Genomic DNA, 57,671 nt, shown 5'->3' with positions numbered 1-57,671 from the left:
AATTTAGCGGGCAACAGGCCGGCGTTGTTGCCCATCTTAGCGTAGCAGACGCAGCTGGCAACCAACTATATGAAACCAGCAGCTCGGCTGATGGCGATGTTCGTTTGACGGATACGCCATTTGAAAAAGTGCATCTTTGGGATAACGATGATCCTTATCTGTATCAATTGACCATTACGCTAACCGATCAGACTGGTCAGGTGTTGGAAGTCGTGCCCTACCAATTTGGCTTTCGAAGAATTGAAATCAATCAAGATAAAGTCATCGTTCTAAATGGCAAGCGCTTGATTATCAAAGGTGTTAACCGCCATGAGTGGGATGCCGAATCCGGTCGGGTTGTCACGATGGCTGACATGCAGCAGGATATTGCAACGTTTAAGAAAAACAATATCAACGCCGTTCGAACCTGTCATTATCCGGATCACATTTCCTGGTATTATTTGTGTGATACGAACGGCATTTACATGATGGCCGAAAACAACCTGGAATCTCACGGCACTTGGCAGAAATTAGGGGCCGTTGAGCCGTCTTATAACGTCCCGGGGTCGGTACCGCAATGGCAGGCTGCCGTTCTTGACCGGGCAAAGAACAATTATGAGACATTTAAAAACCACACCAGTATTTTATTCTGGTCGCTTGGTAATGAATCATATGCCGGTGATGATATCGAAGCGATGAACCATTACTATAAGCAGGTTGATCCATCACGGCTCGTCCATTACGAGGGCGTTTTCCATAATCCGAAATACAAGCCAACCATTTCGGATGTTGAAAGCCGGATGTACGCGACACCAGCTGAAATTGAAGACTACCTGAAAGATAATCCTCAAAAGCCGTTTCTATTGTGTGAGTATATGCATGATATGGGAAATTCAATCGGCGGTATGAAATCGTATATGGATCTGCTTGATAAATATCCGATGTATCAAGGCGGCTTTATTTGGGACTTTATTGATCAGGCCGTTGCAGTCAAAGACGAGGTAACCGGTCAAAAAGTCCTGCGTTACGGCGGTGATTTTGATGATCGGGTTTCCGATTATGAATTCTCCGGTGACGGCTTAATGTTTGCCGATCGAACCGAAAAACCGGCCATGCAGGAGGTAAGATACTATTATGGCAAATACTAATCAGTTAAAAGTCATTTACGGCGATGGTACCCTCGGCGTTGGTGGCAATGATTTTCACTATATTTTCAGTTATTCAAGAAGCGGCTTGGAATCGTTGGTTATTGGTGGCAAAGAATGGCTGTACCGGGAACCCAAACCGACTTTTTGGCGGGCAACCACCGATAATGACCGGGGAAACGGCTTTTCCAAGAAATCGATTCAGTGGCTGGGGGCCGATATGTTTATCGATGCCAAGTCGATTGAGATCAAAATCAATGACCAACCGATTGCATTTCCGGGAGCGCCAGTAAATAATCGATATTCAAATCATGAATTCGCGGATCAAGTAGCGATTACCTATCATTATGAAACGCTGACGATTCCAAGCACGACGGTAACGGTCGGCTACACGATTACGCCGGATGGGGCCATTAAGGTGGCGGTTCATTATGCCGGTAAGAAGGACTTACCCGAACTGCCGGTCTTTGGCATGCGGTTCATCATGCCGACTAAAGCAGTCGGCTACGACTATGACGGCCTATCCGGAGAAACCTATCCCGATCGAATGGCCGGTGGGATTCCGGGCGTCTATCATGTAGATGGTCTGCCGGTCGCCAAGTATCTGGTTCCCGAAGATAATGGCGTTCATATGCAGACCAACTGGGTAGCAATCACCCGCAACAGTACCAAAAACAATGCCGATTCATCAACAGCACCGTTCAGTCTGAAATTTGAAAAGATCGGTCAGCCGTTTGCCTTCAGTGCATTGCCATATACGGCCGAAGAACTGGAGAACGCAACGCACATTGAAGAACTGCCGCTGCCAAGAAGGACCGTTGTTTCAATCCTGGGAGCTGTTCGTGGTGTCGGCGGGATTGACAGTTGGGGCGCGGATGTTGAACCACAGTACCATATCCCGGCTGATCAGGATATTGACTTTGATTTTATGATTAAAAGAGGTTAACGGACAAACTGTTGATTTTAGTTAACCAATTTCAAATTTTTGCGAATTTTCGAATGGGGTTTCGAAGAATTTAAATCAAATCTAAATTATTAAACGGGTCGTACAGCCGGTCATGGATACCGATTGGGCGACCCGTTTTGGGTGGGTGACGTTGCGCGAATCGCTTTTACTGTGATACCTTATAAACATTGTTTCATTATCTATATTTATCGCTAATAGGAGAAACACCATGACATTGTTATTACCTATATTTGCCGTCATAATTTTGGTGGCTGTCTTAGTAATCCCGGTTGATTACTGGCGAACCGGCCACACTAAACGAGCCCGGCTTTTCTCACTGGCTGGACTAATCGTGCTTTTTGGCTATACAGTTTATCAAGCGGACCAACTTTACTAGATTTGAATTAATTGTTATAAGGACGCTAACCCGGTTTATAGGGGAAGCGTCCTTTAGTTATCTATCATCTATCGTCGTTGGACCCCGAAAAAACATCAATGGTAAACGCAATGAGAATCATCGGAATCGCCCAAGACAGTGTTGTACTGAAAAAGGCGATTAAATTGGTGCTTTTCGAGGACCAACCTAACAATTCAAAGATGAATTGAATGAATAAGCAGATTATCAAACCGGATATAATGTCAAACGAGTACCTAAAGGACAAAGACGTTTTTCGTTTGAAACGGATTTGTTTTTCAAGCTGGTTAATGAAAATGGCGATCAACCTTCTTTTTGATAATTTTGGATGGAAAGGACATTTGTTAAGTTAGAAAAAATTTTAATTGCTCGAAATAGTCGATTAGTTTAATGGTTTATTGGGTCAATTAGTTAATTACTTAAAGATAAGTTATCATGGAAAAGCCACTTTTTCAAGGCACTTTAATTGCTTTAAACATTGCTTGGGTAGATACTGCTCTTGAATGAGATAAGCGAATAAGGATTTTTAATTCAGGAGGCCGTTAGCATGGTAAATTTGGTTATTAAAACAGACGTTGAATATGATCCGGTTAATCATCAAAAAACGGATATTTACTATGACGGGGATGCTAAAGAAGCTCGTGGTGCCATCATTGATATTCACGGTGGCGGCTGGTTTCGCGGTGATAAGGCCAAGGATGCCGACTCCTCCAAACGCTTGGCGGCGCTGGGCTATCTGGTAGTTACCCCGGCATATCGAATCACACCGCAAGCTATTATCCGGCACCTTTGTTGGATATGGATCGACTATTTAACTGGCTGAAGCAGGCGGATCTACCATTTGATCACGATCGTATCGGTGCTTTCGGGTCGTCTGCCGGTGGCAATATGGTGTAGAACTGGCCATTAAATACGGCATTCCGATCGTTTCTCTTTCCGGAATTTTAGATATTGATGATTGGCTGGCAAAACATGAATCGGTGATTGCGGCTGAAGGGGATACCAGTGGATTTAATTCGACAGCCAGTGCTAAAATTAATCAGACCGGAGCCAACGATCCGTTTTACAAATGGTTTGTGACCAATTATTTTAATGGCCGAACGGATCAATACGAAGCGGCAACGCCGTATCATCGGGTAACCGATGATACCGGGTCGATGTATTTGGCCAATTCACTAAATGAATTTGTACCGACCAGCGGTGTCTTGATGATGGCCGATACGTTGACGGCCCATCAGATTCCTTACACGACAAGAATGTTGTCGGGCAGCCGGCATGCAAAGGGCTATTTGGACGACGTCTGGGATGATCTGGCAGCTTTCTTCAAGCGAACAGTTTAAAGTTAAACGAGTTAATAAAACACGGCTTAACCACTTTCTGATTGGGTGGCTAAGCCGTGCTTTTTGAATGCCGGTTTTAGCCGGCAAGTGGTTTATGAGTCATTCGGATATGAGAAGTCGAGTGGAAGATAAAGGGAGCACCCTGTGGCATAAAGCCGAACTTTTTATATAAATCCGCAACTTGAACCTGAGCTTCAATCTTAATAGGCAGGTTGGGAAAGTGTGACTTGATTGTGTCCATGACGTGATCCATCAAGTCTCTGCCATACCCCTTTCCCCGGTATTCAGGGGCTGTTACCACCCGGCCAAAGGTGACTTGCTGGCCGTCTTTGAAAACCCGGGCATAGGCGGCAACTTGGCCGTCAATCCAATTAAAAATGTGAATTGCCTGCCGATCATTTAAATCAACTTCTTGATAAACCCGGTTTTGTTCGACCACAAAGATTCGGGTTCGCAGATAGAGAATGCTGAAAAGTTCTTCGGTTGTTAGTTCGTTAAAAGATTTGGTAAGCCACATATTGAAGACCTGCTTTCTTAAAAATATGGTGCAATAAAAAGGGGAAGTTTGATGTTTTTACAGCTCGCAATTTACCTTGTTGAAATAATTTGGCAAATGATTCAATACCGCAGGAAAGCATAGCACAACCGCTGCAATCACGCAAAGAAGCACGTTTCTTAGTAGTAAAGAAGATCGTGCTTCTTTAATTCTATTTTAAGAAATATTGTTAAAACAATGAAGTCAAAATTTGCAATATTGAATCAGCGTCGATACCGACAAACATGCCAATAACAAAGGTGCCAATAGTTGGCCAAAAGTTGTTGGATCTCGCAATTTTGTGAAGCAACCATATCATGAAAATTGTAAAAGTTGGAACGATTAACATCAAAGACAGCGGTGGTCCAGTGTGAACGGCAACTTGAAGTGGTGTTCGCAGCGGGCAGGCAATTAGGAAACCAAGCAAAAAGATAATTAAGATTCTAGTACGACCGTTTGCTTTAATCCTTTTAATTGTGAACGATAAATTTATTACCGCTGATATAGTGCCCATTTGTAAGCTCTAAGCGAGTTGTTGAATGGAATTTAACGATTCGTTTAATATGAAGGCGGGTTCCCTTTTTTAAGTGCTTTATTCGATCTTTTTTGTGAAGTGCCGCACTGGCATATTCATATGCGCCTTGGTTGTTAATGATGACGGCTTTCTTTTTCATGGCGTATATATAGAGTGGGGCAATAAACCTAGCATTAGCAGTAATGTAGTGGCCATTAGTTAACCGATATCGGCGTAACCCGGACGGTGATTTTTGAGAGCCAACGACTTTTAAGACAGTCTTCTTTTTTACCTTGGATAAGCGATTGGTTTTTGAAAAAACTAATTTTTTATATTCGTAAATGGGATACTTATTATAAACAACCAGTGATTTGGGTTTGAATTGATTAGGGGTCGTTGGCGTAGTCGTGACCGGTTGGCTTACCGATGCTGTGCTTGAAGATTGGCTAGTGCTGGTACTGGCAATCGAAGCATCAGTAGCATTATTGTTATTACTGGTGGTAGGCGTCGTTACTGTAGCAGTAGAGGAGGTACCAGCACCGGTAGTAGCAGTTGTATCAGCTACGGGATTCGTACTCTGTAAGCCAACATCAATATAGTCAATATCCAAGGCTGACGAGGTAGGGTTGCTAAAAGTAATGTCATTTTTACCAGCATGCAAATAGATTTGCGCTTGTTTGATGCTGCCGTCAGAAAATGGCAGCATGGATTTTTGACTGGTTTTACCGTGAGGGCCCATTGGGAAGGTGGCGTTGTTTGAAAAGTTGATAGTTTGCTGGGCTAGCTGGCTGTCCAAAGTGTCGTTGGCAGTGGTGGTTAAATTACCATTGTTTGAAATGTAAGCGCCAGGTCCACCTGACGCATTACTTTTTACATAAACGGGTGTCTTAACATCGGCGTTGGATCCATAATGAATTAGTACGTTATAAGGGCCGGTTTGCGGGACATCAATAGTTTGGGTGAGTGTTGGATTAGCTTGGTTTAGTCTAACAAATCGAGTCCCCGAAATATCTGAGTTGCCACGCCAATTTCGTTCTGTATCGGTTCCTTGAGCTGAATATTTACTTGTAGAAAGCGATTCAGCTTCGTAGCGCTTATATTTGCTTGAATCCAACCTAAAGACATCTGAGAGACTGTCTGGAAAATGATCACCGTTGTGGTCTGTATAGCCCCGGGTGTATCTTGCCTCAAAAAGTGCCGTCCCTATTTTTCCTAGCGGTTGTTGACTAATTGTGCTGCCATCATCCGTTAAATAAAGTTGACTGGCTTTATTTTGGAGAGTGTTATAAATGGCATTTGAAATGTGGGTTGAGAGTGACGGGTTGCTTTCGCCGTCGGCTTTACTGATGGCCCAAAGTTGGCTGGGATCGTTATCTTTTTTATCTTCCGTAATAACGTTATAGCCTGGATTATTGTTAGCGACTGATAGATATTTTCCGGTTAAATCATTCAATAAGCGATAATAATGCTTACCATCTTGATCTCCCGCATAAATAAAGGTCCACCATTGATTGGCGGTATCTTCGTCAGCCCCCTTGTAAATAACGTTTTGAGTGGTAGCGCCGTTATCGGAAGTGGTTGCATCATATTTACCGGTCGTATCGAATTGCCGGTCTCTTGCTTCAACTAATTGATCGTCCATGTAGCCATTGGGGTCGGTTCCACGGGAGATTAATTTATAACTATAGGGAGGCAATATATCATTGTCAGTGTCATATACAACTGCAGTGCCATTTTTCACTTGATTAAAATCAACACCACTAACACCAATGTTATAAGATGCATCGTTTTCTAATTGACCAACTTTGATCGTCCCTGAAAACCAAATGAATCGATCATTATAACCAACTTCAGGTGTATCGCTGCTCATATTAAATGCAGATTCTGAAAAGAATTGATACCCTTCGCCTACTGGCTGAACTTTGGTGTCTTTAGTTTGGGCGGTAATTTCCGGCATTGAAACTTTTCCGGTATGATACCAAAACTCCAATTCGGTTCGGATCCTGATGTAGCCGGTACCAGTTACCTCGATGTTTTCACCGGGATGCATTAAATCACCGAGCGTTCCTGCTACAAACCCTTTTCTGAAAGGAACATACTGACCGCCAGTCACCTTCATTCCATTTTCTGGGCGTTGCTTTAGCGTCGGTTTGGTTAAAATCTGAATGTTAGTGTCGGGATTTAGTGCGGCAGCAGTAGACTGCGCTTCGACAGCATTCGCATATGTAATGCCAGTAGTTGAGATAATCGCTGTTCCTGTGAGAACAACAGCTGAACACAATAGTAATGAGTGCATCAATTTCATTGAAAAAAGCCTCCAAGCTTTGCATTTAATTAATACCATGTATTGTTTACCTGTAGATAATATACATGGATACTCTAAGATCGGTCAAGTTATGAATGGACGAAGTAATCAACAAGTCGTAAATAATCACTAAATATGCAGAAGTAAATCGTTAGGGTTGCGCTATCGAAGTTAAAACGGCGTCTTAAATAATTATTTTGTGAAATGGTCCTTTTTATATCGTGGGTTCTCCTGTTTCCGGACCCGGGATTTTGGTGTTTTACGTATTCATACTAAAAAAGTTCCAATCACTAGGTGACTAGAACTTTTAAATTTGAATTTATCAACTAAATATCTTTAACTAAAATATAAACAAAAGCTTCGAGATGTGTCAGCTGATCACTTTACGTAAGCATCCTTATAGTTGTAATTTGGTCCGGCAGTATTATAAATTACATCTTTGACTTTCGGGTTAATCAACCATTTTTCGCCTGATTGATAAAGCGGGACAATCGCTTGGTCCTTTAAAGCCAGATTTTGGGCAGCAATCATGTCGTTCCAGCGGGCTTGTGGCTTGGCAGCGTCCTGACCGTTACTTTTGGCAATCAATTTATCATAGGCGGTGTTTTGCCATTTGGAAATGTTGCTGGGGTTCTTTGAAGTCAAAATGTTTAGGAAAGTGACCGGATCGGAGTAGTCGGCAAACCAGTCCGCAACGGTTACTTGGAATTGTTGATCTGCTTGGCGTGAGAGGACCACTCTGGCGGGGATATTGTTTAGAGAGACTTTCAAGCCTGGCAGTTTTTCCAGTGCGCTTTGCAGGTATTCCGTCAACTGCTTGGTTGCGTAGTCATCCCCAGCCATTAACGTAAAGCTTAACGATTTGCGGCCTTCCTCAGCCAAGCCCTGTTTGAATAATTGCTTGGCCTTTGGCAAGTTGTAAGACATTGACGCCGGAATAGTCGTCTCACTGGTAAAGTCTTTGCCGGTCGTTGGCGAAACCGCCAAGCCTTTTGATACAAAGTTGGTATTTTGAATGGCACCGCCACCGACCACTTTATTAACCATGACCTTTCGATTAATAGCCATTGAAATGGCTTGCCGGATCTTTAAGTTAGCGAAGACTTTTTTCTTTTGATTGAAGGCAATGTAGTAGCTGGATGACTGCTTTCGAGTGACGATATTCTTATTTTTACTGTATTGTTTGGCCTGATCATTTGAGAGGCCGTTCATATCGAGCTTCTTTTGATTATAGAGATTCAAGCCGGTTGTTGGGTCCTTGATTACGCTGTATTTAACCTGATCCAGCTTGACGTGCTTTTTATCCCAATAATAAGGGTTTTTCTTTAGTGTCCAGGAAAGATTGCTGCCGGTCCATTTGGTTAAGGTAAACGGTCCGTTGTAGACTTGCCGATTGGCTGAAGTTCCATAGCGGCTGCCGTACTTTTGAACGGCTTTGGCATCTTGCGGGAAGAAGACCGGAAAGCCCATCAGTAGTTTGAAGAATGGCAAGCGATTTTCGAGGGTAACGGTAAGCTTATATTTGCCGTTGGCCTTAATTCCCAGAGAAGAAACCGGGGCCTTACTATTTTGAATTTTATCAGCGTTCTTAATTCCCGAGAAAAGGTAACCATACTGTGAAGAGGTCTTAGGGTTTAAAGTCCGCCGCCAGGAATAAACGAAATCCTGAGCGGTAACCGGATCACCGTTACTCCATTTGGCATTTTTTCTGAGATTAAACGTATAAGTTTTGCCATCTTTGGATTCAGTATAGCTTTTAGCGATTCCTGGTTCGATTTTACTGTTTTTACCCAACCGGAAAAGCCCCTCATCAACGTTGTTTAAAACGGTGAAACTGTTGAGGGCCGTTGTTTTCGATAGATCAACCGAGGTCAGCTCGGAATCAATTGACGTTCGAATGATCTGTTTGTTGGCACTTTGTTTGGCCTTGCCACAGCCGACCAGAATTAGTGACACGCCGGTGACACTTAATAATAAAGAAACCTGCTTCCATGCACGCATAAAATACCCTCCCGAATTGTGTTCATGACTATTCATTATATTTTAATTAAAAAACTCCAAAAAGTAATACTTAAATGTCAGAACATATCACATTTAAACTCATTATACTTTAATTAAAATTTAATGCAATTCTTTTTTAAGCCTCGATTTGGTCAGCTTAAAGTGGTTAACAAAAATAGCAGCCAACTTATCAGCACTAAAGGTGATAAGTTGACCACTATATCAATGGTGCGTAAGTATTTTTGAAACCTGGTCACAGAAATCGATTCAGTAGAATAAAGCCGAGATAAAGGACCCCCAACGCGAAAATAATGACGTGCAGTCGGTTGGTAAGCTTTAAGAAATATGAGTTGGCGTAATTTTTATTAAAGAACGTATGAAACCAGCTTAACGGCAGCAATGTCAATAAGAATCCGTAAATCAAACTATCATCGAAAGAACCGTATAACAAGGCTAATGGTGCGCAACCGAGCATGAGCGCGCTGCCGATTAAATACATGACTGCAAATTTGGTCATGAACTTTGGGCTGATCAAGCGCTGTTTTAATTTGGAATTCATCAAGGATTATCCATCTCCATTCGAAATGTCTACACTGGCATTATAACAAGTCGGACCTGGTAAAACCACGTTGTCGATAGAAAATCTAAATTTTATCTGGCACAAAAATATGATACCCTGTCAGTATGGATAAAGAAAGTAGGGATAACTTGATACAGACACGTTGGTCCTGGCAACAATTATTACTTGTCGCTGTCGGCTTATTCGCATTATTATTCGGCGTAGATTTTGTTTCTAAGGGGCTTTTGTTTCCCGGTCATGGGACGACTGTTATTTATATCCGAGCGGTCATTCGATTTACATATGCATTGATTGCGGCCGGAATTGTTTATTATGGTCTTGGCGGTACAAAGCTTTTAAAGCGCCCGACGCCATTGAACGTTTTTTTGAAAACAATGATTACCATTATTGGGGTGCTGTTGGTGTTGTTACTGGTCCTAAGTAATTTTCCATACCGACTGGTCGCAATGGTTCATTCAAAATTTTTCATTGCCGACACCTTGGTCGCGTTATCAGCAGGTATCTTCGAAGAATTTACCTGTCGGGGCTTGCTGCTGTCGGCCTTTGCGGATGCTTTTCGGCTGAGTCGGCATCGTTATACTTGGGCAGCCGTGACTTCCGGAGCCTGCTTCGGTTTGCTTCACTTATTCAACATTCTGGCCGGCCAAGGTGTTAAAGCGACTATCCAGCAGGCAATTTATGCCTTTGTTTTGGGCATCTTGTTTGTCGCGGTCCGACTGACAACCAATTCGTTAATTTGGGTGATTGTAATTCATTTCTTCATTGACTGGCAGCAGGCGATTTTCTCACATGTAGTGGCCGGCAGTAGCCCGTGGCCAGCGTTCTTGATTGTTTGGACACCGCTTCTGCTGATCGGATTGGCATACGTGATTGGTTTTGATCGAAATATATGGCGGCATTCCGGGTTGACATTTCTTTGAAAATCAGCACAGTAAATGGCATTATTAGCAGGGATGCCGGCGAATAATGCCGTGCAAGGGAAGCTGAATGAATTGAAAGACTTTATTATTAAATCAACACCAACTATTTTGGCACTATTTTGGCTTCTTTATATTACGACGTCATTTCACGCATTTGATAAAACTTTCTTGATAATGGTTGTGGCGACAGGCTATATCTTGAGTATCTGGTTGACAATGCTTTTTGAAAAATATAAATGAGGTGCTAAAAACAATCAGATTTTAATTTGGTTGAATCTATTGATTGGGGAAATTTTGTAAAAACCACATCTTAATATTACGGTTACAAAAAACGCGTCCAGGTTATGGTCGCGTTTTTTGACTTAGTTAAACTTTAATTTCACCAGTATCCCAATAGTTTGGTTAATTTTTGCCCGGTTGATATCCCGACTGGATAATTTATTGGTGAAACCGGCAAATGAACCGTTACCTTTCTTGGAAGTTGTCCAAGTGTACTTAATGCTACTAGAACTATCGCCTGATTGCGCGTACATAATATCATCCAAATACGGTGTGTGATCCAAACCTAAGCTGTGACCCAATTCGTGGGTAATCGTGGCCTCCCAGAAACCACGGTAATATTTGACATAGGCAGCTTTATCAGCGGCTGTTTTAGGCTTGGTTACTTTTTTACCACTAACCGCTTGTAAAACGGTCAAAATGTAACTGTCACTATTGAAATGGGACTTATTGACCCACAGTTTGTTGGTCTTGTAGAGGCCGTCCCATAAACTATGGTCTTTACCACCAGTTCCAAAGCCGACTCGAATCGTGTAGTTATTGCTGGTTCCGGTTTTAAAGACGGTTCTGCCCAATGCATGGTTCCAAGTTTTCATCGAAACGGCCAGGTATTTTCGAAGTGTTGGCGAAGCTGTGTATACCAGCGCCTGATGATGATTAAAAACAGATGATGGACTCATTTTGTCGACGTTGTAGTCCTTGTTAAAAGTTGCTTTGTACTGCTGGTAAGTTGTTTTTGAAAAAGCACGAACGCTACTGGTTGGATTTAGATCAGGGGTCTTTTTAATTTGTGAAATCACCGTAGCTTTCGTGGCTGTTTTGGCGTATGCCGGTGATTGAAAGGCGGCGCCAAAAGTAATTGGCAGTGCGGCGGCGATTGTCAGGGATGCCAGTAACCCGGCAAGCAAATGTTTTTTAGTCATTTTTATTAAATGCTCCTTGCATAAAATCCATTATAAGTTAGTCGAATCATAACACTATCAGAGAGGCGGTTCAAGAAAGGTTGACCAAAACATTGGCGAATTCAATTTTTAAATTGGTAGTGTTGTCTATAATCCCACAAATGGACAGTTTTACATCACAAATAGAGCTGGTAGCGCTTTCTTTATTTGGCTAAGATTAGAAGCATACCACGTAGGATTAGTGGAAATGGAAAAAGAACCGGTTGGCAGCCGGGAATGATGCTGGAGGAAACCAATATGGAAAAAAGTGTTGCAGTAAAGCCTGCTTCGGGTAAAACAGCAGTTTCGAGAATTTCATATGCATTTGGTGCATTTGGAAATGATATGTTTTACGGGGCGCTATCAACATATTTTATTATGTTTATCACGACCCATTTATTTAATACCGGCAACAAGGCTCAAAACAATCAAATGATTGTCTATATTACGATGATTATTACGGTATTAAGAATTGTTGAATTGTTTATTGACCCATTTATCGGTAATTTGATTGATCGAACCAAAACCAGATTTGGGCAATTTAAACCGTGGGTTGTTGTTGGGGGAACGATTACTTCAATCATTCTACTGGTTCTATTTACGAATTTAGGCGGTATTAACCGAACAAATCCGATTTTATATTTAACTATTTTTGCTATTTTATATATTACAATGGATATCTTTTATTCTTTTAAAGACGTTGCTTTTTGGTCAATGATTCCCGCCTTGTCGTTAAGTTCTCATGAACGGGAACGGACTGCTTCTTCTGCACGTATTGGCTCAACATTGGGCGGTGGCCTGGTTGGGGTGATTGTCATGCCGCTGGTTTTATTCTTTTCATTAAATAAAGCAGGCGGTACCGGTGATGCCCGCGGTTGGTTCAGCTTTGCGTTAATGGTCGCAATTGTTGGAATTGTGACAGCACTGGCCGTTGGTTTTGGAACGCATGAAGTGCAGTCTGATATTCGAAAAAACAAAGAAAATACGGTTGGCTTTAAGCAGATTATCGGCGCATTGACAAAAAATGATCAGTTGATGTGGATTGCACTAACCTATGGTATTTATGCGATTGGAATCAACATTTTAAATTCATTGGTGCTTTATTACTTTACGTTTATTATGGGGGCATCAACCAAATTTTCGATTTTTCAAATGTTAAATATCGTTGTTAGCTTGATTTCGGTATCCATTTTTCCAAAGTTGGTTGATAAGTTCAACCGACGGAATGTCTTTGCAGTATGTATTGCATTAATGCTTAGCGGTATTCTGCTGTTCACCTTTGCTGGAAAATCCTTCTTGTTGGTCTTAATAGCCGCTGAATTGTTCCAGGTCCCGCAAGCTGTGATTTTTCTGGTTGTTCTAATGATTATTTCGGATTCTGTAGAATACGGCCAATGGAAGCTTGGCCATCGGGATGAATCGCTGACATTATCGGTGCGGCCATTGCTTGATAAATTAGGTGGGGCCGTTTCAAACGGGGTTGTTGGGCAAATCGCCGTATTAGCGGGAATGACAACCGGCGCCACTGCCGCTTCGATTACTGGCCATGGGGTTTTTGTTTTTAAATTAATGATGTTTGCTGTTCCGGCAGTGTTTTTACTGATTGCATTGACAATCTTTTGGAAAAAATCGACATTAACTGAAAAGCGGCATGCGGAAATTGTCAATGAATTGGAGAAAACGTGGGGAAAAGAAGTCTTAGTTGACGAAGCAGTTAAAGCGGATGCGACTTCGATTCAGATTACCTCGCCGGTTGCTGGGAGTTTGATTTCCTTAAAGGATGTTTCCGATCAGACATTTGCATCTGGTCAGGCAGGAAACGGGTTCGCTGTTAAGCCCAGTGATGGTCGAATATTGGCACCCTTTGATGCGACCGTCGCCCAAGTTTTTTCAACCCGGCATGCTGTTGGCTTAGTTGGTGATAACGGTGTGGCCCTGTTAATTCATATTGGAATTGGCACGGTGGCGATGCGGGGAACCGGTTTTACTTCAGTTCTGGAAAAAGGCCAGCGGGTTAAAAAAGGCACTGAATTAATTGAATTTTGGCAACCGGCAATTCAAAAAGCCGGACTGGACGATACGGTAATCGTAACGGTGACAAACTCAGATCAGTTTAAAGATTTTAAACTGATTGAACCGATTGGCAAAACCGTAACCGCGAATAACCAGGCAGTCATGCAAATCACTGCCGGCAATCAGGATGCGAAACCAACTAATGATGAGAAGTAGTTAAAATGGAGGAATTGACAATGACAAAAGCTAATAATCACTCACGCAAGGTAAGTGATCCTTTAATAACCTTTGATCAGGAAAACCGGGTCTTTCACTTACACAATCAGTATATTTCTTATCTGTTGGCCATTGATGAGGGTGGGATTATGAGCCACCTTTACTTTGGTCGGGCGGTTAGACATTATCATGGTCAGCGGCAAAGTCCCAGACTTGACCGCGGGTTTTCCGGGAACCTCCCCGGGACAACTGATCGGACTTACTCCCTGGATTCGTTATTGCGAGAATACAGTGGGCAGGGGGATGGTGACTTTCGAACGCCGGCCTTAATTGTTCGACAGGCGGACGGATCCCGATCGGTTTTCCTGACGTACCAATCTTATCAAATCATTGCCGGAAAGCCACGCCTTAAGGGCCTGCCGGCAGCTTATGTTAAGGACGATGAAGAAGCCCAGACGTTGATCATAACGCTTGTTGATCAACTGACATCCTTGGAAGTGGCGTTAACCTATACGATTTATCGGGATCGAAAAGTGATTGCCCGCTCCGTAAAAATAAAAAATGCTGGCCAGACAACGGTTCATTTAGAAAAAGCAGCGTCTTTGCAAATTGATTTTCATAATCGAACGTTGGATGTTATTTCACTACCCGGCGCTCATGTCAATGAACGCCATGAACAACGTGAAAAGGTTGGCTTTGGTTCAAAGGTGTTTTCAAGCTCTCGAGGAACTACCAGCCATCAGATGAACTCGTTTATTGCTTTGTGTGAGCCCAAGACGGATGAATTTCATGGTGAGGTGTACGGCTTTAATTTTGTTTATTCCGGAAATCACAAGGAATCAGTTGAAAGAGATCAATTTAAGCAAACCCGGCTGACGGTAGGGATCAATGACGATCAATTTGACTGGCAGTTGGGGCCAGATGAAAGTTTCCAAACGCCTGAAGTTTTGTTAGCGTACTCTGACCACGGCTTAAATGATTTGAGTCAGACTTATCATCATTTATTAAGGGAACGGGTTAGCCGCGGTAAAAACCAATTCCGTCAGCGGCCGATTGTGATTAATAATTGGGAAGCTACTTTCTTTGATTTCAATGAATTAAAATTAAAAAAGATTGTAGATGAGGCTAAAAACGTTGGCATTGAAATGTTTGTCTTAGATGATGGCTGGTTTGGCCATCGTGACAACGATGATTCATCTTTGGGAGACTGGCGGGTCTTTAAGAAGAAGTTTCCTCATGGCCTGAAAAAATTTTCTGATTATGTTCATCAACAGGGGATGAAAATGGGAATTTGGTTTGAACCGGAAATGATTTCTTATGATTCTGACTTATATCGCCAGCATCCGGACTATATGCTAAGGGTACCTGATAGAGAACCAACCCCTTCTCGTGATCAATATGTGTTGGATATGGGGCGCCAGGCGGTTCGCGACAATCTCTTTAATCAGATGAAACAGGTTTTAAAGGATGCGGATATCGACTATGTAAAATGGGACATGAACCGCCATATTACTGATGTATACTCATCGGTTTTGCCGCCACAGCAACAGGGCGAAACCCTCCATCGATATGTTTTGGGGCTTTATGAGTTATTGGAACGATTAACCAGTGAATTTCCGGACATTCTCTGGGAAGGCTGTTCTGGTGGCGGTGGCAGAATTGATGCCGGTATGATGTACTATATGCCACAATCCTGGACAAGTGATAATACGGATGCAATTGCCCGGTTAACAATTCAATATGGGACTTCTTTGGCTTACCCGATTTCGTCAATGACTGCCCATGTTTCTGAATCACCCAACCAGCAAACCGGCCGGGCAACACCGCTTCAAACCCGAGCTGATGTTGCTATGAGTGGGGTCTTCGGTTATGAGCTTGATCTAACTAAAATGTCGGCTGCTGAAAAAGCAGCAATTGCCAAACAGGTCGCTACCTACAAGGCAATTCGACCAATTATTCAATTTGGCGATTTCATTCGGCTGATCAATCCAAGTCAGGGGAATCGGTGCGCATGGCTGTTTGTGACGGCAGATAAAAGTGAGGCGGTTGTCTTTTCGTTTCAAGTCTTATCATCAGCGCAACCCGCCTTTAATGTGTTAAAATTAGCAGGATTAAACGGTAATTGGGATTATCAAAACATTGCTACCGGAAAAGTTATTGGTGGTGATGAACTAATGAATACCGGTTTTTACGAAACAATTGATAAATTTGACTTTAGTTCACATATGTATCATTTCAAAGCCGTCAGTGACTAACAGTCAACAAGGTATTTCAGAAATTATAAAGGGGAAAACGGACATGGAAAACGCGCACGCAATTTCTTTAAAATTATATTCAGACCAACCATTGTCGCTTTCCTGTGCGGGAATTTCCCAGACATTTCCCAAACATCAATACGGTCCTGCTGTTCGAAGTTACTTTGTGGTGCATTACATTCTCAAGGGTAAGGGCACTTTCTTAGTGGATGGTGTGACATATTCACTGCACGCCGGTCAGGGATTTTTAATTACGCCGAATGTGCAAACCTTTTATATTGCGGACGAAAAGGACCCCTGGAAATATCTTTGGTTGGGCTTTGGCGGCCAAAATGCGCCACAGGTGATTTCTTCAGCGGGATTAACTCAGGAAGAGCCGGTCTTTGAGGCCGCAAAATTCAGTCGGTTGCTTTATCAGTATACTGAAAATATTATTGACCATGCTAAAGATAACGTCGTTGATAATATGGCAAGAATCGGTAATTTGTACCAATTCTTTAGCTGTGTAGCAGCTTCAAATAAAGAAACGCTGCCAACGCTGATTTTGAATCCTTACGTTAATAAGGCAGTTGCTTATATTCAGGCACACATTGCCGAAACGTTAACGGTTGAAGCGCTGGCTGACTTGGTTGGATTGGATCGAAGTTATTTTACTGCCAAGTTTAAGGAAGTCACTGGGATGTCGCCGGCAAAGTATATTCAAAATTTTCGGCTGACTATGGCTCGGCATTACTTAGAGTCTTCTGCCTTGTCGGTTGAAGAGATTGCTGAAAAATGTGGTTATCAACGGCCGGAATCGTTGACAAAAGTATTCAAAAAGCACTATGGCACATCACTGGTGTCATTTCGAAAGCAAGCCACGTAAGCAAGAAGTGTTTAAGTAGTTTTTTGACTAGTGGGTGATTCAAAACTAATCGAAAAACTGATTATAAAACCGCTCAAACGAGTATTTAAGATACTTGTCTGGGCGGTTTTTGGGATGAAAATAATCAAATACTTGAGAATTTGGCCGGCTCGTTTTAGTAACTATTATTTTTACATATTTTCAAGAATGGATGTCGTTAATATATGAGGGCAAGAACAAGTTGCACCATAATTTTTATAAATCCAGCACCATATTATACCAAACTTCATCTGCATGATCGGAATCAGCTATTCCCTCGTTTTTGTAGCCGTGGTCCTCGTAGAAAGGAATCAATTTCTTTAAGCATGTCAGGCTAATGGCAGTCCGCCCCTGGTTCTTAGCCACCTTGGCCAGTTTATCCAACAATTGGCCGGCAATGCCGTGATGCTGATAGGCGGGATCAACAACCAAACTAAGGACGGTTTGATAACTTTCGTTTGGATTGTTTGGCGTCGCTTTTTCATATAATTCGTCGGTTAAATAGCGTTGATTAAAGGAAGGGCCTACAATGTAGCCGACAATTTGGCCTTGATCATTTTTGGCAACGATGAATGTATCCGGGTACAGCCGGATTCGGTCTTTCATAGCTTTGGTAGTAGCAGCCTCAGCGTCTGAAAAGCCGGTATGTTCAATCCGCATGATGTCGGATAGTGCTTGTGGTTGGGCGTGATCGAAAGTGATCTTCATTTTAAATCTCCTGTCTATTTGATTGTTTGTTTTCATTTTAGCGGATGATGGTAAAATTTTCTATGTAAAGTATTTTGAGAGAAGGGATGCGGATTTTATGAATCACGAAACAAATCAAGTCGGTGAAAGCCCGATTCGAAACAAGCGGTGGTTGATTATGACCGCCGTTTTTATCGCGACTTTTATGACGTCGGTGGAAGTCACCATCGTCACAACCGCGCTGCCGTCAATTATCAGTGAATTACACGGTTTAGCTTTTCAAAGTTGGATTATGAGTGCGTATTTATTGACGACGGCAATTACAACACCGATTTATGGTAAATTGGCTGATATGATGGGACGCCGGAATATTTTTCAGTGGGGCGTCATAGTCTTTACATTGGGATCACTGTTGAGTGGCTTGTCACCGTCAATTTTACTGCTGATTATATCACGGGCGCTTCAGGGAATCGGTGCCGGCGCGGTGATGCCACTAACGTTTACGATTATCGCGGATAACTTTAGTTTTAAGGAACGGGCTAATGTGCTGGCTTTCAATAACACGGCTTGGGGGCTTTCGGCATTGGTTGGCCCGTTGATCGGTGGCTTTCTGGTTGATCGATTATCCTGGCACTGGGTTTTCTTTGTCAATGTGCCGCTGGGAATTGGCGTCATGCTGCTGGTTTGGTTCGGCTATCATGAGAAAGTGCGTTTACGAAAGCAATTGACAATTGATTGGTGGGGGATTGTTTGGCTGGCAGTTTGTTTAGTGGGATTGTTATTGGCCATTCAGGTTCTGGACAGGCAACCGTTCTTGGCCGTTGGTCTTTTGCTGATTGCCGTCATCAGCTTGTGGCTGCTGGTTAGACAGGAACGCCGGTTTGAAAATCCGCTGTTGTCGCCAAAAATGTTTCATTCGGCCACGTTCAGCATTCAAATTATTACGGCCACAGTTTTAAGCGGGGTCTTAATCGGTTATCAGGTTTACTTTCCGATTTGGCTTCAATCATTATATCGGGTTTCAGCAACCACAGCCGGTCTGGTAGTTACTTCGAGTTCAATTATGTGGCTGATTGCGTCATTTCTGGTCGGCACGTTGATTGCTAAATATGTGCCCAAATGGATCGCCATTGTCCTGATTGTCGTCATGTTATTGGGATACGTTGAGCTGGTCTTTGCCGGTAGTTCGTTTCCGGTTTGGGCATTCTACGTGATTGCCATGATTAACGGAACTGGCATGGGAATTGTCATTAGTATGAATACGGTGCTCAGTCAGCACTTGGTACCGGCTGGGATGGTTGGCTCGGCGACCTCCATTTTGACGCTGGGGCGTTCACTGGGCCAAACGGTTATGGCTGGCGTTTACGGTGCAATTTTAAACTTGGTGATTCGGCTTAACCTGCATGGTGGCATTTCCTTTTCACAGGTTAATAATGTTATTAGTTCCGCGCATTCTCAGTCAGTTGCCAATTCTGCGTTGGTAGATCCAATTGTCTTAACGGCTTTACATGCGGTTTTTACCTGTGTCGTGGTGATATTGGTAATTGTTTTGTTGATTAATTGGTTGGACCCAAATAAAAAGGTGATCAATTAAAGCCGAGCCGCTGCTGAATTATCGGATTAAAACTTAATTATGACAATTTGATGAATGGGGTTGCCTTATTGGTTGATTTGGCATAATATGCTTCATATTAAATCCTGAGGGATTGCTTGGAGGCTCTGACAATGAATAAGCAACTGGAACATATTTCACTCGCCGGGATGTTGGTTACTTTAGGCATTGTTTATGGCGATATCGGCACATCACCATTATATGTAATGAACGCTTTAATTGGTGATGCCGGTAGAATGGGCAACATTTCACCGAATTACGTCATTGGCTCAATTTCATTGATTTTTTGGACGTTGATGATTATCACGACTTTGAAATATGTTGTGATTGCCATGCAAGCCGATAACAACCATGAAGGCGGCATTTTTGCGTTGTACGCGTTGGTTCGGAAAAATGCCAAGTGGTTGATTTTTCCGGCGTTAATTGGTGGCGCGGCGATCCTTGCTGATGGCACCTTAACGCCTGCCGTAACGGTGACCTCGGCGATTGAAGGTCTAAAAAATCAGCAAATCGGCCCGATAACATTTGGTAATTCTCAGCATGATGTTTTATTGATAACCACGGCTGTTTTACTGATTTTATTTGTGATTCAGCGATTTGGTACCGGCGCAATTGGTAAATCTTTTGGGCCGGTGATGGTTTTGTGGTTCGGTTTCCTGGCCGTTTTTGGTGTCATCAACTTGTTGGACTATCCGGTTATCTTGAAGGCGTTATCGCCGTACTATGCGATTGAAATTTTATTCAGCCCCGCGAACAAAGTGGGCATCTTTATTCTCGGCAGTATTTTCCTGGCAACGACCGGGGCCGAAGCCTTATATTCAGATATGGGACATGTCGGTAAGAAAAATGTTTACGCCACTTGGCCATTGGTATACGGTGCCTTGTTTTTAAATTATTTGGGGCAGGGGGCCTGGGTGATTAATCACGCCAATGATGCTGCTTATCGGAATTTATCCGATTTGAACCCGTTTTATGAGATGCTGCCGGGGCACTGGCGATTATTTGGCATTATCGTAGCGACGTTGGCTGCTATTATTGCTTCGCAAGCGTTGATTACCGGGTCTTACACGCTGGTTGACGAGGCAATTGGTTTGAAGTTTTTGCCAAGGTTAATTGTTAAGCATCCCAGCAACGTCAAAAATCAGATATATATATCAAATGTTAATTGGATTTTGTGTATTGTAACGTTGAGTGTTGTCTGGTATTTTGAAAGTTCACAAAAAATGGAGGCAGCTTATGGCTTGGCAATTACCATAACGATGCTGATGACGACCATTTTGCTTTATGAATTTTTGAAAAGTCGAGTTCACCAAGGCTTGGCGCTGGCAACAGCGTTGTTTTTTGGCATGATTGAAGCAGTTTTTCTGATTGCTAGTCTGGTTAAGTTTGTCCATGGCGGCTATGTGACGCTGGCCATCATGCTGGCAATTCTATATGTTATGTGGGTTTGGTATTTCGGCAATAAACGCCGTGAACATTATGAACGGGAAAGCGAGTATGTGTCGCTTATGGATTATCGGGATCAGCTCCAGGAATTGAGCAAGGATGAAACAGTGCCGATGTTTACGACGAATCTGGTTTACATGACCAAAATTAAAGGTGATTACCAGATTAAGCGAAGTACCATGTATTCCATTTTGGATCAGGAACCTAAACGAGCCAAAGTTTATTGGTTCGTGACCGTTAATGAAACCAACGTGCCATATGAAAGCAACTATACGGTTAACATGTTGGGGACTAATAACATCGTTAACATTCAGCTGTATTTGGGCTTTCGTAAGTCGCAGTCCGTCAGTGTCTATCTCCACCAGATTGTGGACCACTTAGTTGACCAGGGCGTTTTGGAGCCGCAGGTGCCGAAGTATTCAACTCAGCGACACCGTAAAGTCGGTGACTTTAAGTTTGTGATTATCAATGAACAGCCTGCCGATTTAGTTGCCAATGATCAATTAAGCGCCTTGGATAAACGATTGATTGGCGGTCGAATCTACCTGCAAAACATTACCGCATCACCAACTTCCTGGTATGGGTTGGAGTTTAGCAATGTGGTGGAGGAAAGCTCGCCATTGTTTATTGTCCAAGAAAAGGACCAATATTTGGTTCAGCGAAAGATATATCATTATGTTGCGGATGATGAAGAGAAACGACACTCATTAAATTGAAAAATAATTTAAGGGTAATCTTACTGACAATTTCTGGTAATTATTTTAAGCGGATCGATCAGTTATTTCACTTGAAAAAGTTTGAACGAAAAATTAGCTAATAAAAAACACTGACTGGAGATAAACCTCGAGTCAGTATTTTTGGCTTAATTTTAGTTAATGATTATTCGTTAACAGCATCCGGTACGCCGGCAACCGTCTTGAAAACGTCGGCCAAAGAAGTGTGCATGTCAGCAAACTTCTTGTGGAGAATAAATTAACGGAATTGCTCAATTGAAAGCTTTTCAGCATCTTTAAACGGCATTGGGCTGACTCCGATATTGCCTGTCGTGTTAATGCCAGTTGTCAGGGTGATGATGAGCCCTTGCTTGCTGTCCAAACGAACCGTGTAATATTCATAATAAGATGAATTTTCGTAATTGCCGGTTAATTCTTCATGTTTTGCGAATTAATCAGTAATAAAGTTCTTGAAATCTTCTTTTGAGTTCAGTGCTGCTTTTCAATCAGTTGGGTTTGTCATAATATAGTGCTTCCTTACTCAAATAAAATCGGCTTTTTAAGTTAATTGACAACGTTAGCCGGGTGCCCGGACAGGAAGGCCTTTAAGTTTTCGATGGTCATTTTTAACAGGTCGGTTCTGGTTTCAAAAGCGGCCCAGGCAATGTGTGGTGTCAAATAACAATTGGGCGCGTTTAAAAGTGGACTGGTATTGGGGATGGGTTCTTTTGCGGCAACATCGACAGCAGCTGCCCGAATCTTGCCGCTTTTTAAAGCATTGGCCAGATCGGCTTCATTAACCAGCTTACCGCGGGCAGTATTTAATAAAATAACACCGGGTTTCATTTCGTTGATTGTTTCTTTTCGAATCAAATTGGTTGTTTCGGGGGTCAGTCGGACGTGAAGGCTGATAATATCGGCCGTTTTCAGTAGCGTTGTTAAACTAACCTGCTGAATTGTTTTTGGCGAGTGTGCAGTTGGCCGATGATTATAGAAAATAACGTTCATTGAAAAAGCCCGAGCAATTTCAGCAACTCTTTGGGCTATTCGGCCGTAACCAATTAGGCCCAGTGTTTTACCCTTCAACGCAATTAAGGGCTTTTGCCAAAAAGTGAAATCGGGACTGGCTGCCCATCGCCCTTCGTGGACCAATTGATTATGGCGGCCAACTTGGTTGGCGATTTCCAAAAGCAAAGCAAAGGTGGCTTGGGCAACGGCATCAGTTGCGTAAACGGGAATGTTGGTTACTGGAATATTTCTTTTTGCCGCGGCTTGTGTGTCAACCACGTCGTAGCCGTCTCCCATCACGCCAATGTACTTAAGATTGGGCGCCTGTTGAATAATTTCGGCCGTTAATGGAGTTTTATGAGTAATCACGATTTCGGCATTTTCAATCCGGTTTAAGATTTCTTGAGAATCGTCAACTGGTGTCCGGGCATACAGGTGGCATTCACCTAATGCTTTTAAGGGCTGCCAATTCAGATCGTTGTTCAATGCATAGCCATCTAACAAAACAATTTTCATTAACGCTATCCTCTCTTTCAAGATACTGTGGTTGTGATGTAAGGAATACGTTCATTGTGAACCAGTATTGCTGATACGGCAACAGAATTCTTTTAATTATTGATCGATAAAATGATTCAAGCCTATATATCTGAAAACAAGTTGTTTGTTACTCAGGTGAGGTATTAAAATTTGATATAGAAGAATAGCTTTGTTTTTGCGTATTAACAAAAAAGTTATGCACTTAACGTAGGAAACATTAAACGCATAACTTTTATTTTTAGTATTTTAATTTTGGTAATTAAAAAAATTAATCGTTAACCACTAGAACTTGGACATTGGCATTTCGAACGACATAGGCTGTAGTAGACCCCATAATAAACCGATCAACGGCGCCACAGCAACAGCCTTGTGAATTAATTTTACTAACTTTCACCAAAAATGTATCATATCTTTAACAACTAAAATAAGAGAGGGGTCGTAACGATGGCGAAAGGTTATGTTGCCAAGATCCGGTCACTGGTTGGGCATACACCGATCATTATGAACACTGCTGGTGGGATTTTGTTAAATAGTAACGGACAGGTCTTATTAAATTTGCGAACCGATACGCATAATTGGAGCTTGCCAGGCGGTTATTTGGAATATGGTGAAACTTACGCGCAGGCATGCGTTCGAGAATACAAAGAAGATAGCGGGATTGATGTTGAGATTGTGAACCTGTTAAAAATCTTTGATCAGGGTGAGACCCGTTATCCTAATGGGGATATCGCGCAAACGATTACTGCACTTTATCATGTAAGACAAATTGGCGGTCAGCCATTGCAGGCTAAAACTGATGAGACGGTTCGAGTAGCCTATTTTGATTTTGATGACTTACCACCACTGCTGAATCAGCAAACCGCCGACATGTTGGCATATGCGAACCAAAAATTAACGAAATAAGGAGATTTGAAATGAGTAAAAAAGTAATTGTTCCCAAAACCTTATCGCAGGCGGGAAAGGACTATTTAACCGATCGGGGAATTGAATTAATTGAAGTTGATGGGCATTCAACCAGCAGTTTGCTTGCACACGGACGAGATGCGGATGGCATGATTATTTTTCTTAATCATATTGGCGAAGCGGTCCTCTCCCAGCTGCCAAAGCTGAAGATAATTGCCCGTCATGGGGTTGGTTATGATAACGTTGACTTGGCTGCAAGTGCCAAGCATGGTGTGTGGGTGACCAATACGCCGAATGCAAACGCGGCAACCGTTGCCGAGACAACCTTAGCTGAAATCTTTGATCTTTCCAAGAACTTGACTAAAATTTCAATGGAGATGCGTGAGGGAAACAGCACCTATTCGCAATCCCATCTGGGCTTTGATTTAGCTGGGAAAACGTTGGGGATTATTGGTTACGGTCACATTGGTCAACAGGTTGCCAAAAAGGCCAGTGCTTTGGACATGGAAATTCTGATTTATAATCGTTCGCAAAAGCAGTCACCCTACGGTAAATTTGTTGATTTAACAACCCTGCTGAAAACGGCTGACGTGGTAACCCTGCATTTGGCTGCTAATCCGCAAACCCGCCATATTATTGGTGACGAGCAGTTGGCAATGATGAAGCCGTCAAGTGTACTGGTTAATTTGAGTCGTGGCAGCTTGGTTGATACCGATGCCTTAATTGCGGCACTGACCAGCCACCGACTTGCCGGTGTCGCGTTGGACGTCTTTGAGGAGGAGCCGCTGCCAATGACTAGCAAACTGTTTCAATTTGACAATGTGTTATTAACGCCGCATATTGGCTCCAGCACTGTCGAAAGCTTTTCTCGTATGGCGGTTGATGCCGCTAGTGAGGTGGTCCGAGTGCTGGACGGTGAGAATCCGAAATGGCCGGTAAATCAGCCAAGGGACTAAAATTATTTTGGATAAGTTGATTGGAAGTGGGCCGAATGGAGAATGTCCAATATTTTGAATTTAAGAATCAGGAACGGATGACACTGCTACCGTTATTGTTAGTCGGTGATGAAGATAAAGAAAAAGTAATGGGTTATCTTAACTTAGGAAAAATTTTTGTTGCCAAAATTCAGTCTAAAATTGTTGCGGCACTCTTGATGATTTTTGATGATAAAGGGAATGCAGAAATAAAAAACATATCCGTATTGCCAAAATACCAAGGCAACGGAATTGGTACACAGTTAATTTCGTTTGTTGTAAGTAAATCTCCTAAAAGTCTTGAACAGTTAATTGTGGGGACTGGGGATGCTGATATCCAAAATATATATTTTTATTTAAAAAATGGTTTCAGATTTTACGGTATCAGGAAAAATTTTTCAAAGAATACGCGCGTCCAATAGTTTCAAATGGCATTACGTTGCAGGACATGGTTGTATTTAACCGGATTATTAATTCCTGAAAGATTAAAGCTCGGATATCGTTGTTAAATTCTTATTTATTGGCGAATTAAAATAGATCCAACAAACCGCGAACTGCCTGTCAGAATTGATTATCCTGACAGGCAGTTCGCGCTGGTTCTGGGAATAGAAATTGAATACTTAATTAGGTGGTTTAATCAACCGATTTCAAAGCACCCAGCATATCCACTCGGTTGATCTTATAAGCCATAATTGCCATGACGATAATTGAGAAGATCAGTGTCATAACCCCTGAGGTGGTGAAATTAGTCCACAGAAGTGTCAGATCAGCCATCGCGGTTTCCGGCGGCAGTGTTTGCATGATGTAATTATGCAGCCAGGCACCGCCAATGAAGCCGAGTAGGACACCTGCCAAACTTAAAATGAAGGTTTCCCGATAAACATACATCACAACTTCCATTGGATAAAAGCCAAGCACCTTAATAGTAGATAATTCACGAATTCGTTCGGAAACGTTGATGTTGGTCAACGTAAACAGCACAACGAAGGCCAGCATTGATGCGGCGACAATGATAATTAATACCAAATGGTTGAGACCTGACAGGATATTATTAATCGTTGCTTTGGCGTCATCAGACTGAATAGCCGTTATTGATGCATCTTGACGGGTCAACTCGCGGGACACCCGATCAATATTTTTGGCTGACCGATCCTTTAGCATTAGCATTTTGGCATTGTAGTTGACACTGTGGCCAAAGACTTTGTGGTAGTAAGCTGGGCTCATATAAAGCGAGTGACCGGCATACATTTCAGTAATCCCGGAGACGCTAACCCGATGCTTGTCACCATTGGCATTTTTAACCATTAAGTAATCACCGACTTTTATATGACTTAGTGTCGCAAGTTTCTGGGTGATCACAACACCGTTATCAGTCAACCGCAATGTTTTTTTCGTACTTGGATTTCTGAGTGTTACAAATTGATTGAAATTAGTTGTCGATTTAGGCACGATCATTGAAATGTTTTGATTATGATCAATCCTCTTAGGCCGAGAGGTAACGGACTCGTAGTAAACTGTTGTGTCGTGTTTAACACCGGCCAAGTCATCGACCGTTTTTAGGTAGTCAGCCTTTTTATTTTGAGCTGCATCCGGATTATAGACACCAATAACATCGTAGTGAATAATGTCTTTATATTGCGTGTCAACAATGCCGTTTAGCGAATCCCGAATACCAAAACCGGTGATCAGCAGTGCTGTACATCCCAGTACACCAAGAATGGTCATAAACATCCGCTCTTTGTAACGGGCAAGGTTTCGAATGGTTACCTTGTAGTTAAAGGAAAGGTGATTCCAAATAAACGGCATTCTTTCCAATAGCACTTTTGAACCCGACTTTGGCGGTTTGGGCAGCATTAAGACCGCTGGTTGATCCTTCAACATTAAGAAGGCCGACCAGACTGCCGGCGCGATCGTGCATAGTAATGAAATGATAATTGAAAGACTGATCCAAAAGCCGGATGGTGGTGTTTGAAAGTTGGGGATGACGAAGTTTGCGGCGTAGGCAGCGAAGATCCTCCTTGGGAGCAGGCCGGTTCCAAGCCAGGCTCCCAGTGCCGATCCTAAAAGACCGGAAGCTGTTCCATAAATCAGGAAAATCTTCAGTGTATCGAATTTCGAATAGCCCAATGCTCGTAAAGTACCGATTTCCTGTCGTTTTTCCTCGGCCATTCGAGACATAGTTGTCAAACTAACCAGAATTGCAACGGCAAAGAAAATGATTGGGAAAGTATTGGATAAGACATCGATTCGTTTGGCGTCTTCACCAAATTGATTGTAACCTTCGTTATAATCGTTTCGACTTTGAATCTGATAGGTAATAGCCGGCAGATTGGTTAGTGTTTGCCGCTGGGTGGTAAGTTTGCTTTGGGCTTTCTGGAGTTTAGCCTGGTTGGCGGCAACCTGTTTTTGAGCTGCCTTTAGCTGTGAACGCTGAACTGCCTGAGCCGACGCGGCTTTTAGCTGGTTTTTGGTTTGGCTGAGTTTCTGCTTTTGCTGATTAAGCCTGGTTTGAGCGGTATCCAGTTTGGCCAATCCGGCTGCTTTTATCTGGGCGTGTCGTTTTTTGGCCCGGTCATTTAAACGCTTTTCCGTATTATCAACGTTTTTTTGAACCTGATTTTCATACGCTGATGAGTAGCTGTTACCGTGAACGTTGTCATAACTGATGCGGGCAACGGTTGGCTGTTTGCTTGAGAAGGCGCGTCTATTAACAATCCCAAAAGTAGCTAATTGACCGGTTCCGGCTGAAGTAACTCCCAGATTTTCCTTTTTTAAATAATCGCTGGAGGTCACAAAGCCGACAACTTTGTAAGTCGTATTTTTCAGGCCTGAAATATTGGCCTTTCCTTTGTTATTGACCAGCTGAATTGTTTGGCCGATTTTATAATTACTTTTTTCACGATTGCTAAGGGCAACTTCATTAGACTCCTTTGGTAAACGGCCAGAAACAACTTTATTGGTAGACAGCTTGGTTGTGTTCGACGATAAGCGGATGCTCTTGTCAGTTCCCTTAATAACCGCGTCTTTTCTGGTCCCAAATTCAATTGTTTTAATATGCGGCAGCTTGCGCATATAATTTTGATCGGCTTTGGTAATACCGGTGTTGCTGGTGATCATGCATCGGCCATTTTATGCGCGGTATAATAATTGTTCCCGGTTGTCCGCATATCCGGACCGGTAACCTTTAAACCGATTAAAACGAAAACACCAAGCGCAAGCAACATAGTAATTGAGATAAAGCGGGCAAAGGAAAACCGGAACTCTCTAAAAATATTTTTCCGTAAGGCTTTTTTCAATTTGCTCACCTACCATTCAATCTGTTCGACTGGTGTTGGCTTGGAATTCAAAATATCTTGTTTGACTTTGCCATCCCCAATTTCAATAACGTGATCGGCCATGGATTTGATCATGCCGTTATGCGTAACAATAATCACGTTTTTCTTGGTCTGTCGGCTAAAATTCTGAAGCAGCGTCAAGATACTTTTACCGGTTTGATAGTCTAAAGCGCCAGTTGGTTCATCACATAATAATAATTCGGGATTCTTGGCAATCGCCCGTGCAATGGCCACCCGTTGTTGTTCACCGCCTGATAATTGTGCTGGGAAATTAGCCATCCGTTGCTTTAAGCCAACATCTGCCATCACTTTTTTGACGTCTAAAGCATCAGGGGAAATTTGCGATGCCAGTTCAACATTTTCCAGTGCCGTCAGATTGGGGATTAGATTATAAAATTGAAAAACAAATCCGATCGATCGACGGCGAAAAGTTGTCATTTTTCGGGAGGAATAGTTGGCAATATCTTTGCCGTTAATAATAACCTGCCCTTTGGTAGGGGAATCCATGCCGCCTAAAATATTGAGTAATGTTGACTTTCCAGCCCCTGAGGCGCCAACAATTACCGTTAGTTCACCCTTGCTGATTGTGAAGTTGACGTTATCATTAGCGCGAACTTCCTGCTCGCCACTCCCGTAAATTTTTGATTCATTACGTACTTCAATGTATGCCATAAAATCCTCCCCTTTTTAAATCAACACGTTGTTGCTTATAAAAAGAATACTTGGTTGCTTAGGGAAAGACAACCAGCAAAAAATTAAAAAGTGTTGGTTTAAAACTCGTTATTCACGGCTTTTAACTGGCCTATCATATTTTAATATAAAATAGATTTTGCTAAAAAAGATTTAAAATCGACATAATGTTGATTTTAAATTTAAAAAACGATATGATAAGCAAAACAGTTAGGAAGTGTCAATTAATGACGGTTCATCAAAAAGTCGCTCAGACTGAAGAAAAAATTCGTAGGGCGTTTATTTATTTAGTGGAAACAAAAGGGGTTGACCACATTACGGTTAGTGATATTACGAAATATGCCAAAATTAACCGAAGTACTTTTTACGCACACTATCAGGATAAGTTTGCCATGGTCGATCACTTTGAAAATCAAATTTTAAATGATATTCGAAAAATAATGAAAGCTAATTTGGCTGATACCATGCAGTATCAAAATGTTGCGGTTGGTAAACCACAAACATATCCGGTCGTTGACAAAATAATTCAGTATATTAATCGCAATTTTGATATGATTCGAGCCTTGCTTGGTCCAAAGGGAGATGGTCAGCTGGAAGAACGGGTCAAATTGCTGTTAACAAAAATTATTGATGCAGATTTATTTAGATTGAAAGGCCGGACCGGAATGACCACGAAAATTCCGGATAATTTTGCCCATGAAATCATTGTGTCGGGATTAATGAGTATCATCAAAGTTTGGCTGGCGGAAGGGAATCCTGAAAGCCCCGCGATAATTTCCGATATTATTATGAAAACCAGGTATATGAGCCCGTTTGATTTGTTGGGCATTAACGAGTGAAGCTTTTAATTACCGATAATTTTAGAAAAATTTGCAAAAAATATTTTTCTGTTGAGCAGGCTTTTAATGCCGCTAAGCCTTTGACCTTTTTCGTGCCTGTTTGAGAGACTGATCGAAAATCGTAATCACTGCAACAATTAAACTAACGATAATCATTAAAAAGGCAATTAAATGCAGTCCTGAGGTAGTAGCCTCTGAACGAAAGCCAATATTAATGAGTGAAGAAGACATAATGGAACCGATATAGCCAAATGTTCGTAATAATCCCGAGGCAGTCCCCATTATTTTAACGGGTACCTGAAGATACAATGCCAACTGGCTGCCTTGTGACATAGCTCCCAAGACAATGCCAAAACCAGTGGTAACAATAATGATAAATAAAAGTGGTGTTTGGGCATAAAAGAAAAGCAATCCGACTGATCCTACCAATGATGCCAATGTCGCAACCATCAGTGGCAGCCGGACTAGGTTTCGCGATGCAATCGGGGGAATGGTGATAGCTGAAACCACACTCATGGGTAATAAAAGTAGTCCGGTGACTTCAGCTGAGGAAGCATGAGTTGCTTCCAACCACTGACTAACACCGTACATGATGGTGTAAACACAAATGCTTAATAAAAGGATTCGAATCAGTGTTAAGACAACATCTTGGTGATGCCATAAAAATTTGACATCAAAAAATAGCACCTTGGCATGGCGTTCCCAAATGATTAAACTAACGATGCAAAACATCATGATCACGAATATTGGTAAATTAAAAGTAGGCAGATTAAATAGCCATACGAGCAATGTGATAACGGTAGCCGCAAATAACCCAATTCCCGGCAGGTCAAGTTGTTTTAGTAGTTGACTATTATTAAAATCAGCTGTTTTCATGTCAGCCGGCAGCCAGGCGAGGGTGGTTGTTAAAATGATGACTGCAATCAAGATATTAATGTAGAAGATTGACGGCCAATCAAACAAGCCAACCAAGACACCTCCTAAAGGTAAGCCCAAAGCCGACGTTGCCATGGATGCAATTTGGAGATTGCCAAGAACATTGCCGGGAATGGTTTTATTCTCAAGGTGGTTTGCCCGTCGGCTTATTATTAGCATTGCGGATGGATAGCCGCTCGAAGTTCCAAGGCCGATAAAGATTCTGGCAATCAGTAAACTGATAAAAGTATGGATTGTGCCACCAATAAGGCCACCACAGGCAGCAAAACCACTTCCTATAATTAGAATTTTCCGGGGGCCGAAAATCTCAGCCAGTTTACCAAAAGTTGGTTGGGCAACCGCACTTACCAGATAAAGAATACTAACCAGTAGGGTTGCTGTTCCTGCCGAAATCTTCAAGGATTCCGAGATTTTGGGCAGAGCGGTTGCAATCATTGAACTATTTAACGGGTTTAAGGAAGCTGCCAACATCAAGGGCATCAGGAAATGCCAATTAAACGGCTTCTGTTTTTTTGTGATCTTCACAATAACGCTCCTTTAAAATTAAAGTGTCTTGAATAGATTTTAACTGCTAATCGGCTATTTTGATTTCTGTCAAAATCCGATTTTTTGAAGCTACCAGCGCAATTTTGGGTATCATCTTTTTAAAAAAGATGTCATGTAATTGTTTGTCCCGGTCTGTACAGGCATCTTCAATAACAATAACCTTGTAGCCATATTGAAAAGCATCTAGAGCGGTTGCGTAAACACCGTTGCTGGTCACAACACCTGTTAGAATAACGGTGTCAATTCCTCTTCGACGAAGCTGCAGGTCCAAGTCGGTACCAAAAAAGGCGCCTGGATTGTGTTTGGTTACTTTAATAACATTTTGAGGCGTATCGTCATCAGCAATTGTCATCATTAAATCCGAGTAGTCAGCCGGGAAATTCGGGGCTTCATTTTGGCGACCTTTAAACGGATGAAGATAGCCAATGGTAGCAGGATTAACATTAACCAATGAAATTAAGGCATCCGTGTTTTTTAACGCAGATGCAATTTCGTTTGATGCTGCTAAAACTTTTTGATTATTATGTGGTTGGAATTGCCCTTCTAGTAAGATGCCACGTTGCAAATCAATTGTTACCAATGCGGTCTTACTTAACGTCAAGTGATTTAATAGCATTACACGATTATTCCTTTCTAATATGGTCTTCAAATTTTTAGCAAATTTAGACTGGTTAAAATCAGCTTTTACCATAATTCAACACATTAAACTACTAATAATAGTTTGTCAACTATTTTTAGTAGTTTATTTTAGACTGTGTTACAATATTTTAAGGTATAGAGGGAGGCTGAATATGACAAAAAGAGATTTAACAGATCAAAAGATTATCGAGGTGTATATTGCGTTAGCTAATGAAATAACGCTGTCTGCGGCCACATTTCCAAGACTTGCTGAAAAGCTGGGAATCAAAACGCCGTCGCTATACAATCACTTTAAAAATCTCACTGATTTAAAAGTTCAAACGGCCATTTATTTACACACCACTTTAAATAAACGGCTAACCGAAGATTTGATTGGTCAGTCCGGTCGTCAGGGACTTCGAATCTATGCAATGGATTATCGGCAATTTGCTGACGAATATCGGCATGTTTATGAATTATTAAACACGGTTCCAAGTTTTAATAATGCTGAATTGGAAAAAATTGGCCGCAAAAATAATCAAATTATATTGAAATTACTTGAAACGTTTAACTTATCCAACAAAGAGCTACTTATTAAGAGTAGAGCTTTTCGCAGTTTATTAAATGGGTACATTATTTTAGAGCAATTAGGCTATTTTCAAAATGGAGACTTAACTGATGGAGAAAGCTTTTCAGGAGTTGTGGATGAGTTTTTGGCATCACTTGCTTAACAGCTATTAGTAGTGGTCATGTCACTGGGATACTGGGGATATCGCGGCTTGCAAGATTGGATTAATGCTTTTATATAATTTGAGGTTTATTAGGACCCTTGCCAAGGACCAAACTAAAATAATTTGGTTTGGCCTTTTTTATTACAGAAATTATTTGTAAATAATGGGTTTATTTACTTATCACGGACTATAATAAAAATGGAGGTGTTTGGATTGACAACAATTTATGTAGATCCTAAGAAGAAACATGACCAAATTGTGAAGTTGTCCGATGGCAGTTATGGCGTGATGAAGCCAAAAAAAGAAAAGGCAGGCATTGCCTACCAATTTAATTTTACGAATCATATGCACCCTGGATTTATTATGAAGCACAAGCCCGTAAATGGGGATGTTGAAAATGTTCATTCAATTGATGGCAAGCAAACTTTCAAGATCGAATGGATCTCGTAAGTTTATTTATTAGGGTATCGTTAGCTTGATGATGGCTGAATAAATAAGCTTATGAGTAAACATTAAGCAGTTGTTGTTTGAATTGTTGACACTTGAGAAGGACCGGACCAATGTTAAATGGCACCCGGTTCTTTTATTTTTAAATTGTGGTGTGCCAATTAATTGCACAAGCGTCGCTGACCAACCCAAAAGGCTTTCGGCATATAATGGGGGACGAAAACAATGATAAGAGAGGGGCACAATAAAATGAAAGCAGCATACATTAAAGCAACCGGTAGCAGTAAGAACATTATTATTGGTGATCTACCGGAACCGGAAATTGAAAATAATGATGTGTTGGTCAAAGTGACTGCCGTTTCGGTCAACCACGTCGATACCTTTGTCAGGGCTGGTTCCTACAAGACGGCATTAAATTTCCCGTTTGTCATTGGTCGAGACGCGGTCGGCGAAGTCGTGAAGGTGGGAGCCAATGTGGATCGGTTTGCGGTTGGCAACCAGGTTTGGACTAACAGTATGGGTTATGATGGCCGACAGGGAACCACCAGCCGTTATGTTGCTGTGCCGGCAGAGCGGCTGTTTCATATCCCAGCCGGTGTTGATCCGATTAAGCTGGTAGCGTCTGTGCATTCGTCAGCGACTGCGGCCATTTTGATCAATCATGTTTTTCAAGCTAAGAGCGCAGAGACCATTTTAATCGAAGGGGCTGCCGGCCACGTTGGCACCAAGTTGGTTCAGCTGGCGCACACAATGGGGTTAAAGGTTGTGACTACTTCAAGTGAGCAGGATTTTGACAAGATGGATCGGTTTGGCAGCGACTTGGCGTTGGATTATCGAAAGTCCTTGTCTAAGCAGTTGGAAAAAAATGACGTAGCCGGCGTTGACTATGTGGTTGATACTTCCGGAAAAGTTGCCCTGCAGGAAAACATTAACGCGCTAAACGAACGGGGCACCGTTGGTTTAATTACGGCACCTGAAGACAATAAATTCACCTTTAACGTTCGAAAGTTCTATACAACCGATAAGGCAATTCGTGGCTTTGTTCTCAGCCACGCAACGGTCGATCAATTCACGGACGCGGCCAAGTTGTTGAATCAACGAATGGTTGACGGCTTTTTACTGGATGACGACATTATTGAAAAGTCGGTTGATGACGCAGCTTGGGCTCATAAAGCCTTGGAAAAAAATGAAGTCAGGCAGCGACTGGTTTTAAAGTTTTAAACCGATTAAGCCAGAATTTCCAGACAAATAACTTAAGCCAAGGACTAAGACACGATATAATGAAATTGGAATTAGTAACCGGTTTCGCTATATTTAGGAGGTTTTATTATGGGCAAATTAGATCAAAAAGTTGCCATTATCACCGGTGCGTCTCAGGGAATGGGAGCCAGTCACGCCAAGTTATTCGTTGAAGAAGATGCTCACGTAGTCATCACAGATATCAATGCGGACAAGGGCACCCAATTGGCCAACGAACTTGGTCATGATACTGTTTTTGTCAAACAAGATGTTGCCAGTGAAAACGATTGGAAGCATGTGATTCAAACAACGTTGACTAAATTCGGCAAGCTGGATATTTTGGTTAATAATGCAGGCATCAGCTTTAATAAATCACTTGAAGAAATTACAACGGATGATTATTTGAAGATTTTTAAAATCAATCAATTATCGGTCTTTCTTGGAACCAAATATGCCGCTGAAGCAATGAAACAAAACGGTTCTGGCAGCATTGTCAATATTTCGTCAATGAACGGGTTGGTTGGCGGTGCAGTTGGCTACACAGATACCAAGTTTGCTGTTCGGGGCTTTACAAAAGCAGCTGCCTTACAATTGGCTCACTTTGGTATTCGGGTTAATTCAGTTCACCCGGGTGTTATTTCAACACCAATGATTCATCAAGGGGATAGTGAAGCAGTTATTAAAGAATTTGCAAAAGCGATTCCGCTTCAGCGGGTGGCCGAGCCTGAAGAAGTTTCGAAAATGGTCTTATTCCTGGCTTCCGATGATGCCAGCTATTCAACCGGTTCTGAATTTGTGGTTGATGGTGGTTTAACGGCGCAATAAACGCAAGCCAGTCCGTTAAAGACGAACTGTTGTCACTTGGATTTTTGAGTTGCTTTTTCGCTTCAACAATTAAAAAGCAGTTGAGATGTGAGGAACCTACTCATCATCTCAACTGCTTATCTTTTAGCTTAAGCGTAATCTGAAAATAAACTTCAGAGTTGGTACAGAATTCTTAATATTTTGAATGGGACCGCGTTTAATGGACTGATCCTCTTCACGAAGTTCACTTTCCCTGATTGCCAACAGCATTTTGGCTTCACCATCACCATTCGCAGCCCGGCGTTTTAACTCATCCTTTGCATAATGGGCTACCATAGCCTCAGAAAAGCCGTGTGGATGAAGTCGCTGAAATAAATCATAATTACTGTTATTCTCAAACATAATTCCCTTAATTCCCCCATGGTTTGATATTAAACTTGAATTAATTACACAAAGAGAAGATTAGGCTATTTCTGTGAATAAGTCAATATGAAGGTCAAAATAAAAATCACTTGGCATCAAATTCTAAAAGGTTAGCGGTTGCTGGTTGCTGTTATATAATCCAAAATATGAAACATCACGGTTTTATTTTCTGCAGGGACAGGGGTTTTTAAAATGTCTGCCTTAGTTTGATTAAAAACAGATCCCTTGATATAGGGAAAATCATTAACCACCATTTCCCTGACGTTATCCGACTGTGGTTCGAAATGAAATTGAAGGCCGACGACACGATGATTCATCACGAATCCTTGGTTTCTAACCCGATCACTGGAAAATAACAGGGTTGCTTCGTTGGGAACCTCAAACATTTCCTGATGCCAATGAAGCGCCAGTAATTTATCGGGGATTCCGGGGATAACGTGACTTTTCAGATAAACCGGTGCCCAGCCGACTTCTTTAACCGGTGCATTGGTAACTGGATACCCCAGTGCTTGGCAATTTGCTGAGCGCCAAAGCAGGCGCCAAATATTGGTACGTTCTTAGCCAGTAGCTCGTTAATTAAGTTACGTTCCTGCCTGATCCAGTCGAGATCATCGTTGGGACTCATGGGCCCGCCCAAGACAACCAGCAGATCGGTGTCAGCTGCCTTTGGTAAAAAGCCGAATTGATAGGGATGATAAATATAGGCTTGGTGGCCATGAGCTTGGGACCAGTCTAAAATCGAACCCGGTCCTTCATTAGGCGTATGTTGTAAGATGTTGATCCGCATTAAACGAAGCTCCTGAACAATAATAATTTAATGATGTCATTAAGATTTATTGATATCATACCACTATTTTTTTTTGAATGTAAAATAAGCAAGATCAAACTTTTTTGGAGGACCAACAAAAACAGCTATCGTAAGTACCGATTTTGTTCGGTATTCACGATAGCTGTTTTCAAATTATTAATCAATTAAATTTCCGGTTAAGCCAGATTTTTATTATAAACATAGTTCATCAACGAACGAGTTTCAGTAAACTCGTTTTCATCGTGGAGTACAACCGTGATGATTCGATCGTGACCGGTTTTACGACCGGTACCCACGAAGCAGTAGCCGGCTGGATCGGTGTAGCCGGTCTTTAGGCCGTCGACGTTCAATGATTTTTGATAATACTTGCGACCTGGTAACAGGTTGTTGTAATTGTACAACTTTTGGCCGTCCAGATTCATTGAACCAATTGAAGCATCTTTTAAGACGTCATTGTAGTCGGTAATTAAATGACGCGCAATTTGTGCAACGTCGGCTGCAGAGACCATATTGGCGTTTGCACCACCGATACTGTAACCGAATGGCTTCAAGCTGTTTTGCTCCATGCCGGATGCCGAAACAAATGACGTGTTTTCCAAATCCCATGATTTAGCTTGGTCATTCATCATTGAAACGAACTTCTTGTTGTAGGCTGGTGTTGAACCACCGGCAACCCACTGGCCCAAGGCGATAGCAGCGTTGTTTGAAGATTCAATCAATGCGGCCAGGTAGAGATCTCGAACCGTGTAGGAATTCTTGGTGAACTTAAAGCCACCAAAGGTACTGTCTTTACCCAATTTCTTAAGACCGGCATTACTGGTGTTGACTTTGGATGTCCAAGAACCGCCGCCATTGCTGATCTTTTGTTGAACCAGATAAAGTGTCATCAGTTTGGAAACGGACGCAATCGGCCGCGGTGTATTGGCAGCCTTTGACCAGACAACACCGTTTGTATTGACATCCAAGGCAACGGCGCCCTTGGCATATTTTAAGCCAAAGGGTGCTTTACCCGGCGTTAGATAATTATGCCAGACGTATCCCGACACGGTTCCCGCACCGTTTTTAACTTGGTAGTAAACTGCTTTGGAGCCGCTGCTCTTTTGAAGAACGGCTTTCTTGGTAGCGTACCAAGTCGTATACGGATAGCCTTTTAAGGTTGCAACTTTCTTAGTGTGTGAGGCATTCCAAACGACACCCGTTGAAGATTTTTTATGATAAGGTGCCTTGGTCATTGAAGTGGTTGATACCATTTTGTATGTAGTGGTTGCCGCTTCGACGTGAGATGATTGGGACTGAAATCCCAGCCCAATTCCAAAAGTTAATGCTGTTGCGCACGAAATCATGACCGCACGCAGCCATTTATTTATTTTCATCATATACATTCTCCCTCCAGCTTCTGTTTAAAATTGTACCATGCTGCGAGGAATTTGCTCAATGTTTTAATGGATTTGTAACTGATTTGTATGCGCCCTGTTAATTATTTTTTGGGAACTTAATCTTTGAAATCGACTGCAATCAAAAACGCAATGAACTCGTTAAAGTTTTCATTGCGTTTTAATGGTGCATGATTATCAATGCTTTAAAAGTTACTTAACACTAGCGGCCATTTGAATAGCTGTATTCATATCGGCAGCTTTTAAGGTGTAAACACTTAAGCCGTCTTGCCAAGTAATGGTTTGATCTCTGGTATGATCATTTGATGAATGAACATTAAATTCAATTGCACCGTATTTTTGAGGTGCCGGTAACATGTACTGTTCAAACAGGTTGGCTGCTTGGACGGCCGTCTTTTTGGGATCGGTATTGTTAACGACGCTGCCGTGAACGGTAATTGACCAGCGACCCTCATTCCAGGCGATGTAACGTTGACCGCCGCCGGCATTTTCGTAGCCGGTAATTTTGCTGTTTAATTTAACTTTCGGCAGGCCTTTATTGGTTGAAACCTGAGAATAATCAACTGCAGCAGCTGCTTGACTTTGGGTTGCGTAGGTTTTCTTTTGGAAAGTCGCGTACGGCGTTTTCTTTTTGAATAGCACTATCATTTAAGTTTAATGCTTGATTACCAACGCTATAGTAAAAAGCATAGTTATTTTGATTACCGGCATAACGAATGTTTAAGTTGGCACTGCCTGAACTGAGTCCGTCCGCACTCGGTAATTTAACGTTGCCCAACTTTTGCGCAATCTGATTGTTCAGGGTGCTGATTCTGGAGCCGGTTGTTGACTGGCTGGAAGAAGCGCTGTCGGTGTTACTTCCAGCTGATTGACTGCTGGACTGTGATTGATCTGTGCTTGAAGCCGCCTGGTCACTACTTGAATTTTGCATATCGGCCTTGGATGATTTGGAAACCTTGGAAGAAGAACTGTTGTCGTTGCTTCCCTGACCCTGTTTATTGGAATTACAGCCGCTAAGGCGCCAACTACCAAAAGTAATCCGGCAGCTAAACCGATTAATTTCTTGTGATGCATAGAGGATCCTCCTTAATTGGCACTGTGGCTGAGTTGAATAGCCAGGTTGGTTGATCACTTGCCACTTGGTAGACGTGATTATCTGCCTGCCATTTTACCGTATTGGCTAATTCTTGTTCATTATTGGAGTATAACACGATCGCACCATGATTAACATTCTTGACAGGAAGTGATGATTGTTTGATTTGGTTTGCGACCTGATTGGCAAAGGTCGTTGGATTGGGACCGCCGGCAGCCTGTGAAGGTGTTACGGTAGTAATTGACCAGTTGCCTTGATTCCAGTGGGTATAAACGTGGCCTAATGTCCCCTGAGAAACAGCAGCATTACCGTTTTTTAATTCATCCTTTGTACCGGCTTGTTGGCCAAGATAATCAAGGGCATTTGCGGCCGCTTGGGAATCATCGTAGGTTTGTTTTTCAAAGGTTGCATGACGATTATTATTATCGTCATTATAATCAAGCTGGTAATCTTTTGGATTCGAATTGGTTACTGAAGCCGTTAATTTGGTGCCGTCAACCGTTAACGTTTGCGGGGCAGGCGTCTGTTGGGCAGAACTAATGCCGCTGTTTGCATGAAAGACAGTGTGATTAACAGTTGCGTAACCGCCAAAAGTCAATAAGGCGGTACCGGCCACGGCAATGAATGAGCCAAGTAGTTTCTTCTTAAGTTGCATGTCGATAACCCTCCTTATTCGCTGACGTATGAGCGATTAGCTGTGATATATTGACCGGTTGTCGTGGTAAAGTAATAGGACCCGCTGGCCCGTTTTGTGACGGACTGAATGCTGACTGAATCACCAGCGCTTAAAGCTTTAACCCGATTAGCTTTGGAAAAAGTTGCCGAGTCGTAGAGATAAATCTTTTTGTTGACCGTTACGCTTTTAGCGGCGTTCAACGCATGATAGTATTTGGTCGTGCTGCTGGACGTATCAGCAAGTGCCGTACTTGCGGTGCTGGTTCCGGTCCACCATGAAGCGGGATGAGTGACAACTTTACTATTATCAACGTATTTTCCGAGAGCAGCTAAATAATATTTGTTGGTGTACTGCCAAAGGTCAGTTGTGATAGTTGGCTTAGCTGAGTAGTTGGCGATCCACTGCGCGTCAAAGTTATTGCGGGCACTGCCGGCGTATTGAGTCGCAAAGGACTGATAGGAGTAAAAGATCAGTTTCTTGTTTGTTAATGACCGCATTTCATTATACCAAGCTTTAACAGCTGATTTTGAGGAACCGGAAGTGACGTTGTTTTGTTCGTAATCCAGTACGTAGAACTTGGCATTTTTATTTGATCGATTATAAAAATTTTTGGCCTCTGTACGGGCGCTGGCTGAACTGGTAAACATTGCATAGTCGTATTCGCCGAACGGGATACCGTATTTAACGTAGAGTGCCGTATTGTTAGTGGCGTATTTATCAACATAACCGCTGCCGTACTGGCGACGGTTAATGATAAATGAAACCTGATTTTTTAAGTTTTGAGCTTGCAAACTTGTCATTTTTCCCTGCCATTCCGATACATCGGGGATAGCGGCAGCTGCATGTGTGTTAGTGGCAGCGGCGCCAAAGATCCCTAAGCTGACGCCGAGTGTTGCTAAACAATAGGCAATTTTCTGCTTTATCATATTGATCCTCGCTTTTATGTAAATTTTTAGCATATCTTTAAATAACTTCACCGTATAAACTAACCTAATTGAGCCGATAGGGCAACCTGTGATTAAGCCATAGACTGTAATATTACACCTTCCGGAACGATTACCGCAACTTTCAACTTACTTTTTATCAAAAAGATTACTGTTTTATGACATGTATCAATAACTATTAAAGCGTAACAATTTAATGCCGAGATAATTGCTATGAAAGGTTATAGCGAAGCAATCGTGGCATCCATACCATTAAAAAAACGAACCCAATTCGAAAGGAATTAAGTTCGCTCTTTAATTTTAAATAACCCAGATCAATGATTGTTTATGAAGCATTGGTTTCGGCTGTACCGGCCTGTTGAAGTGACAATTCGTTATAGTAATTGGCAAGGCTAAGACTTATATATGGCTGAACCCAAATGGCTGCCAATCCTAGTGTCACGACAATTAGCAGGTACCAGCCGATAAAGCTTAGCTGCAGAACAAAATATTCTGCCTTATGGCCGTCCATCATTTGCCGACTGCGGGTAATTGCTTCTGTATAGCCAATATGCTCGCCATTGTCGATGGCATCACGATAAATATAAAAGGTTTGCGAATAGGCCATCATTTTAATAATTCCAGGAACAATCAATAAAAAGGTCCATAAAGTAATGAAAATATATTTTAGGATGCTGATCAGAACAGCGCCGATGAAGTAGTCACCGTTGTTGAAAACAAAAAGTGATTTCTGCATTGGCTGCTCATAAGTCAGCTTTTCCCGCATTGCATCCAGGCAAACAAAGGATAGACCGACCATGACAACATAGGCTGCCCAGGCAATTAATGAGCCGACCCCGTCTGTTGGTGCTAAATCGCTCGATTCGTTTAGTCCCACGAGGTATCCCGAAATTATTTCCAGAATAAAATACGGTAAAAATAACAAAAAGTAAAATGAAAAATGCGTGTTTAAAATGCTTTTGGCGTCTTCTTTTAACGCGACACGGTTCATTATTATTCGCTCCCTTCGGATTATTCAGCTGTTTTAAGCGCAACAAAAAACGGCAGGTATCCTTGCATCAAGGATACACCGCTTATCAGATAAGTAGATCTGAAAGGCATTTCTAATCGGCTGCCTGATTATTCGGTGTCAATGTTCCCTTGACTAATTTGGCCTTTTGAACCCAACCATGTCCTTTAACGTACAGAAAGGCGCGATTCTTCTTGGTTACATCGCTTTTGGCTTTTACATAACGGGTTACCCGATATGTGGTGTTTGGTTTTAATTTACCTTTAGCCGTAAATGAGATACTGGGATTGTCCGCACCAATTGCCGCGCGATAGACCGTTACTTTGTGGTTGGTTGTATGATAAAGTGTTAGTTTATCATAGAAATCAGCCGTTAAAATTGAAAATGAATAAGTCTTGGCTTTCGCTGCCGAAACGGTTGAAGTTGGTGCGGCTGCCAATAGGGGTAGTGCAAGCACAATTCCGGCAAAAATTGTTGCCATTTTTTTCATCAAAATGCCTCCATTATCAATAATGTTAAACTACTTTAATTGCAGTCGGCTGAAAAAACGGCCAACTGCTGAGTTTCTTTTCAATTCTATTAGTGTAACAGGTGTTTTCCAATGATGAAACCCAAACCGGTTAAAGATTTTGATTAACCAGGTCTTCAACCAGCAGCTTATAGAGCAGCGATCGAATGGCCATATGTTGATAATCAACGGCTTTTAACTGATGGGTTTGCGTTTTACCCAGTTCTTCGTTGAAGGCGCGAATAAATTGATCATAGGCAATATTAACCGGATCCATTTTTACCGCAATTTTAATTGCTTTTTTAATGGTATCAAGGGACAAAATGGGCTTCATTAGGCTGACCACCAAAATTTCTGCCAGGTGTTGCTTGGAGTAGCGCTTTTTTTCCGGTCGTTCAACCAATCCCTGCTTAACATAACTGTTAATCATTGACTTGGTAATTTTAGTTCCCGTTAACGGTACCAGAAATTGATTGACTTCATCAATGACTTGGTCCATGTAAAGATTCAAGCTGGGCAGCTCGGCGTATAAGGGGAATGAAAGTCGGGCAAATCGGTTAACTGAATTTTCTGTAATTATGCTCACCTTCTTTATACTTAAATAATCACATTATCTCACAGGAGGCAGCATTCAGACAAATAGATTTAATATCTATGTTATGTTGACTATCGTTTTGTTTTATCTTATGATATTACTTAGGAGGTGCCTTAATGACTAATCAATCTCTTCATCATTTGAAACGGCAACAAATTGTTTATGAGGTTTTAAATGCCGTGACACATGGCGTTTCGTTTGTGGCTGGCGGAATTTTAACCGTCCTTCTACTAATCAGGGCTGCCCATGACCATCTTTCGGCTGCCGCGACAACCAGTTTGGTAGTCTATTGTGTCAGTGTTTTGATGCTGTATTTAGCCTCCACGCTACTGCACTGTTTTGTCTTTACAAGGGCAAAACGGGTTTTTCAAATTTTGGATCATAGTAACATCTTTTTGCTGATTGCCGGGACATATACGCCATATTGTGTGATTTTCATTCATAATTTAGCGGGAAATATTTTACTGGCCGCAGTTTGGTTTCTGGCAATTTCCGGAATCGTCAGTCACGTTGTTTTTCACGGCAAATATCAAAAAACCGAAACAACGATTTACGTTGTGATGGGGTGGCTTTGTCTGCTTTTAGGCAAGCAACTGTATATTAATTTAAGTGCCAACGGATTTTGGCTGCTAGTTAGTGGCGGTGTTATCTTTACGCTTGGCGCAGTGATCTACAGTTTCCCCCGAATTCCAGCCTGCATTTAATTTGGCACTTCTTCGTGATGGCCGGGACATTGACAATGTTTTTATCAATTTATATGAATATTTAAATAGCCTGATTTAAAATAACTGATCATGATAATGTTTAGATCAATTTAAAAATGAAATAGGCTGACGTAACCACCTCAGGTGACAGCTATCGAGGATAAAAATCGATTGCCCGCTAACTGATTAGTGGTGACGTTAGCCTATTTTTATCGATTTGCATGGCCGCTCGTTACTGCCGATTCTTGATCAGATGTATGCGTGGGGAAGAAAACGATTGGCCAAATATTAAGTGCCGGCAACGTTTAAGCTGGACGGTTTCGCAGGACCTTTGAAAATATGATCGTTAATACGACAACCCTGGAGCGTATGAAGTTAGTAAAAAACTCTGTTTGCTGTTGACATTCAAAATAATCATGGTATTGTAATGGTAATCACAAATTAAAAACTAATAATAAATATGAAGTTACGATTAGAAAAGTAAGCGATGAACTAACATAAAGAGAGTCCCGGCGGTGAGAACGGATTGTTGGTATTGCTGAAAACACATCTATGAACTGGATAATTGAACCAAGTAGGTTGTCCCGCTAGTGAGCGTTACCACGGCTGCTGTAACTGTTCTTCATTACTAATGGACGACTAGTTGCAGACAGTGTAAGGTCGTTTCATCGTGAGGTGGCGGCAAAATGAGGTGGGACCGCGAGAAATCGTCCTCAGGTATTGGATAACAATATCTGAGGACGATTTTTTATTGTTAAAAAGTCTGACCGCAGCTGATTATTTATTGGGAACGGAGTGACAGGAATGCAAATTATTGAAGAACCCTTGGAACAAATGTTGAAACAGGTTGAAATTCGGACAAGTAAGGTTGCCAATCGTGAGGAAGTTGAAAAGTCGGTTCGGGAAATCATCGCAAACGTGATTCAAAACGGTGATCAAGCCGTTAAGGATTACGAAAAGAAATTTGACCGGGTTGAGCTGGACAGTTTGGCGGTTACGCAGGCTGAAATTGAAGCGGCGTATAATGATACCGATCAGTCGGTTATTGATGCACTGGAATTGGCTAAAAAAAATATTACCTCATTTCACAAAATGGAAGTTGAAGATAGCTTTGTTGACGCAAAGCAAAAAGGGGTTATTCGGGGTGAAAAAATTGCCCCATTGGCAGCAGTCGGAGTTTACGTCCCAGGTGGTACGGCAGCTTATCCATCTTCAATTTTAATGAATGTTATTCCGGCTAAAATTGCCGGTGTTAAACGGGTAGTGATGGTGACACCACCCCAAACCGATGGTCTAAATAAGGCTGTTTTGGCAGCTGCTAAAATTGCCGGGGTTGACGAAATCTATACGGTTGGCGGCGCACAAGCCATTGCCAGTTTGGCTTATGGAACAGAAACAATTCCACGAGTCGATAAGATTACCGGTCCTGGTAATGCGTATGTTGCAACAGCCAAAAAGCAGGTTTTCGGTCAGGTCGACATCGATATGATTGCAGGGCCATCTGAAATTGGTGTTATCGCCAGCAAACCGGCAGTTCCCAGCCAAGTAGCCGCAGATTTATTATCACAAGCTGAACATGATAAGCTGGCCCGACCGATTTTGGTAACGGATGACAAAGAATTGGCTATCAATGTTAATGCCGAACTGGATCGACAAGTTAAACTATTGCCACGGCAAGAGATTGCCCAGGCGGCAATGGATAATGAAGCTTCATTGCCGTTGTCAAAGATATCGATGACGCCTTTACATTAATGAATGCAGTTGCGCCGGAACATTTGGAAGTTCAATTACCAGATGCAATTTCTTATTTAAACCAAATTCAAAATGCCGGCTCAGTCTTTCTAGGCTTCTCTGCATCTGAACCGGTTGGTGATTACATTGCCGGCCCTAATCACATTCTACCAACGGGAGGAACCGCTCGTTTCTTCTCCCCGTTAGGCGTGCAGGATTTCGTAAAGCGAACCCAGTTTGTTTCTTATACGCGCCCAGCACTCAAAAAGGAGGCCGAGGCTATCACAACGCTGGCTAGAGTAGAGGGCTTGGAGGCGCACGCAAGAGCGATCGAGAGTAGGTTTGATTAGTGTGCGGAGCAAAGTGGTTAACACCCGGAGCATAAGGGATCAAAGCGAAAAATCCAAGCTCGGGATTTCTCGCTTTGACGCCTTATGCGCCGGGTGCTAACCGTTTTGCTTCGCACACTGAACAAAGTTCTTGCAATTTATTTTGAATCATTGTATTATTTGGACAATCAAAAAAGGAGGTGATGCTTTTTGACTAGTGGAATATCTCAGAAAGCATCAGCTGTGGAGAACGATTTAAAATAGTTGATGTTTCAGAGGAAAAGCCGGCGAAATTAAAAAATCGCCGGTTTTTTTGTGATTAAAATAAAAACGCTTTCATTTATTTTTTAAACTTCCTACTAGACGTTGGCCGGTAAAGCCTGTGACATGGCTGAGCCTGCGAATTTTGCGGGCTCAAAAAGATTGGAAAAGGAAGTGAAAATACATGAAGCAGTTCAAAGTACAAAGCTTTGTATTGGTATTGATTGCATTTACGTTGGGGTTCAGTGAATTCTTGATTGTGGGGATTTGGGATGACCTTTTAAACCAGTTTAATGTCTCTGTTGCCGCAGTGGCTATCTGGTTATGATTTTTGCGATGGTGTATGCGGTTAGCACACCGTTTATCATCCTTTTTGGAGCTTGTTGGCTTTGATGGGGATCTTTACAGTTGGCAATATCTTGAGCTTTATCGCAAAAAACTTTACTTTTTTGGTGATTTCACGGATGATTACCGCGTTGGTTTCCGGCGTAACGATTTCCATTGCTCTTTCGTTTGTCGGTTATATTTCGCCAATGGCCAAAAAGAGGCTGGCTGCTGTCATGGGTATTTTCCGGTTTCAGCATTGCCTCAGTACTTGGGGTGCCATTGGGAACCTGGATTTCAACCAATTTTGGCTGGCGGATTTCGTTTTTAACGATTATCGGGATTTCACTGATCACAATGGTTTTGATTTTGGGCGTGCTACCGCGTGATTTTAAGCAAAAAAGTAGCAGCATTCGTGGCCAACTGGCCCTATTAAAGGATCATCGTATTCAAATCGGGATGTTTTTACCGATGTTTAATCTGGCGGCGATTTATGTATTTTATACTTATTTACGACCAATTATTACTACCCGGCTGCACTTTTCAACAACGATGTTAACGGTATTGCTGTTTGTTTTCGGCGTTGCCAATATTATTGGTAATCAGGTCAGTGGGAAGTTAACGGAAGGACCAGGGTTGTCTGCAATGCCCAAAGTTTATACCGGCCAGTTTATTTTGATGGTTGTCATGCCGCTTTCGTTCCATTATAGTTGGTTTGGTGCAATTCTTTTGATGATGTTGATTATTAGCATGCCGCTGTTAAATTCACCGATTCAAATTCAATTTCTGCAGGTGGCGGAAAAAGCTTACCCGCAGTCAATTGTGCTGGCATCTTCTTTAAATTCGATTTTTTCCAATTTTGGGATTGCGCTCGGATCGGCAACGGGCGGGATGCTGGTTAGTAATTTTGGCATGAGTTCGGTTGGGCCAGGGGGCGCCGGCTATACGTTGGTAACGTTTATTTTGGTTGTTTGGCTGAATCGACTGAATCGGAAGTTTGCCCCGCAAAGTTTGTAAACTGAAAGTGGGGATGAGCCATGGATGGCTTTCTTGGAGAATTATTTGGAACTTTTGTCTTAATCGTGTTGGGTGCCGGAACCGGTGCCGGGGTAAACTTGAAACAGACTTACGGCCACGGATCCGATTGGACGTTTATCAGTTTGGCATGGGGAATGGCCGTTACAATGGGGGTTTATGTTGCGGCGTCGTTCGGCTCACTGGGGCATTTAAATCCCGCCGTAACCATTCCATACGCTTTATTTGGTCTTTTTCCCTGGCATCAGGTTTTGCCATATTTATTTGGCCAATTTTGTGGTGCTTTCTTAGGTGCCGCCGTTATTATCGGGATGTTTGGCCCACAGTTCAAGCAAACCAAAGCTGATGAAGGCAATACAGTCGGTATTTTTGCGACTCGACCAGCCATTAAGGCACCGTTGGCTAATTTCTTTTCTGAAGTGGTTGCGACATTTGTATTTGTGTTTGCATTATTAAATTTAGGCGATTTTTCGCAAGGGTTAAAACCGCTGGTAGTTGGCTTGTTGATTATGGTAGTTGGCATGGGGCTTGGAACAACAACCGGATTTGCTCTGAATCCTGCCCGGGACTGGGGGCCAAGATTAGCGTACACCCTACTGCCGGTTCCCAACAAAGGCAGTGCTGAATGGAATTATGCATGGGTGCCGATGTTTGGCCCATTGGTCGGCGGGATTGCTGCGACGCTTGTTCAAACGGTTTGTCATTAGTTTGACCGGGTTGACAATTGCTGATCAAGTAAATATACTCAACATCATAAATTAAAAATGAAATGAGGGCGTTCTTAGTGGACAGACCACAACTTAAACTTGAGGTGCGGGAAATGTTGAATAGTCATTTTCCGTTTTTCCTTTTATTGTTTTTGCCTGTATTGATACTCGAATTTGGTATGATAGCTGCCCAGTATTCAAGTGGTGTCGGGCTTAATTCTATTTGGAGTTTCAATAATTATTTGGGATCGAATAGTTATTCCACTGTAGCCTCAACCGTTAATATCAAATTGGCTGTCGGCTTGTTTGGATTCGTATTTTTAATCAGTCTCATTAGTGGCCTGTTGATGACCGGAATTCAATTTGTTGGGATTGATTTACTTCGAAATGAAACAACTTTTGAACAGCCGGTCACCAAATCATTTACGATTTTTAATAATGGTGAATACTTTATCGGAACGCTGATGATCAGTATTATCACTGGCATTTTGACCTTTCTTTGGTCATTTCTGCTTATTATTCCGGGTATTATTAAGGGGTATGCCTATTCTCAGGCAATCTTTATTTATCGTGATGCGCTCGATAAAGGCGAAAAGATCGGCTACTTTGAAGCAATTGACCGAAGCCGGCAATTGATGAACGGTCATAAAGTCGATTTGTTTGTTCTGGGATTAAGTTATATTGGCTGGTTTCTTCTTTCCAGTTTGACCCTTAATTTGTTGGACTTATGGGTGATTCCTTACTACAATCTGGCGATCGCCAATTTCTACGTTAAGATTCATGATGATCAGGCGAAGCATTTGCCACCATTTTTTCTGACCCAAATAAATCAGAAAAGTCGGATGATTCCTCGCCGCACGATTCAAAATAAAGCCAAAAATGACTGTCTTCCAGCACCTTATGTGCGAAGAAGACAGTCATTTTTGGCTTTGGCAGTTATTTAATCACCAAGTGCTTGTGTAAGATCGGCAGCTAAATCTGCGGGGTTTTCAAGGCCGACAGATAGGCGTAGAAGTTCATCGGTAATCCCCAATTTAAGGCGGGCAGCTTCAGCCATGTCTTTATGGGTTTGCATAGCCGGAATTGTCAGCAGAGATTCAACGCCACCCAGGCTTTCCGCAAATGAAATAATTTTAAGACGTTTGAATAACTGGTCAACCTGGTCCAAATTTTGAACATAAAAGCTGATCATGCCACCCTGACCGGGGTAAAGTACTTTTTGAACCTGAGGTAATTTTGCCAAACTGGCTGCAACATATTTGGCGTTGGCCGTATGCCGGGTCATTCTGACAGAAAGGGTCTTCAAGCTTCGCAGTAACAGCCATGAATCAAAAGGATCCAGGGTTGCGCCGGTCGTATTGAAATTAAAAGCGAGGGTTTCACCGATTTCTGCTGATTTGGCAATGACCGCACCAGCCAGCATATCATTGTGGCCTGATAGATATTTGGTGGCACTGTGAACGACAATGTCGGCGCCACTAAGAATCGGCTGCTGATAAACCGGCGTTAAAAAGGTGTTGTCCACACAAACCAGAATATTCGCATTGGCATGGTGGGCGATGGTGGCGACCCTGTTAATATCGATGATTTTCATAGTTGGGTTGGATGGTGTTTCAAGCCAGACTGCTTTTGTCTTTGGGGTAATCAAAGCTGCTAATTTGTTATAGTCTCGACCGTTCCATTTACTGAACTTGACGCCGTAATGTTCGGCCAGGTAGTCAAAATAACGAAAAGAGCCGCCATAAAGGTCATCGGAAGTAACAATTTCGTCTCCTGAACTAAATAGTGAAAAAACTAATTGAATGGCCGCCATTCCTGAGCTGGTTGCAAATGCCGCCGTACCATTTTCCAGTTTGGCCAGGGTCTCTTCCAAGACGTGTCTGGTTGGCGTTGCGAGACGGGAATAGGAATATTGTTTTTTGGGATCGAAATTTTCGACATCTTCCAAATCCCGATGACGGAAGTTGGATGCCAAATAAATCGGGGTTGAAATAGCGTTATTTTGGTCATGGTTATCTCGATTACCGGCTTGAGCCAATAATGTGTCAATATCAAATTGTTTTTCCTCAGTCATGTGAAAAGTTCCTCCAAAAAATAGTTTTAAAAACAAAACCGCCATCCTGATAAACGAATAGAATCGTTTTCAGGGTGACGGTTGATTCACGATACCACCTGAATTTATCGGCATTTCGCAATGCCGACCTCATTGAGTTCCAACCGATTGAGAGCCGGTCAGACTCGGCAGGTAACGTCTGCCAGCGGTGTAACAGCCAAACAACCGCAACACCGGCTCCGAGCTCATCTTCACTTTAATACTGCCGGGTTTCTTTTCAGCTACCGAAACTTTCTTTACCGGTGATCAAAGCTACTCTTCTCATCAAAGCCTCAATTCATTAAAATCTTCTCCATTTTAAACTAATTTAGGCTGATAATCAACGTAAAAAAGACTGACTGCGAGTTTGTGAAAGTGTTTACATTATCCTATTAAGGTGATATTATGAAATTGGTTTAAATCATAACCATCTAGGAGGAAGTTTTTAAGATGAAAGAAAATTTTGATTTCTTAATGCCGAGTGTTAACTTTTTTGGTAAAGGGGTTATCAAGAAGATTGGTGCTCGAGCCGACATGTTGAATATGAAAAAGCCGTTAATTGTCACGGATAAATTTCTACGGGGGATGGAAAATGGCCCCGTCGCACAGACGCTGGCGTCGCTTGAGGCCGCTGGGGTGCCTTATGCCATTTATGACGGCGTTGAACCCAATCCAAAAATCCGAAATATTGAAGAAGCCAAAAAAGTTTATTTGGATAATAACTGTGACAGTATTATCACAGTTGGCGGTGGCTCGTCACATGATGCCGGAAAAGGGACCGGGATTATTTTAACTAATGGTGACGATATCACCAAGCTGGCGGGCATTGAAACACTGGCAAATCCATTACCGCCATTAATGGCAGTTAATACAACGGCTGGAACGGCTTCAGAGCTGACCCGCCATTGTGTGATTACAAATGAAAAAACCAAGTTGAAATTTGTCGTGGTTTCGTGGCGAAACGTGCCGCTGGTTTCATTTAATGATCCAATGTTAATGCTTGATGTTCCGGCATCCTTAACGGCAGCTACCGGTATGGATACGTTTGTTCAGGCAATCGAACCCTATGTTTCGACCAACCGCAACGAAATAACGGACGGTCAATGTGTCGAAGCAATCAAGTTGGTTGAGGAAAGTCTGCGGGAAGCTGTTGCCAATGGTCATAACATCGAAGCCCGAACCAAAATGGTCGAAGCGGAGATGCTTGGTGGCATGGCTTTTAATAATGCGGATTTGGGATACGTCCATGCGATGGCCCATCAACTTGGCGGCCAGTACGACGCACCGCATGGCGTTTGCTGCGCGATGCTGCTGCCGATTGTTGAAAAATACAATATTATTGCCGCACCGGAAAGGTTTGCCCAATTAGCTGAGATTATGGGTGAGAATACGGCCGGTTTGTCGACCCGTGACGCAGCCAACTTATCAATTAAAGCAATGCGGCAAATGTGTGATGACGTGAACATTCCACGAAGCATTAAAGCAATCGGTGCCAAACCGGAAGATTTTGAGATGATGGCTGAGAATGCTTTGAAGGATGGCAATGCCTTCTCAAACCCTCGAAAGGGAACCAAAGAAGAAATTGTCCGGTTGTTCCAAGAAGCGTACGATCAAAAATAGTTGGTGGTTCTTCTAAAAGAAACATGCAAAGGCGCTGATTCACTTGAAAAGTGGTTAACGCCTTTTGTGAAATAAATATTATTTAAAAATTCATACTTTCATCACACTTTCTTCTAAAAATTTGGTTATTATTATGATAATGATAAGTATTAGCTGTACAGTAGACTAACGATTCTTGATATGGAGGGGTTTGTAATGAAAAAGAATCTTTTGATTGATGCTGGCCTGCTGTTTCTGATTCCGGCCGGGATCATTGCCTTCTCAATGACTTCGGATACGCATCCCAAGCTGCCGCGGCAGACAACCGCTCAAAATAACATTATTCAGACGACGACGGATACGGAGTACACGCAAAACAGCGCTCTAAATACCAATCAACTTCAAAAGCTTGATTTTACGGCTTCCCGGGTTTATCGGGTAAAATACGCAAAGACTAATTTTAAAACGGTCTTAGATGATGATTATCGGGAAGAAAAGTTATACCGATACGTGCCCGGTTCCAAGAAAAATAATCGAACTTACAGTTGGAAACGAATTAAAGCCCGGACGGGGAAACGGGTTTATGTGGATATGAAAGCAAAAGCTTATTACCGTGACGACGATGGTGAGCGTGAGTCCGAAGATTTTTACAGAATTCGAACTGCCAAATCAGCGTCGGCTCAGAAATATTGGGTTAATGAAGATGCCATTGAAGATGATTAAATTAATTGGGATAATAATTTTAGTATCGGGGCAATTAATTTAAAAGAGTGGGACGGAAAGTTACTATTTAGCGCACATTCTCACTCGGTAATAATCGTAGGAAACATGGGGCTGAGGCAAAGTAATTTTGTCCAGCCTTTTGTGTGTGATCGCGATTATTACTAAGCGAAAACGTGCGCCGAAAGGCAACTTCCTGCCACATAATCAAATTATCCAAACATTCCAGCCTGAAATATTCGAATAATTCGATTACGCTCTGAAAGTTAACCGCTTTTCGGCCCACGCTCCGGGTTTCGGATATTTTTAAATTTGTGATACATTATAAGAAATGGCTCACGCTGCAACTATAAATTAAAGGAAGTGACTCCCGGTGAACATTCTTGTTACCGGTGGTGCCGGGTTTATCGGTTCAAATTTTATTCGCCAATTATTGCGTAACCACCCTGACGATCGGATAGTTAATTTTGATTTATTGACTTATGCTGGTCATTTATCCAACCTGGCTGACATTTCACCGCAGGCCAACTATGTTTTTGTGAAAGGAGATATTGCGAACCGGCAGGCTGCTGAAGCTGTTATTTACGATAATCAAATTGATGTTGTCGTTAATTTTGCGGCTGAATCGCATGTGGATCGTTCAATCCTGGATGCAGCCCCGTTTATTCACAGTAACTTTTTAGGTGTGAAAACATTGTTGGAAGCGGTCCGAAAGTATCGGCTTAAAAAGTTTATTCAGATTTCTACCGACGAAGTTTACGGGCCGACAACCAGTCGCTTCCCGGCCGATGAAAATGCTCGGCTGAATCCCAGTTCACCGTATGCTGCCAGTAAAGCGGCGGCCGACTTGTTGGCGTTGTCTTACTTTAAAACATTTGGGGTGCCACTATGTATTACGCGATCGGCTAATAATTATGGCCGCTATCAGTTTCCCGAAAAATTGATTCCCTTAATGGTTACAAACACATTACGTGGGCGAACATTGCCGATATACGGTAACGGTCAAAACAGCGGGATTGGCTCAATGTTGACGATAATTGTCGGGCAATCGAGCTGGTGATGGAAAACGGCCGGCCCGGTGAGATTTATAATGTCGCTGCGCATCAGTATCGAACAAATCTGCAGGTTGTGAATAGAATTAAAAAACAGTTGGCGGCCTGGCAGCCACAAATTAAATTTGTGGCGGATCGCCCAGCCAACGATACTGGTTATGCCATTAATGATACTAAGATTCGCCGACAGTTGGGTTGGCAACCGGAATTTGACTTTGAGACCGGAATTGGTGACACAATTGACTGGTATGTCATCCATCCAGAGTGGTGGCGGCCGCTGTTGAAAAATGTTAAAAATAGATAACTTGAGGTGATTGGCTATGAAGATCGGTTTTATTGGTACCGGCGTTATGGGTACCGGAATGATTAATAATTTGATGAAAGCGGGATTCGAGGTTGCCGTTTATAATCGAACCAAGGCGCATGCCAAAGCGGTGCTGAGCAATGGCGCAACCTGGCAGGAAACACCGGCTGCTCTCACTAAAGTCAGTGATGTCGTAATAACGATTGTAGGTTTCCCAAAGGATGTTAAAGACGTGTATTTTGGGGATGCCGGTATTTTTAAAACGGCAACGGCTGGTCAGACACTGATTGATATGACGACCAGCTCACCGATTTTGGCTAAGCAAATTTTTGATTATGGCACAAAACGGAAAATTGATGTTCTGGACGCGCCGGTTTCCGGTGGGGATGTTGGTGCAAAAAACGGTACATTGACGATTATGGTCGGCGGCCAGCCGGCAGTTTATGATAAAATGCTGCCGATTTTTAAAGCGATGGGCTCTTCAGTCAACCGATTTGGAAATGCCGGGCAAGGTCAGAATGCCAAAATGTCTAATCAGATTATGATTGCCGGGACGATGACCGGATTAACAGAAGCGTTGGTATTTGCCAAAAAAGCCGGATTGGATCAATCCCAAATGATTGAAACAATTCAAGGCGGTGGTGCAGGTAACTGGAGCATGGGCACCTATGGCCCGAGAATTCTCAAAGGTGATTTCAAACCGGGCTTTTATGCCAAACATTTTTTGAAAGATTTGCGAATTGCTTTGGACGTTGCGGCTGAAATGAACTTAAAACTGCCTGCCACACAACAGGCAAAAAAATTGTATGAGGCAATGGTTGATCAATTTGGGTTGGGGAATTTGGGGACCCAGGGACTGATTAATATTTACAAAACCAAATAACAGCGGTATTTATTAAGCTGCAATTAAAAAAGGCCGGGACAATTCTAATGCAGTCTCGACCTTCGTTATTGAAATCATTATTTATTTTTTTGCTCACGGCGTTTTTGCACAGCGTTAACGACATTAATAACAATTGAAATGGTTAAAAAAATGCTGGCAAGGATGATCAAGCCGATTTTAACGTTATTGGCAAGGTGGGCTGACTGACCATAAAAAGCTATGGCAATGGACAGGATCAGTGCAATGTCAGCGACAATTAATTTTGGTGAGAATCCCAATTTATTCAGTCCTTTCAGTGTGGCTACGCAAGCATTATACCAGATGTTGATTTTGATTTAAGCATAAATTGTCGGTAAAATAACTTAAATCTCTTGTTTAATTAGTGAGGGACAAAGGATTGATTGCTTGAAAAACAATTTGGAAATGCAACTGCCGGATTTGTTATAATAACTTCGTACTTGATAAAATTATGGTCAATAGTAAATTAAAAAGGTGAACGTCATGGCAAAAGAGAACCAAAACGAGCCACTTATTGATAGCAGCAAACTAATTTTTGGAATTGGTCAGGTCCAAAAAATAACCGGGGTTTCCGGAAGGCAGTTACGGTACTGGGAAGAACAGCGTTATATTACGCCGATTGCCCAGCAAAAAGGGACCCAACGCCAGTATTCATTCCGGACGCTCTTTTTGATCTTTCATATTCAGCGTTATTTATCTCAGGGCTTTACACTGCAGACAGCGGTTGAGAAGGCCAATGAATTTGAAAAACAAATGCCGATTTTGCGAACGTTTGTCAAAGCACAGCTTCACGGCGTTGAAGTTGCCGAGGATAGAAGCGTCATTGACTTTGGTTTTAAAGACGATACGCATCAGCAACGAGTTTACGGCATCGTTGAAGGTGACAAAACGTATTTTGAAATTAAAAACGTGGATGACTGATTGCGGTATGTATGGTTGTGACGTCAGATAGTTTTCCAAGTAGATACAAGATTGGTTTTGGCCAGTGGAACTGGGCAGAAAAAGCTAAAGAAGGCAGGAACGCTACGGTTTAGTTATCGAGGTGGTTCCTGTCTTTTGTTTGGATTTTGATTTAATCATAAATATGGTTACGAATTGAAAATTAATAGCCTTCGCTGTCAAACTTCTTATATAGGCCGATAATCGTTTTGTCGGTTAAATCAACCGATTTGTCGTCCAACGTTACCTGATTGATTTTATAGTAATCTTCAAGGTCGGGAACTTCCAAACGTTGGTTAGCCATAAAATCAGCCACCGATTTGTAAGTGATCGTTTCGTGAGAAGTCCCGCTTTCATAAACAATTTTAAGCATTTTTGCCACTTCTTTCTTTCAAATTTTGGCAAATCTCTGCCAAATCATTATTCCAGTTTTATTCTAGGGTTTCGAATTTTAAATTACAACTAACTTGCTGTTTTATTACGCGGTAATTTATCCACGGGTTTGGATTGACAACAATTCGTCCAGCAATTATGATTATGATAAGGTTATTATCTTAAAAGTGTTGAAGCAGGCACCGTAGTTGATTGAATCGGGAAGTCAGAAACTTGGCGGTTGATGTGAGCCAAGCGGTCAATTGATGAAATTACGCCTGTGGAGCTTTCTATGCGTAATAGACGAGTCATTTCGTTACCAATGGGTTAAGAGACCGCTTTTTAGCGGTAACTTGGGTGGTAACGCGGAAATTTCGTCCCTGACAGTCATATTGATTGTCAGGGACGTTTTAATTTGGAGGAGAATTAGCATGAATATTTTAGATGATTTAAAATGGCGTGGCGCGATCAATCAGGAAACCGATCATGATGGCCTTTATGATTTGGTTAATCATAAGTCGGTCGGCCTTTATGTTGGGATTGATCCGACCGGTGACAGTATGCATATTGGTCACTTAATTCCATTTATGATTTTAAAACGATTTCAATTGGCCGGCCATCATCCAGTAATCGTTATTGGTGGTGGAACTGGTTCAATTGGCGATCCCAGTGGTAAAAAATCCGAGCGGGTTCTGCAGACAATGGATCAGGTTCGTCATAACCAGGAAGCCTTGACCCGCCAAATGGAAAAGCTGTTTGGCCAGGACGGTTCGTTTGAAATTGTTAACAATTATGATTGGCTGTCAAAATTATCATTATTGGATTTTCTACGCGACTATGGAAAACTTTTTAATATCAATACGATGATTCGCAAGGAAATTATTGCGAGTCGTCTGGAAGCCGGTATTTCATTTACAGAATTTACTTATCAAATCCTGCAGGGAATTGATTTTCTGCATTTGTATCGTCATAACGATGTTCAGGTGCAATTAGGCGGTGCCGATCAGTGGGGAAACATTACTTCCGGGATCGATTTGATTCATAAGGTAGAAGGTTCGGATGCTAAAGCGTACGGAATGACAATTCCGCTGCTGCTCAAGGCGGATGGTACCAAATTCGGTAAGAGTGAGGGTGGTAACGTTTGGCTTGACGCGGAAAAAACAACGCCCTATGAGTTCTATCAATTCTGGTTGAATCAGGATGATCGGGATGTTATTAAATATTTGAAGTACTTCACCTTCCTGGACAAAGATGAGATTGATGACTTGGCTGAGAAAGTCGAGAAACAACCGGAGAAACGGGAAGCACAACGACGACTTGCCCAAGAAGTAACCAAATTTGTTCATGGCCAAAAAGCGGTTGAATCGGCTGAAAGAATTTCCAAAGCGCTTTTTTCCGGAGAAGTTGCTGATTTAACAACAACAGAAATTGAACAGGGATTCAAGAACATGCCAACTGTTGAGGTTTCTTCAGAACCTTTAAATATTGTTCAATGGCTGGTAGACGCTACCAAAATTGAATCCTCCCGCCGTCAGGCCAGAGAGGATATTACTAATGGCGCTATCCGCATTAATGGCGAAAAGATTCAGGATACCAATTTTGAAATTGACCCCGCTCAAAAATTTGATGGCCGATTCGTCATCGTTCGACGTGGTAAGAAGCATTATTTTCTTGCCCGAGTGAAGTAAGCGGCAGCGATAATTAATCGTAAGGAATGCAGCTAGACCAATTTAATGTAATTTGCTACTTTCAGTAGTTAATAAAGGTTGTAAGTAAGGGTGTTTTGGCCCTTGTTTGCAACTTTTTTTGATTTGTTTTT

49 protein-coding genes, 8 pseudogenes and 1 other annotated feature (1 of these 58 running past the window's edge) are annotated in these 57,671 nt (G+C 42.2%); of the genes and pseudogenes, 30 read left to right on the top strand and 27 right to left on the bottom strand.

Annotated elements, in window-relative coordinates:
• The 4 genes and pseudogenes from JCM14108_RS04375 to JCM14108_RS04365 all read left to right on the top strand — a co-directional run.
• Positions 1-1,127, top strand: partial view of a glycoside hydrolase family 2 TIM barrel-domain containing protein gene (locus JCM14108_RS04375; protein ID WP_035178647.1) — the 3' portion only. It extends 778 nt beyond the left edge of the window; 1,127 of the gene's 1,905 nt are visible here — the last part of the coding sequence; its start codon lies beyond the left edge, outside the window; it ends in the stop codon at positions 1,125-1,127.
• Entirely contained in the window at positions 1,114-2,070 is a 957-nt protein-coding gene (locus JCM14108_RS04370) for a beta-galactosidase small subunit (protein ID WP_035178646.1), read from the top strand. Before JCM14108_RS04375 ends, JCM14108_RS04370 begins: the two co-directional genes overlap by 14 nt.
• A gap of 229 nt (positions 2,071-2,299) precedes the next feature.
• Complete coding sequence (locus tag JCM14108_RS14665; RefSeq protein WP_156654900.1) at positions 2,300-2,467, top strand: hypothetical protein; 168 nt, start codon at positions 2,300-2,302, stop codon at positions 2,465-2,467.
• A 565-nt stretch (positions 2,468-3,032) separates the two neighbouring features.
• Positions 3,033-3,825, top strand: a pseudogene (locus JCM14108_RS04365) (alpha/beta hydrolase fold domain-containing protein).
• A 76-nt stretch (positions 3,826-3,901) separates the two neighbouring features.
• Here JCM14108_RS04365 and JCM14108_RS04360 read toward each other — a convergent pair.
• From JCM14108_RS04360 to JCM14108_RS04340, 4 genes are all read right to left on the bottom strand, one after another.
• Positions 3,902-4,342 carry a GNAT family N-acetyltransferase gene (locus tag JCM14108_RS04360; protein WP_035178645.1) on the bottom strand — a complete coding sequence of 147 codons (441 nt, stop codon included), beginning with the start codon at positions 4,340-4,342 and terminating at the stop codon, positions 3,902-3,904.
• A gap of 488 nt (positions 4,343-4,830) precedes the next feature.
• Entirely contained in the window at positions 4,831-7,179 is a 2,349-nt protein-coding gene (locus JCM14108_RS04350; protein ID WP_035178642.1) for a DUF5776 domain-containing protein, read from the bottom strand.
• Positions 7,180-7,557: 378 nt separating this feature from the next.
• Positions 7,558-9,180: a peptide ABC transporter substrate-binding protein gene (locus tag JCM14108_RS04345; RefSeq protein WP_035178641.1), complete on the bottom strand. Its 1,623-nt coding sequence runs from the start codon at positions 9,178-9,180 to the stop codon at positions 7,558-7,560.
• A gap of 253 nt (positions 9,181-9,433) precedes the next feature.
• Positions 9,434-9,739, bottom strand: coding sequence for a hypothetical protein (locus JCM14108_RS04340; RefSeq protein ID WP_035178640.1), 306 nt, complete (start codon positions 9,737-9,739; stop codon positions 9,434-9,436).
• Positions 9,740-9,888: 149 nt separating this feature from the next.
• Between JCM14108_RS04340 and JCM14108_RS04335 the strand changes: the two genes are divergently transcribed.
• Both JCM14108_RS04335 and JCM14108_RS04330 read left to right on the top strand, forming a co-directional pair.
• Entirely contained in the window at positions 9,889-10,680 is a 792-nt protein-coding gene (locus tag JCM14108_RS04335) for a CPBP family intramembrane glutamic endopeptidase (RefSeq protein ID WP_035178639.1), read from the top strand.
• A gap of 15 nt (positions 10,681-10,695) precedes the next feature.
• Positions 10,696-10,920, top strand: a complete 225-nt coding sequence (locus JCM14108_RS04330; RefSeq protein WP_035178638.1) for a hypothetical protein — start codon at positions 10,696-10,698, stop codon at positions 10,918-10,920.
• A 122-nt stretch (positions 10,921-11,042) separates the two neighbouring features.
• Here the strand turns inward: JCM14108_RS04330 and JCM14108_RS04325 are convergent, their stop codons facing one another.
• Positions 11,043-11,882, bottom strand: coding sequence for a matrixin family metalloprotease (locus JCM14108_RS04325; protein ID WP_237745708.1), 840 nt, complete (start codon positions 11,880-11,882; stop codon positions 11,043-11,045).
• A 276-nt stretch (positions 11,883-12,158) separates the two neighbouring features.
• Between JCM14108_RS04325 and JCM14108_RS04320 the strand changes: the two genes are divergently transcribed.
• Genes JCM14108_RS04320 through JCM14108_RS04310 form a run of 3 tightly spaced genes read left to right on the top strand, consistent with a single transcriptional unit; the run spans position 12,159 to position 17,249 of the window.
• Positions 12,159-14,129, top strand: coding sequence for a sugar MFS transporter (locus tag JCM14108_RS04320; RefSeq protein WP_051996013.1), 1,971 nt, complete (start codon positions 12,159-12,161; stop codon positions 14,127-14,129).
• A 20-nt stretch (positions 14,130-14,149) separates the two neighbouring features.
• On the top strand, positions 14,150-16,384 hold the full coding sequence (locus JCM14108_RS04315) for an alpha-galactosidase (protein WP_051996008.1): 2,235 nt from the start codon (positions 14,150-14,152) through the stop codon (positions 16,382-16,384).
• Positions 16,385-16,427: 43 nt separating this feature from the next.
• Positions 16,428-17,249, top strand: coding sequence for an AraC family transcriptional regulator (locus JCM14108_RS04310; RefSeq protein ID WP_035178637.1), 822 nt, complete (start codon positions 16,428-16,430; stop codon positions 17,247-17,249).
• A 234-nt stretch (positions 17,250-17,483) separates the two neighbouring features.
• Here JCM14108_RS04310 and JCM14108_RS04305 read toward each other — a convergent pair whose 3' ends face one another.
• Complete coding sequence (locus JCM14108_RS04305) at positions 17,484-17,975, bottom strand: GNAT family N-acetyltransferase (RefSeq protein WP_035178636.1); 492 nt, start codon at positions 17,973-17,975, stop codon at positions 17,484-17,486.
• Positions 17,976-18,072: 97 nt separating this feature from the next.
• On the opposite strand from JCM14108_RS04305, the gene JCM14108_RS04300 reads away from it, so the two are divergent.
• A complete protein-coding gene (locus JCM14108_RS04300) occupies positions 18,073-19,548 on the top strand; it encodes an MFS transporter (protein WP_035178634.1) in 1,476 nt (491 codons plus the stop codon).
• Between the two features lie 131 nt (positions 19,549-19,679).
• On the top strand, positions 19,680-21,728 hold the full coding sequence (locus JCM14108_RS04295; protein ID WP_035178632.1) for a KUP/HAK/KT family potassium transporter: 2,049 nt from the start codon (positions 19,680-19,682) through the stop codon (positions 21,726-21,728).
• Positions 21,729-21,891: 163 nt separating this feature from the next.
• Here the strand turns inward: JCM14108_RS04295 and JCM14108_RS15095 are convergent.
• The 3 genes and pseudogenes from JCM14108_RS15095 to JCM14108_RS15785 form a co-directional block, all read right to left on the bottom strand.
• A pseudogene (locus JCM14108_RS15095) lies at positions 21,892-22,218 on the bottom strand (hypothetical protein).
• A gap of 71 nt (positions 22,219-22,289) precedes the next feature.
• Entirely contained in the window at positions 22,290-23,249 is a 960-nt protein-coding gene (locus tag JCM14108_RS04290; RefSeq protein ID WP_035178630.1) for a D-2-hydroxyacid dehydrogenase, read from the bottom strand.
• 289 nt (positions 23,250-23,538) lie between these two features.
• Positions 23,539-23,664: a universal stress protein gene (locus JCM14108_RS15785; RefSeq protein WP_268872147.1), complete on the bottom strand. Its 126-nt coding sequence runs from the start codon at positions 23,662-23,664 to the stop codon at positions 23,539-23,541.
• A 50-nt stretch (positions 23,665-23,714) separates the two neighbouring features.
• On the opposite strand from JCM14108_RS15785, the gene JCM14108_RS04285 reads away from it, so the two are divergent.
• The 3 genes from JCM14108_RS04285 to JCM14108_RS04275 are packed head-to-tail and all read left to right on the top strand — an operon-like array spanning position 23,715 to position 25,569.
• A complete protein-coding gene (locus JCM14108_RS04285; protein ID WP_035178629.1) occupies positions 23,715-24,173 on the top strand; it encodes an NUDIX hydrolase in 459 nt (152 codons plus the stop codon).
• An 11-nt stretch (positions 24,174-24,184) separates the two neighbouring features.
• Positions 24,185-25,129: a phosphoglycerate dehydrogenase gene (locus JCM14108_RS04280; protein WP_035178628.1), complete on the top strand. Its 945-nt coding sequence runs from the start codon at positions 24,185-24,187 to the stop codon at positions 25,127-25,129.
• Between the two features lie 35 nt (positions 25,130-25,164).
• The gene (locus JCM14108_RS04275; protein WP_051996007.1) at positions 25,165-25,569 is read left to right on the top strand and encodes a GNAT family N-acetyltransferase; all 405 of its coding nucleotides are present in this window, start codon (positions 25,165-25,167) and stop codon (positions 25,567-25,569) included.
• A gap of 211 nt (positions 25,570-25,780) precedes the next feature.
• Here JCM14108_RS04275 and JCM14108_RS04270 read toward each other — a convergent pair whose 3' ends face one another.
• The 3 genes from JCM14108_RS04270 to JCM14108_RS04265 are packed head-to-tail and all read right to left on the bottom strand — an operon-like array spanning position 25,781 to position 29,154.
• A complete protein-coding gene (locus tag JCM14108_RS04270) occupies positions 25,781-28,264 on the bottom strand; it encodes an FtsX-like permease family protein (protein ID WP_237745707.1) in 2,484 nt (827 codons plus the stop codon).
• Complete coding sequence (locus tag JCM14108_RS15090; protein WP_237745706.1) at positions 28,261-28,443, bottom strand: hypothetical protein; 183 nt, start codon at positions 28,441-28,443, stop codon at positions 28,261-28,263. Before JCM14108_RS15090 ends, JCM14108_RS04270 begins: the two co-directional genes overlap by 4 nt.
• Positions 28,444-28,452: 9 nt before the next feature.
• On the bottom strand, positions 28,453-29,154 hold the full coding sequence (locus JCM14108_RS04265; RefSeq protein WP_035178627.1) for an ABC transporter ATP-binding protein: 702 nt from the start codon (positions 29,152-29,154) through the stop codon (positions 28,453-28,455).
• A gap of 245 nt (positions 29,155-29,399) precedes the next feature.
• Here JCM14108_RS04265 and JCM14108_RS04260 point away from each other — a divergent pair, with 245 nt between their 5' ends.
• On the top strand, positions 29,400-30,011 hold the full coding sequence (locus tag JCM14108_RS04260) for a TetR/AcrR family transcriptional regulator (RefSeq protein ID WP_035178625.1): 612 nt from the start codon (positions 29,400-29,402) through the stop codon (positions 30,009-30,011).
• Between the two features lie 72 nt (positions 30,012-30,083).
• Here the strand turns inward: JCM14108_RS04260 and JCM14108_RS04255 are convergent, their stop codons facing one another.
• Both JCM14108_RS04255 and JCM14108_RS04250 read right to left on the bottom strand, forming a co-directional pair.
• Positions 30,084-31,472 (bottom strand): MFS transporter, encoded by a 1,389-nt coding sequence (locus tag JCM14108_RS04255; RefSeq protein WP_051996006.1) that lies wholly within the window; start codon positions 31,470-31,472, stop codon positions 30,084-30,086.
• Positions 31,473-31,518: 46 nt separating this feature from the next.
• Positions 31,519-32,109, bottom strand: coding sequence for an isochorismatase family protein (locus tag JCM14108_RS04250; protein WP_035178622.1), 591 nt, complete (start codon positions 32,107-32,109; stop codon positions 31,519-31,521).
• A gap of 175 nt (positions 32,110-32,284) precedes the next feature.
• Between JCM14108_RS04250 and JCM14108_RS04245 the strand changes: the two genes are divergently transcribed.
• From JCM14108_RS04245 to JCM14108_RS04230, 4 genes are all read left to right on the top strand, one after another.
• On the top strand, positions 32,285-32,842 hold the full coding sequence (locus tag JCM14108_RS04245; protein ID WP_035178621.1) for a TetR/AcrR family transcriptional regulator: 558 nt from the start codon (positions 32,285-32,287) through the stop codon (positions 32,840-32,842).
• Positions 32,843-33,046: 204 nt separating this feature from the next.
• Complete coding sequence (locus JCM14108_RS04240; protein ID WP_235807061.1) at positions 33,047-33,292, top strand: hypothetical protein; 246 nt, start codon at positions 33,047-33,049, stop codon at positions 33,290-33,292.
• A gap of 246 nt (positions 33,293-33,538) precedes the next feature.
• On the top strand, positions 33,539-34,510 hold the full coding sequence (locus JCM14108_RS04235) for an alcohol dehydrogenase catalytic domain-containing protein (RefSeq protein WP_035178620.1): 972 nt from the start codon (positions 33,539-33,541) through the stop codon (positions 34,508-34,510).
• A gap of 108 nt (positions 34,511-34,618) precedes the next feature.
• Positions 34,619-35,353 (top strand): glucose 1-dehydrogenase, encoded by a 735-nt coding sequence (locus JCM14108_RS04230; RefSeq protein ID WP_035178619.1) that lies wholly within the window; start codon positions 34,619-34,621, stop codon positions 35,351-35,353.
• Between the two features lie 123 nt (positions 35,354-35,476).
• Here JCM14108_RS04230 and JCM14108_RS04225 read toward each other — a convergent pair whose 3' ends face one another.
• The 10 genes and pseudogenes from JCM14108_RS04225 to JCM14108_RS04185 form a co-directional block, all read right to left on the bottom strand.
• Positions 35,477-35,734, bottom strand: a complete 258-nt coding sequence (locus JCM14108_RS04225) for a hypothetical protein (protein WP_235807057.1) — start codon at positions 35,732-35,734, stop codon at positions 35,477-35,479.
• 131 nt (positions 35,735-35,865) lie between these two features.
• Positions 35,866-36,542: pseudogene (locus JCM14108_RS04220) on the bottom strand (type 1 glutamine amidotransferase).
• A 197-nt stretch (positions 36,543-36,739) separates the two neighbouring features.
• Entirely contained in the window at positions 36,740-37,936 is a 1,197-nt protein-coding gene (locus tag JCM14108_RS04215; RefSeq protein WP_035178698.1) for a D-alanyl-D-alanine carboxypeptidase family protein, read from the bottom strand.
• Between the two features lie 213 nt (positions 37,937-38,149).
• On the bottom strand, positions 38,150-38,605 hold the full coding sequence (locus JCM14108_RS15085) for a hypothetical protein (RefSeq protein WP_237745705.1): 456 nt from the start codon (positions 38,603-38,605) through the stop codon (positions 38,150-38,152).
• A 150-nt stretch (positions 38,606-38,755) separates the two neighbouring features.
• The gene (locus JCM14108_RS15080) at positions 38,756-39,031 is read right to left on the bottom strand and encodes a hypothetical protein (protein ID WP_237745704.1); all 276 of its coding nucleotides are present in this window, start codon (positions 39,029-39,031) and stop codon (positions 38,756-38,758) included.
• Positions 39,013-39,705 (bottom strand): hypothetical protein, encoded by a 693-nt coding sequence (locus JCM14108_RS04205; RefSeq protein WP_237745703.1) that lies wholly within the window; start codon positions 39,703-39,705, stop codon positions 39,013-39,015. Before JCM14108_RS04205 ends, JCM14108_RS15080 begins: the two co-directional genes overlap by 19 nt.
• 14 nt (positions 39,706-39,719) lie before the next feature.
• A complete protein-coding gene (locus JCM14108_RS04200; protein ID WP_035178617.1) occupies positions 39,720-40,652 on the bottom strand; it encodes a GH25 family lysozyme in 933 nt (310 codons plus the stop codon).
• 343 nt (positions 40,653-40,995) lie between these two features.
• A complete protein-coding gene (locus tag JCM14108_RS04195) occupies positions 40,996-41,661 on the bottom strand; it encodes a DUF975 family protein (RefSeq protein ID WP_035178616.1) in 666 nt (221 codons plus the stop codon).
• A 112-nt stretch (positions 41,662-41,773) separates the two neighbouring features.
• The gene (locus JCM14108_RS04190; protein ID WP_035178615.1) at positions 41,774-42,169 is read right to left on the bottom strand and encodes a hypothetical protein; all 396 of its coding nucleotides are present in this window, start codon (positions 42,167-42,169) and stop codon (positions 41,774-41,776) included.
• 130 nt (positions 42,170-42,299) lie between these two features.
• On the bottom strand, positions 42,300-42,767 hold the full coding sequence (locus JCM14108_RS04185) for a DUF1836 domain-containing protein (protein ID WP_420805514.1): 468 nt from the start codon (positions 42,765-42,767) through the stop codon (positions 42,300-42,302).
• A gap of 131 nt (positions 42,768-42,898) precedes the next feature.
• On the opposite strand from JCM14108_RS04185, the pseudogene trhA reads away from it, so the two are divergent.
• The 5 genes and pseudogenes from trhA to JCM14108_RS04160 all read left to right on the top strand — a co-directional run bounded on the left by trhA (position 42,899) and on the right by JCM14108_RS04160 (position 48,744).
• Positions 42,899-43,551: pseudogene (trhA, locus tag JCM14108_RS04180) on the top strand (PAQR family membrane homeostasis protein TrhA).
• Between the two features lie 739 nt (positions 43,552-44,290).
• Positions 44,291-45,567: pseudogene (hisD, locus tag JCM14108_RS04175) on the top strand (histidinol dehydrogenase).
• A gap of 424 nt (positions 45,568-45,991) precedes the next feature.
• Positions 45,992-47,148 (top strand): annotated as a pseudogene (locus JCM14108_RS04170) (MFS transporter).
• Positions 47,149-47,168: 20 nt separating this feature from the next.
• Complete coding sequence (locus tag JCM14108_RS04165) at positions 47,169-47,873, top strand: MIP/aquaporin family protein (protein ID WP_035178613.1); 705 nt, start codon at positions 47,169-47,171, stop codon at positions 47,871-47,873.
• A gap of 77 nt (positions 47,874-47,950) precedes the next feature.
• Positions 47,951-48,744, top strand: a pseudogene (locus JCM14108_RS04160) (DUF975 family protein).
• Positions 48,745-48,813: 69 nt separating this feature from the next.
• Here the strand turns inward: JCM14108_RS04160 and JCM14108_RS04155 are convergent.
• Positions 48,814-49,947, bottom strand: coding sequence for a trans-sulfuration enzyme family protein (locus JCM14108_RS04155; RefSeq protein WP_035178610.1), 1,134 nt, complete (start codon positions 49,945-49,947; stop codon positions 48,814-48,816).
• 468 nt (positions 49,948-50,415) lie between these two features.
• Here JCM14108_RS04155 and JCM14108_RS04150 point away from each other — a divergent pair, with 468 nt between their 5' ends.
• From JCM14108_RS04150 to JCM14108_RS04135, 4 genes and pseudogenes are all read left to right on the top strand, one after another.
• Positions 50,416-51,585, top strand: a complete 1,170-nt coding sequence (locus tag JCM14108_RS04150; protein ID WP_035178608.1) for an iron-containing alcohol dehydrogenase — start codon at positions 50,416-50,418, stop codon at positions 51,583-51,585.
• 195 nt (positions 51,586-51,780) lie between these two features.
• Positions 51,781-52,287 (top strand): hypothetical protein, encoded by a 507-nt coding sequence (locus JCM14108_RS04145; RefSeq protein WP_035178607.1) that lies wholly within the window; start codon positions 51,781-51,783, stop codon positions 52,285-52,287.
• A gap of 370 nt (positions 52,288-52,657) precedes the next feature.
• Positions 52,658-53,640, top strand: a pseudogene (gene rfbB, locus JCM14108_RS04140) (dTDP-glucose 4,6-dehydratase).
• A gap of 16 nt (positions 53,641-53,656) precedes the next feature.
• A complete protein-coding gene (locus JCM14108_RS04135) occupies positions 53,657-54,523 on the top strand; it encodes an NAD(P)-dependent oxidoreductase (protein ID WP_035178605.1) in 867 nt (288 codons plus the stop codon).
• Between the two features lie 77 nt (positions 54,524-54,600).
• Here JCM14108_RS04135 and JCM14108_RS04130 read toward each other — a convergent pair whose 3' ends face one another.
• The gene (locus JCM14108_RS04130; RefSeq protein WP_035178603.1) at positions 54,601-54,801 is read right to left on the bottom strand and encodes a hypothetical protein; all 201 of its coding nucleotides are present in this window, start codon (positions 54,799-54,801) and stop codon (positions 54,601-54,603) included.
• A 223-nt stretch (positions 54,802-55,024) separates the two neighbouring features.
• On the opposite strand from JCM14108_RS04130, the gene JCM14108_RS04125 reads away from it, so the two are divergent.
• Positions 55,025-55,462: a MerR family transcriptional regulator gene (locus JCM14108_RS04125; protein WP_035178601.1), complete on the top strand. Its 438-nt coding sequence runs from the start codon at positions 55,025-55,027 to the stop codon at positions 55,460-55,462.
• 181 nt (positions 55,463-55,643) lie between these two features.
• Here the strand turns inward: JCM14108_RS04125 and JCM14108_RS04120 are convergent, their stop codons facing one another.
• Complete coding sequence (locus JCM14108_RS04120) at positions 55,644-55,853, bottom strand: DUF4649 family protein (protein WP_035178600.1); 210 nt, start codon at positions 55,851-55,853, stop codon at positions 55,644-55,646.
• Between the two features lie 181 nt (positions 55,854-56,034).
• Positions 56,035-56,237 (top strand) — a binding site (T-box leader).
• A 46-nt stretch (positions 56,238-56,283) separates the two neighbouring features.
• On the opposite strand from JCM14108_RS04120, the gene tyrS reads away from it, so the two are divergent.
• A complete protein-coding gene (gene tyrS / locus JCM14108_RS04115) occupies positions 56,284-57,540 on the top strand; it encodes a tyrosine--tRNA ligase (protein WP_035178598.1) in 1,257 nt (418 codons plus the stop codon).
• Positions 57,541-57,671 lie beyond the last annotated feature (131 nt).

This window comes from Lentilactobacillus farraginis DSM 18382 = JCM 14108, from assembly GCF_000583655.1.
Taxonomy (GTDB): Bacteria; Bacillota; Bacilli; order Lactobacillales; family Lactobacillaceae; genus Lentilactobacillus; species Lentilactobacillus farraginis.
The sequence above is the reverse complement of the archived record's forward strand: the minus strand, read 5'-3'. Positions and strand labels throughout refer to the sequence as shown.

What these genes read in the sequence shown, in the direction of transcription:
- JCM14108_RS04370 (WP_035178646.1), top strand. Translation starts at nt 1,114, where the DNA reads ATGGCAAATACTAATCAGTTAAAAGTCATTTACGGCGATGGTACCCTC.
- JCM14108_RS14665 (WP_156654900.1), top strand. Translation starts at nt 2,300, where the DNA reads ATGACATTGTTATTACCTATATTTGCCGTCATAATTTTGGTGGCTGTC.
- JCM14108_RS04360 (WP_035178645.1), bottom strand. Translation starts at nt 4,342, where the DNA reads ATGTGGCTTACCAAATCTTTTAACGAACTAACAACCGAAGAACTTTTC.
- JCM14108_RS04350 (WP_035178642.1), bottom strand. Translation starts at nt 7,179, where the DNA reads ATGAAATTGATGCACTCATTACTATTGTGTTCAGCTGTTGTTCTCACA.
- JCM14108_RS04345 (WP_035178641.1), bottom strand. Translation starts at nt 9,180, where the DNA reads ATGCGTGCATGGAAGCAGGTTTCTTTATTATTAAGTGTCACCGGCGTG.
- JCM14108_RS04340 (WP_035178640.1), bottom strand. Translation starts at nt 9,739, where the DNA reads ATGAATTCCAAATTAAAACAGCGCTTGATCAGCCCAAAGTTCATGACC.
- JCM14108_RS04330 (WP_035178638.1), top strand. Translation starts at nt 10,696, where the DNA reads ATGGCATTATTAGCAGGGATGCCGGCGAATAATGCCGTGCAAGGGAAG.
- JCM14108_RS04325 (WP_237745708.1), bottom strand. Translation starts at nt 11,882, where the DNA reads ATGACTAAAAAACATTTGCTTGCCGGGTTACTGGCATCCCTGACAATC.
- JCM14108_RS04320 (WP_051996013.1), top strand. Translation starts at nt 12,159, where the DNA reads ATGGAAAAAAGTGTTGCAGTAAAGCCTGCTTCGGGTAAAACAGCAGTT.
- JCM14108_RS04315 (WP_051996008.1), top strand. Translation starts at nt 14,150, where the DNA reads ATGACAAAAGCTAATAATCACTCACGCAAGGTAAGTGATCCTTTAATA.
- JCM14108_RS04310 (WP_035178637.1), top strand. Translation starts at nt 16,428, where the DNA reads ATGGAAAACGCGCACGCAATTTCTTTAAAATTATATTCAGACCAACCA.
- JCM14108_RS04305 (WP_035178636.1), bottom strand. Translation starts at nt 17,975, where the DNA reads ATGAAGATCACTTTCGATCACGCCCAACCACAAGCACTATCCGACATC.
- JCM14108_RS04300 (WP_035178634.1), top strand. Translation starts at nt 18,073, where the DNA reads ATGAATCACGAAACAAATCAAGTCGGTGAAAGCCCGATTCGAAACAAG.
- JCM14108_RS04295 (WP_035178632.1), top strand. Translation starts at nt 19,680, where the DNA reads ATGAATAAGCAACTGGAACATATTTCACTCGCCGGGATGTTGGTTACT.
- JCM14108_RS04290 (WP_035178630.1), bottom strand. Translation starts at nt 23,249, where the DNA reads ATGAAAATTGTTTTGTTAGATGGCTATGCATTGAACAACGATCTGAAT.
- JCM14108_RS04285 (WP_035178629.1), top strand. Translation starts at nt 23,715, where the DNA reads ATGGCGAAAGGTTATGTTGCCAAGATCCGGTCACTGGTTGGGCATACA.
- JCM14108_RS04280 (WP_035178628.1), top strand. Translation starts at nt 24,185, where the DNA reads ATGAGTAAAAAAGTAATTGTTCCCAAAACCTTATCGCAGGCGGGAAAG.
- JCM14108_RS04275 (WP_051996007.1), top strand. Translation starts at nt 25,165, where the DNA reads ATGGAGAATGTCCAATATTTTGAATTTAAGAATCAGGAACGGATGACA.
- JCM14108_RS04270 (WP_237745707.1), bottom strand. Translation starts at nt 28,264, where the DNA reads ATGATCACCAGCAACACCGGTATTACCAAAGCCGATCAAAATTATATG.
- JCM14108_RS04265 (WP_035178627.1), bottom strand. Translation starts at nt 29,154, where the DNA reads ATGGCATACATTGAAGTACGTAATGAATCAAAAATTTACGGGAGTGGC.
- JCM14108_RS04260 (WP_035178625.1), top strand. Translation starts at nt 29,400, where the DNA reads ATGACGGTTCATCAAAAAGTCGCTCAGACTGAAGAAAAAATTCGTAGG.
- JCM14108_RS04250 (WP_035178622.1), bottom strand. Translation starts at nt 32,109, where the DNA reads ATGCTATTAAATCACTTGACGTTAAGTAAGACCGCATTGGTAACAATT.
- JCM14108_RS04245 (WP_035178621.1), top strand. Translation starts at nt 32,285, where the DNA reads ATGACAAAAAGAGATTTAACAGATCAAAAGATTATCGAGGTGTATATT.
- JCM14108_RS04235 (WP_035178620.1), top strand. Translation starts at nt 33,539, where the DNA reads ATGAAAGCAGCATACATTAAAGCAACCGGTAGCAGTAAGAACATTATT.
- JCM14108_RS04230 (WP_035178619.1), top strand. Translation starts at nt 34,619, where the DNA reads ATGGGCAAATTAGATCAAAAAGTTGCCATTATCACCGGTGCGTCTCAG.
- JCM14108_RS04225 (WP_235807057.1), bottom strand. Translation starts at nt 35,734, where the DNA reads ATGTTTGAGAATAACAGTAATTATGATTTATTTCAGCGACTTCATCCA.
- JCM14108_RS04215 (WP_035178698.1), bottom strand. Translation starts at nt 37,936, where the DNA reads ATGAAAATAAATAAATGGCTGCGTGCGGTCATGATTTCGTGCGCAACA.
- JCM14108_RS15085 (WP_237745705.1), bottom strand. Translation starts at nt 38,605, where the DNA reads ATGATAGTGCTATTCAAAAAGAAAACGCCGTACGCGACTTTCCAAAAG.
- JCM14108_RS15080 (WP_237745704.1), bottom strand. Translation starts at nt 39,031, where the DNA reads ATGCATCACAAGAAATTAATCGGTTTAGCTGCCGGATTACTTTTGGTA.
- JCM14108_RS04205 (WP_237745703.1), bottom strand. Translation starts at nt 39,705, where the DNA reads ATGCAACTTAAGAAGAAACTACTTGGCTCATTCATTGCCGTGGCCGGT.
- JCM14108_RS04200 (WP_035178617.1), bottom strand. Translation starts at nt 40,652, where the DNA reads ATGATAAAGCAGAAAATTGCCTATTGTTTAGCAACACTCGGCGTCAGC.
- JCM14108_RS04195 (WP_035178616.1), bottom strand. Translation starts at nt 41,661, where the DNA reads ATGAACCGTGTCGCGTTAAAAGAAGACGCCAAAAGCATTTTAAACACG.
- JCM14108_RS04190 (WP_035178615.1), bottom strand. Translation starts at nt 42,169, where the DNA reads ATGAAAAAAATGGCAACAATTTTTGCCGGAATTGTGCTTGCACTACCC.
- JCM14108_RS04165 (WP_035178613.1), top strand. Translation starts at nt 47,169, where the DNA reads ATGGATGGCTTTCTTGGAGAATTATTTGGAACTTTTGTCTTAATCGTG.
- JCM14108_RS04155 (WP_035178610.1), bottom strand. Translation starts at nt 49,947, where the DNA reads ATGACTGAGGAAAAACAATTTGATATTGACACATTATTGGCTCAAGCC.
- JCM14108_RS04150 (WP_035178608.1), top strand. Translation starts at nt 50,416, where the DNA reads ATGAAAGAAAATTTTGATTTCTTAATGCCGAGTGTTAACTTTTTTGGT.
- JCM14108_RS04145 (WP_035178607.1), top strand. Translation starts at nt 51,781, where the DNA reads ATGAAAAAGAATCTTTTGATTGATGCTGGCCTGCTGTTTCTGATTCCG.
- JCM14108_RS04135 (WP_035178605.1), top strand. Translation starts at nt 53,657, where the DNA reads ATGAAGATCGGTTTTATTGGTACCGGCGTTATGGGTACCGGAATGATT.
- JCM14108_RS04125 (WP_035178601.1), top strand. Translation starts at nt 55,025, where the DNA reads ATGGCAAAAGAGAACCAAAACGAGCCACTTATTGATAGCAGCAAACTA.
- JCM14108_RS04120 (WP_035178600.1), bottom strand. Translation starts at nt 55,853, where the DNA reads ATGCTTAAAATTGTTTATGAAAGCGGGACTTCTCACGAAACGATCACT.
- tyrS (WP_035178598.1), top strand. Translation starts at nt 56,284, where the DNA reads ATGAATATTTTAGATGATTTAAAATGGCGTGGCGCGATCAATCAGGAA.